The sequence below is a fragment of the Aquimarina sp. genome (genome assembly GCF_977115655.1).
Genome location: NZ_CDSBKO010000039.1, coordinates 1 through 57471 on the forward strand (window position 1 = coordinate 1; position 57471 = coordinate 57471).

General features: G+C 31.9%; 55 protein-coding genes and 1 tRNA gene. 40 read left to right on the forward strand and 16 right to left on the reverse strand.

Features of this window, described 5'->3' with window-relative positions:
* Positions 1-712 precede the first annotated feature (712 nt).
* The 4 genes from ACZIYX_RS15595 (at position 713) to ACZIYX_RS15610 (ending at position 3827) form a co-directional block, all read left to right on the forward strand.
* The gene (locus ACZIYX_RS15595) at positions 713-1864 is read left to right on the forward strand and encodes a Fic family protein (protein WP_462683178.1); all 1152 of its coding nucleotides are present in this window, start codon (positions 713-715) and stop codon (positions 1862-1864) included.
* Positions 1865-2298: 434 nt separating this feature from the next.
* A complete protein-coding gene (locus tag ACZIYX_RS15600) occupies positions 2299-3081 on the forward strand; it encodes a circularly permuted type 2 ATP-grasp protein (protein WP_462683179.1) in 783 nt (260 codons plus the stop codon).
* Between the two features lie 10 nt (positions 3082-3091).
* Positions 3092-3736, forward strand: coding sequence for a circularly permuted type 2 ATP-grasp protein (locus tag ACZIYX_RS15605; protein WP_462683180.1), 645 nt, complete (start codon positions 3092-3094; stop codon positions 3734-3736).
* A gap of 10 nt (positions 3737-3746) precedes the next feature.
* Positions 3747-3827, forward strand: a complete 81-nt coding sequence (locus ACZIYX_RS15610; protein WP_462683231.1) for an alpha-E domain-containing protein — start codon at positions 3747-3749, stop codon at positions 3825-3827.
* Positions 3828-3927: 100 nt separating this feature from the next.
* On the opposite strand, the gene ACZIYX_RS15615 is transcribed toward ACZIYX_RS15610, so the two are convergent.
* A tRNA-Leu gene (locus ACZIYX_RS15615) sits at positions 3928-4009 on the reverse strand.
* 150 nt (positions 4010-4159) lie between these two features.
* Between ACZIYX_RS15615 and ACZIYX_RS15620 the strand changes: the two genes are divergently transcribed.
* The 6 genes from ACZIYX_RS15620 to ACZIYX_RS15645 all read left to right on the forward strand — a co-directional run bounded on the left by ACZIYX_RS15620 (position 4160) and on the right by ACZIYX_RS15645 (position 11060).
* The gene (locus tag ACZIYX_RS15620) at positions 4160-5101 is read left to right on the forward strand and encodes a ribose-phosphate pyrophosphokinase (RefSeq protein WP_462683181.1); all 942 of its coding nucleotides are present in this window, start codon (positions 4160-4162) and stop codon (positions 5099-5101) included.
* Between the two features lie 23 nt (positions 5102-5124).
* The gene (locus ACZIYX_RS15625; protein ID WP_462683182.1) at positions 5125-5742 is read left to right on the forward strand and encodes a 50S ribosomal protein L25/general stress protein Ctc; all 618 of its coding nucleotides are present in this window, start codon (positions 5125-5127) and stop codon (positions 5740-5742) included.
* A 206-nt stretch (positions 5743-5948) separates the two neighbouring features.
* Positions 5949-6578, forward strand: coding sequence for an aminoacyl-tRNA hydrolase (pth, locus tag ACZIYX_RS15630; RefSeq protein ID WP_462683183.1), 630 nt, complete (start codon positions 5949-5951; stop codon positions 6576-6578).
* Positions 6579-6794: 216 nt separating this feature from the next.
* On the forward strand, positions 6795-7727 hold the full coding sequence (locus tag ACZIYX_RS15635) for a bifunctional riboflavin kinase/FAD synthetase (protein WP_462683184.1): 933 nt from the start codon (positions 6795-6797) through the stop codon (positions 7725-7727).
* A complete protein-coding gene (locus tag ACZIYX_RS15640; RefSeq protein WP_462683185.1) occupies positions 7724-9040 on the forward strand; it encodes an HTTM domain-containing protein in 1317 nt (438 codons plus the stop codon). The genes ACZIYX_RS15635 and ACZIYX_RS15640 overlap by 4 nt, the downstream gene beginning before the upstream one ends.
* A gap of 109 nt (positions 9041-9149) precedes the next feature.
* Positions 9150-11060 (forward strand): tetratricopeptide repeat-containing sensor histidine kinase, encoded by a 1911-nt coding sequence (locus tag ACZIYX_RS15645; protein ID WP_462683186.1) that lies wholly within the window; start codon positions 9150-9152, stop codon positions 11058-11060.
* An 11-nt stretch (positions 11061-11071) separates the two neighbouring features.
* Here the strand turns inward: ACZIYX_RS15645 and ACZIYX_RS15650 are convergent, their stop codons facing one another.
* A complete protein-coding gene (locus tag ACZIYX_RS15650; RefSeq protein WP_462683187.1) occupies positions 11072-11242 on the reverse strand; it encodes a hypothetical protein in 171 nt (56 codons plus the stop codon).
* A gap of 8 nt (positions 11243-11250) precedes the next feature.
* Positions 11251-11931, reverse strand: a complete 681-nt coding sequence (locus tag ACZIYX_RS15655) for a DUF2293 domain-containing protein (RefSeq protein WP_462683188.1) — start codon at positions 11929-11931, stop codon at positions 11251-11253.
* A 284-nt stretch (positions 11932-12215) separates the two neighbouring features.
* Here ACZIYX_RS15655 and serS point away from each other — a divergent pair, with 284 nt between their 5' ends.
* The 6 genes from serS to ACZIYX_RS15685 all read left to right on the forward strand — a co-directional run bounded on the left by serS (position 12216) and on the right by ACZIYX_RS15685 (position 19160).
* The gene (gene serS, locus ACZIYX_RS15660; RefSeq protein ID WP_462683189.1) at positions 12216-13487 is read left to right on the forward strand and encodes a serine--tRNA ligase; all 1272 of its coding nucleotides are present in this window, start codon (positions 12216-12218) and stop codon (positions 13485-13487) included.
* 498 nt (positions 13488-13985) lie between these two features.
* Positions 13986-15773, forward strand: a complete 1788-nt coding sequence (locus ACZIYX_RS15665; RefSeq protein ID WP_462683190.1) for a tetratricopeptide repeat protein — start codon at positions 13986-13988, stop codon at positions 15771-15773.
* A gap of 103 nt (positions 15774-15876) precedes the next feature.
* On the forward strand, positions 15877-16191 hold the full coding sequence (locus ACZIYX_RS15670; RefSeq protein WP_462683191.1) for a DUF4286 family protein: 315 nt from the start codon (positions 15877-15879) through the stop codon (positions 16189-16191).
* Positions 16184-17044 (forward strand): 16S rRNA (adenine(1518)-N(6)/adenine(1519)-N(6))-dimethyltransferase RsmA, encoded by an 861-nt coding sequence (rsmA, locus tag ACZIYX_RS15675; RefSeq protein ID WP_462683192.1) that lies wholly within the window; start codon positions 16184-16186, stop codon positions 17042-17044. Before ACZIYX_RS15670 ends, rsmA begins: the two co-directional genes overlap by 8 nt.
* A 352-nt stretch (positions 17045-17396) precedes the next feature.
* Positions 17397-18752 (forward strand): magnesium transporter, encoded by a 1356-nt coding sequence (gene mgtE, locus ACZIYX_RS15680; protein WP_462683193.1) that lies wholly within the window; start codon positions 17397-17399, stop codon positions 18750-18752.
* A 12-nt stretch (positions 18753-18764) separates the two neighbouring features.
* Positions 18765-19160, forward strand: a complete 396-nt coding sequence (locus tag ACZIYX_RS15685) for an acyl-CoA thioesterase (RefSeq protein ID WP_462683194.1) — start codon at positions 18765-18767, stop codon at positions 19158-19160.
* Between the two features lie 55 nt (positions 19161-19215).
* Here the strand turns inward: ACZIYX_RS15685 and ACZIYX_RS15690 are convergent, their stop codons facing one another.
* Positions 19216-19722, reverse strand: a complete 507-nt coding sequence (locus ACZIYX_RS15690; RefSeq protein WP_462683195.1) for a hypothetical protein — start codon at positions 19720-19722, stop codon at positions 19216-19218.
* Between the two features lie 559 nt (positions 19723-20281).
* The gene (locus ACZIYX_RS15695) at positions 20282-22687 is read right to left on the reverse strand and encodes a beta strand repeat-containing protein (RefSeq protein WP_462683196.1); all 2406 of its coding nucleotides are present in this window, start codon (positions 22685-22687) and stop codon (positions 20282-20284) included.
* Between the two features lie 257 nt (positions 22688-22944).
* Between ACZIYX_RS15695 and ACZIYX_RS15700 the strand changes: the two genes are divergently transcribed.
* The 7 genes from ACZIYX_RS15700 to ACZIYX_RS15730 all read left to right on the forward strand — a co-directional run bounded on the left by ACZIYX_RS15700 (position 22945) and on the right by ACZIYX_RS15730 (position 30709).
* Entirely contained in the window at positions 22945-26010 is a 3066-nt protein-coding gene (locus ACZIYX_RS15700) for a protein O-mannosyl-transferase family (RefSeq protein ID WP_462683197.1), read from the forward strand.
* A 17-nt stretch (positions 26011-26027) separates the two neighbouring features.
* Complete coding sequence (locus ACZIYX_RS15705) at positions 26028-26807, forward strand: class I SAM-dependent methyltransferase (RefSeq protein WP_462683198.1); 780 nt, start codon at positions 26028-26030, stop codon at positions 26805-26807.
* Between the two features lie 124 nt (positions 26808-26931).
* The gene (locus tag ACZIYX_RS15710) at positions 26932-27297 is read left to right on the forward strand and encodes a cupin domain-containing protein (RefSeq protein WP_462683199.1); all 366 of its coding nucleotides are present in this window, start codon (positions 26932-26934) and stop codon (positions 27295-27297) included.
* A 97-nt stretch (positions 27298-27394) separates the two neighbouring features.
* Positions 27395-28336: a 2-hydroxyacid dehydrogenase gene (locus ACZIYX_RS15715; RefSeq protein WP_462683200.1), complete on the forward strand. Its 942-nt coding sequence runs from the start codon at positions 27395-27397 to the stop codon at positions 28334-28336.
* The gene (locus ACZIYX_RS15720) at positions 28330-28950 is read left to right on the forward strand and encodes an HD domain-containing protein (RefSeq protein ID WP_462683201.1); all 621 of its coding nucleotides are present in this window, start codon (positions 28330-28332) and stop codon (positions 28948-28950) included. The genes ACZIYX_RS15715 and ACZIYX_RS15720 overlap by 7 nt, the downstream gene beginning before the upstream one ends.
* Positions 28951-29100: 150 nt before the next feature.
* Positions 29101-29682 carry a Crp/Fnr family transcriptional regulator gene (locus ACZIYX_RS15725; protein ID WP_462683202.1) on the forward strand — a complete coding sequence of 194 codons (582 nt, stop codon included), beginning with the start codon at positions 29101-29103 and terminating at the stop codon, positions 29680-29682.
* A 73-nt stretch (positions 29683-29755) separates the two neighbouring features.
* On the forward strand, positions 29756-30709 hold the full coding sequence (locus ACZIYX_RS15730) for a hypothetical protein (RefSeq protein WP_462683203.1): 954 nt from the start codon (positions 29756-29758) through the stop codon (positions 30707-30709).
* Positions 30710-30803: 94 nt separating this feature from the next.
* On the opposite strand, the gene ACZIYX_RS15735 is transcribed toward ACZIYX_RS15730, so the two are convergent.
* Together ACZIYX_RS15735 and ACZIYX_RS15740 are read right to left on the reverse strand one after the other, a co-directional pair.
* On the reverse strand, positions 30804-31436 hold the full coding sequence (locus ACZIYX_RS15735; RefSeq protein WP_462683204.1) for a response regulator: 633 nt from the start codon (positions 31434-31436) through the stop codon (positions 30804-30806).
* Positions 31437-31444: 8 nt separating this feature from the next.
* Entirely contained in the window at positions 31445-33445 is a 2001-nt protein-coding gene (locus ACZIYX_RS15740; RefSeq protein WP_462683205.1) for a tetratricopeptide repeat-containing sensor histidine kinase, read from the reverse strand.
* 589 nt (positions 33446-34034) lie between these two features.
* Between ACZIYX_RS15740 and ACZIYX_RS15745 the strand changes: the two genes are divergently transcribed.
* From ACZIYX_RS15745 to ACZIYX_RS15775, 7 genes are all read left to right on the forward strand, one after another.
* On the forward strand, positions 34035-34457 hold the full coding sequence (locus ACZIYX_RS15745) for an MmpS family transport accessory protein (protein WP_462683206.1): 423 nt from the start codon (positions 34035-34037) through the stop codon (positions 34455-34457).
* A 345-nt stretch (positions 34458-34802) separates the two neighbouring features.
* Complete coding sequence (locus ACZIYX_RS15750; RefSeq protein ID WP_462683207.1) at positions 34803-36104, forward strand: DUF3108 domain-containing protein; 1302 nt, start codon at positions 34803-34805, stop codon at positions 36102-36104.
* A 343-nt stretch (positions 36105-36447) separates the two neighbouring features.
* A complete protein-coding gene (locus tag ACZIYX_RS15755) occupies positions 36448-37320 on the forward strand; it encodes an alpha/beta fold hydrolase (protein ID WP_462683208.1) in 873 nt (290 codons plus the stop codon).
* 11 nt (positions 37321-37331) lie between these two features.
* Positions 37332-37721 carry a DoxX family protein gene (locus ACZIYX_RS15760; RefSeq protein ID WP_462683209.1) on the forward strand — a complete coding sequence of 130 codons (390 nt, stop codon included), beginning with the start codon at positions 37332-37334 and terminating at the stop codon, positions 37719-37721.
* Positions 37722-38030: 309 nt separating this feature from the next.
* The gene (locus ACZIYX_RS15765; RefSeq protein ID WP_462683210.1) at positions 38031-38447 is read left to right on the forward strand and encodes a response regulator transcription factor; all 417 of its coding nucleotides are present in this window, start codon (positions 38031-38033) and stop codon (positions 38445-38447) included.
* A 195-nt stretch (positions 38448-38642) separates the two neighbouring features.
* On the forward strand, positions 38643-39152 hold the full coding sequence (locus ACZIYX_RS15770; RefSeq protein ID WP_462683211.1) for a DUF4199 domain-containing protein: 510 nt from the start codon (positions 38643-38645) through the stop codon (positions 39150-39152).
* Positions 39153-39420: 268 nt separating this feature from the next.
* Positions 39421-39798: a VOC family protein gene (locus ACZIYX_RS15775; RefSeq protein WP_462683232.1), complete on the forward strand. Its 378-nt coding sequence runs from the start codon at positions 39421-39423 to the stop codon at positions 39796-39798.
* A gap of 70 nt (positions 39799-39868) precedes the next feature.
* Here the strand turns inward: ACZIYX_RS15775 and ACZIYX_RS15780 are convergent, their stop codons facing one another.
* The gene (locus ACZIYX_RS15780; protein ID WP_462683212.1) at positions 39869-40204 is read right to left on the reverse strand and encodes a DUF805 domain-containing protein; all 336 of its coding nucleotides are present in this window, start codon (positions 40202-40204) and stop codon (positions 39869-39871) included.
* Positions 40205-40384: 180 nt separating this feature from the next.
* On the opposite strand from ACZIYX_RS15780, the gene ACZIYX_RS15785 reads away from it, so the two are divergent.
* The 5 genes from ACZIYX_RS15785 to ACZIYX_RS15805 all read left to right on the forward strand — a co-directional run bounded on the left by ACZIYX_RS15785 (position 40385) and on the right by ACZIYX_RS15805 (position 42609).
* Positions 40385-40720, forward strand: coding sequence for a TM2 domain-containing protein (locus tag ACZIYX_RS15785; RefSeq protein ID WP_462683213.1), 336 nt, complete (start codon positions 40385-40387; stop codon positions 40718-40720).
* Positions 40721-40806: 86 nt separating this feature from the next.
* Positions 40807-41130, forward strand: a complete 324-nt coding sequence (locus tag ACZIYX_RS15790; RefSeq protein WP_462683214.1) for an ArsR/SmtB family transcription factor — start codon at positions 40807-40809, stop codon at positions 41128-41130.
* 21 nt (positions 41131-41151) lie between these two features.
* On the forward strand, positions 41152-41637 hold the full coding sequence (locus ACZIYX_RS15795; RefSeq protein WP_462683215.1) for a DUF6428 family protein: 486 nt from the start codon (positions 41152-41154) through the stop codon (positions 41635-41637).
* A 16-nt stretch (positions 41638-41653) separates the two neighbouring features.
* Entirely contained in the window at positions 41654-42163 is a 510-nt protein-coding gene (locus ACZIYX_RS15800; protein ID WP_462683216.1) for an N-acetyltransferase family protein, read from the forward strand.
* A 20-nt stretch (positions 42164-42183) separates the two neighbouring features.
* Entirely contained in the window at positions 42184-42609 is a 426-nt protein-coding gene (locus tag ACZIYX_RS15805) for an arsenate reductase ArsC (RefSeq protein ID WP_462683217.1), read from the forward strand.
* A gap of 171 nt (positions 42610-42780) precedes the next feature.
* On the opposite strand, the gene ACZIYX_RS15810 is transcribed toward ACZIYX_RS15805, so the two are convergent.
* From ACZIYX_RS15810 to ACZIYX_RS15820, 3 genes are read right to left on the reverse strand one after another with little or no spacing between them, the layout of a single operon-like run.
* Complete coding sequence (locus tag ACZIYX_RS15810) at positions 42781-44595, reverse strand: GNAT family N-acyltransferase (protein ID WP_462683218.1); 1815 nt, start codon at positions 44593-44595, stop codon at positions 42781-42783.
* Positions 44596-44652: 57 nt separating this feature from the next.
* Positions 44653-45903 carry an aspartate kinase gene (locus ACZIYX_RS15815; protein ID WP_462683219.1) on the reverse strand — a complete coding sequence of 417 codons (1251 nt, stop codon included), beginning with the start codon at positions 45901-45903 and terminating at the stop codon, positions 44653-44655.
* 33 nt (positions 45904-45936) lie between these two features.
* Positions 45937-46416, reverse strand: a complete 480-nt coding sequence (locus tag ACZIYX_RS15820) for an N-acetyltransferase family protein (RefSeq protein WP_462683220.1) — start codon at positions 46414-46416, stop codon at positions 45937-45939.
* Positions 46417-46588: 172 nt separating this feature from the next.
* On the opposite strand from ACZIYX_RS15820, the gene fbp reads away from it, so the two are divergent.
* The 5 genes from fbp to ACZIYX_RS15845 all read left to right on the forward strand — a co-directional run bounded on the left by fbp (position 46589) and on the right by ACZIYX_RS15845 (position 51046).
* Positions 46589-47587, forward strand: a complete 999-nt coding sequence (fbp, locus tag ACZIYX_RS15825; protein ID WP_462683221.1) for a class 1 fructose-bisphosphatase — start codon at positions 46589-46591, stop codon at positions 47585-47587.
* 237 nt (positions 47588-47824) lie between these two features.
* On the forward strand, positions 47825-48178 hold the full coding sequence (locus ACZIYX_RS15830; protein WP_462683222.1) for a fructose 1,6-bisphosphatase: 354 nt from the start codon (positions 47825-47827) through the stop codon (positions 48176-48178).
* Positions 48179-48196: 18 nt separating this feature from the next.
* Positions 48197-49021 carry a cell envelope biogenesis protein OmpA gene (locus ACZIYX_RS15835; protein ID WP_462683223.1) on the forward strand — a complete coding sequence of 275 codons (825 nt, stop codon included), beginning with the start codon at positions 48197-48199 and terminating at the stop codon, positions 49019-49021.
* A complete protein-coding gene (locus ACZIYX_RS15840) occupies positions 49008-49502 on the forward strand; it encodes a Rab family GTPase (RefSeq protein ID WP_462683224.1) in 495 nt (164 codons plus the stop codon). Before ACZIYX_RS15835 ends, ACZIYX_RS15840 begins: the two co-directional genes overlap by 14 nt.
* Positions 49503-49504: 2 nt before the next feature.
* The gene (locus tag ACZIYX_RS15845) at positions 49505-51046 is read left to right on the forward strand and encodes an ATP-binding response regulator (RefSeq protein ID WP_462683225.1); all 1542 of its coding nucleotides are present in this window, start codon (positions 49505-49507) and stop codon (positions 51044-51046) included.
* Between the two features lie 112 nt (positions 51047-51158).
* Here the strand turns inward: ACZIYX_RS15845 and ACZIYX_RS15850 are convergent, their stop codons facing one another.
* The 5 genes from ACZIYX_RS15850 to ACZIYX_RS15870 form a co-directional block, all read right to left on the reverse strand.
* Positions 51159-51590, reverse strand: coding sequence for a TerB family tellurite resistance protein (locus tag ACZIYX_RS15850; RefSeq protein WP_462683226.1), 432 nt, complete (start codon positions 51588-51590; stop codon positions 51159-51161).
* A gap of 1105 nt (positions 51591-52695) precedes the next feature.
* On the reverse strand, positions 52696-52869 hold the full coding sequence (locus ACZIYX_RS15855) for a hypothetical protein (protein WP_462683227.1): 174 nt from the start codon (positions 52867-52869) through the stop codon (positions 52696-52698).
* A 271-nt stretch (positions 52870-53140) separates the two neighbouring features.
* A complete protein-coding gene (locus tag ACZIYX_RS15860; RefSeq protein ID WP_462683228.1) occupies positions 53141-55801 on the reverse strand; it encodes a TonB-dependent receptor in 2661 nt (886 codons plus the stop codon).
* Entirely contained in the window at positions 55798-56640 is an 843-nt protein-coding gene (locus ACZIYX_RS15865) for a GLPGLI family protein (RefSeq protein WP_462683229.1), read from the reverse strand. The genes ACZIYX_RS15860 and ACZIYX_RS15865 overlap by 4 nt, the downstream gene beginning before the upstream one ends.
* 134 nt (positions 56641-56774) lie before the next feature.
* A complete protein-coding gene (locus ACZIYX_RS15870; protein ID WP_462683230.1) occupies positions 56775-57011 on the reverse strand; it encodes a hypothetical protein in 237 nt (78 codons plus the stop codon).
* Positions 57012-57471: the final 460 nt, after the last annotated feature.

Consider the following 57471-nt stretch of genomic DNA (forward strand, 5'->3'; position numbering starts at 1 on the left):
TTAAAAGTTTCATTTTCGGACACCGAGGTGTTTTTTATAAAAAACATAAGCAGGGGTACTTGTATAAGTGGGTCTGGCTTATATAAAAAACAAAAGTTACAAAGGCTATCCAAAGAATTTATAAATAAACCGCTCCTTTTTGTAAAGCGTATAAGCCAGAAGTAAGTTTTTTGTTTCAGAATCCCATAATTATAGATTTTGGATCAAATCCGGAATAATAAAACAGGTGTGTTTACCTCAAAAGACCTTCTGTTTGGTCAAAAAGACGAAAATTTTGACCTCAAAAACAGAAAATTCAACACAGCAGGTCGAAATTTTAACCCCGAGGGTTCAAATTTTAAGGTCTTGGGTTAAAAATTCAACTCCCCTGATTGCATTTTTGATTCTCGTTGTTAAACGCTTCGTCAAAAAGACGCGTCACTTGGTCTATTGGGTTAAACGGTCTGCCTTGCGGGTTAAACGTTTAACTCTGTAAGTCAAATTTTTAACCTTCAGGGTTAAAAATTTAACCAATGATTTAAAACACAAGAGTATTTGCCATAGAACTATATATCGGTTTTGCTTTGCATAAAATATCCTCTCTTGCAAACGTATAAAAACAAAAAACCCTCTTAATCAAAGATTAAGAGGGTTAAGTACTCAATCAATACGGCAATTAAACGTTCTTTTTGACGTAAATATTACGGCGTATATTTTGTGACGCGGCAAATACATGTTATATTCGCAGTATATAATACGTCATTTAAAAACAATAGCAATGTATTTACACCATAGTAAAGACTGGCCAAACTTTAAATGGGATAATGATATACTACTCCCATACGTGAGCAAGGTGCGTGATCTACAAGGTAGGTTAATAGGTAGAATGGAAGGCATGGGGTTTGCGTTAAGGGAAGAAGCGGTGCTTGAGACATTAACCGAAGATATTGTTAAGTCAAGTGAAATTGAAGGAGAGTTATTGAATCCGAAAGAAGTAAGATCCTCAGTGGCTCGAAGGTTAGGGATGGAAATATCAGGATTACCTAATGCAAGTCGCGAAGTAGAGGGGGTTGTAGAAATGATGTTGGATGCCACTCAGAAATATAAAGACCCTGTGACTAAAGATCGAATGTGTGGATGGCATGCTGCTCTATTTCCAACAGGAAGAAGTGGGATGTATAAGATCACAGTAGGTGAATGGCGGGGGGATGAACATGATCCCATGCAAATAGTATCAGGTCCAATGGGGAGAGAAAAAGTACATTACACCGCTCCTGAAGCTTCTCGGTTAGATGAGGAAATGAATCGGTTTATAAAGTGGTTCAATACAGACAAAAGCATGGAGCCTGTTGTTAAATCAGCTATAGCCCATTTATGGTTTGTAAGTATTCACCCGTTCGATGATGGGAATGGAAGAATTGCCAGAGCTATTGCAGATACTCAATTAGCCAGAGCAGATAGAACCAACCAAAGATTTTATAGTATGTCTGCTCAAATAATGAAATCCAAAAAGGGGTACTATGATGTGTTGGAGTCTACGCAAAAGGGAAGTATGGATGTAAGCCAATGGCTTGTATGGTTCTTTGAACGCTTAACGGAAGCTCTTGAAGCGACCGATGAAACATTATCGAAAATATTGATAAAGGCAAAATTCTGGGAATTGCATAAAACTACCCAATTCAATGAAAGACAAGTCGAAATGATCAATAAACTTCAAGGTGACTTCGTTGGTAAGTTGCATTCGTCGAAATGGGCAAAGATGACAAAAGTACACAGAGATACCGCCCGTAGAGATATTCAAGATTTAATCGAAAAAGGAGTCTTATTAGATTCAGGTGAAGGTGGAAGAAGTACAAATTACATATTAAACCTTCCAATTCTTTAGCTATAATCCTAAAGACTTTAGAAAATATTGAGATAGTAAAGAGATTAATACTAATGTATGTTATAATTTGTACTATAATGTTCTGCGTTATGTAACTTGAGCTTTGGTTAAAAGCGAAAGTTGTTACTACAGTTTCTTGAAAAAATTTATTCTCAAAAGTTTCTTTTACGATGTTAATGGAACACTTTTTATGCGACGACCTAGGAGGGAAGCGTAATGTGTGTGGAATGGAATTATATAACATAGTGCTTTATTTTAAATAATGATGATAGTTTTGTGATTGGTCTTTATTTTTTGTAACTTAAAAAAATAAATAAACAACCAGTTACTTTTCCAAAATTTTAATAAATAGCTATATTCTATTAATTACAGACTATAACTTTTTTGCAAAAGTTATAGAAACCTATATAACTGACTAAAATCACCATTATTTCATGCCAAAATTAGATTTCTCAGCATACGATACAAAAGGCTTTTATGACGAAATGTTTGATAACAACAACAACGTTAGAACGAACTATAAATTGTTTTTGGAGCGACTTGAAAAAGTCGGTCATAAAAAGCTAAAAAACCTTCAGTATGCAACAGATAGAGCACAACTCTCTTTAGGTATGACGTTTAATGTTTATGACGATAATCAAGGTGTAGAGCGAATTCTTCATTTAGATATCATCCCTAGAATTATTGCAAATAAAGAATGGAACCATTTAGAAAAAGGCTTGCAGCAACGTATCAAAGCACTGAACTTGTTTATTCAAGATATTTATAACGACCAAAAAGTATTAAAAGATAAAATTATTCCGAAGGAAATGATTTTTTCAAGTGTATCCTATTTAAAAGAATTAGAAGGCTTTAAACCACCAAAAGACATATGGTGCCATATTACAGGTTCAGATTTAATTAAAGGAGGTGATGGACAATATTATGTGCTCGAAGATAATTTAAGATGTCCTTCCTGTGTGTCATACATGCTCGAAAACAGAGAAATTCTAAAGCGTACATTCCCTGAGTTATTTGAAACCCTTGGAGTAAAGCCTGTGTATAATTATACACATATTTTAAGAGATACCCTGGAATATCTAACTGATGTTGAAAAACCGACACTTGTAGTATTAACGCCTGGTATTTATAATTCAGCCTATTTTGAACACTCCTATTTAGCCCAACAGATGGGAGCAGAATTGGTAGAAGGACGTGATTTAATAGTAAAAAAATGATATTGTTTATATGATTACTACGAATGGCTTGCAAAAGGTGGATGTGATTTACCGTAGGGTGGATGATGAGTTTATAGACCCTGAGGTATTTAATAAGAACTCATTATTGGGAACTTCAGGTTTATTTAAAGCCTATTTAAAAGGAAATATAACTTTGGTAAATGCTCCTGGTACTGGTGTGGTAGATGATAAAGCAGTTTATGCTTATATACCAAGAATTATAAAATACTATTTGGGTGAAGATATGATTTTGCCAAATGTAAAAACGTATATCTGTGATGAAGAAAGTGACCGTAAATATGTGATTGAAAACATCCATAATTTAGTAGTAAAGCAAACCGATGCTTCAGGTGGTTATGGTATGTTAATTGGTCCGAAATCAACTAAAGCAGAGCAACAAGAATTCATTACTAAGATTAAACACAATCCTAGAAATTATATCGCACAACCAATGATTAACCTATCACGCGTACCAACCATAACCGATGATACTATTGAAGGCCGTCATGTAGATTTAAGACCATATGCCTTGTATGGTGAAGATATAAAAATTATTCCAGGCGCGTTAACACGTGTCGCATTAAAGAAAGGTTCCATCGTAGTAAATTCTTCTCAAGGTGGTGGAAGTAAAGATACTTGGGTATTAAACAGTTAAAAATAAAATTATGTTAGGTAGAGTTGCAAATACCATATATTGGATGAATAGATATCTAGAGCGTGCCGAATTTCAAATTTTAAAACCTTAAAGACATACAAAACAATGTCTTAACAGGCATCTATCTTATTTAAAAGTTGCCCTAATAAACAACAAAACCCTGATAAACAATTATTTATCAGGGTTTCTTGTACTCAAGGTGGGAATCGAACCCACACACCCGAAAGTACTGGATTTTGAATCCAGCGCGTCTACCAATTCCGCCACTTGAGCATATATTCGGATGGCAAAATTAATAAAATATTCATTACCTCCTATTAAAATAACTAATAAAATAAGTGACAGAGTTGAAATAAATTTTTAAATTTGCACCTCGTTTAAAAAAAATAATTTTTAACTGGTTACAAAACAACATTTTACCCTATGCAAACCGGAGTTACAGAAGCAAAATTTTTTACCTGCAGTCAAAGTACTGAACTTTCCGAAAAGATAGTAGCAGCCTATGGGGCTAAATTGGGTAAAATTATTACTTCTACTTATAGTGATGGTGAGTTTCAACCATCTTTTGAAGAATCTGTTAGAGGCTCCAGAGTTTTTATTATAGGATCCACGCATCCGGGTTCAGACCATTTAATGGAAATGTTATTAATGCTGGATGCTGCAAAAAGAGCATCTGCAAGACATATTACTGCTGTATTGCCTTATTACGGATGGGCCCGACAAGACAGAAAAGATAAACCAAGAGTTCCTATTGCCGCCAAACTAATTGCTAAAATGCTGGAAACCGCAGGGGCAACAAGGATTATAACAATGGATTTACACGCAGATCAAATTCAAGGTTTTTTTGAAAAACCAGTAGATCATTTGTTCGCTTCGACCATATTTTTACCTTATGTACAGTCCCTAAACCTAAGTGATCTTACCATTGCTTCTCCAGATATGGGAGGTTCTAAGAGAGCTTATGCATATTCTAAAGCCTTAATGAGTGATGTTGTAATATGCTATAAGCAAAGGGCAAAAGCAAACGTAATTTCTCACATGGAACTAATTGGCGATGTTACCGGAAAAAATGTTGTACTGGTTGATGACATGGTAGACACCGCAGGTACACTAACCAAGGCAGCAGATCTAATGATGGAAAGAGGAGCAAAAAGTGTTAGAGCAATATGTACCCACCCAATCCTTTCTGGTAATGCATACGAGAAACTTGAAAATTCGAAATTAGAAGAATTAATCGTTACCGATTCTATTCCTCTAAAACAAAAAAGCAATAAGATAAGAGTGGTAAGCTGTGCAAATTTATTTGCAGATGTTATGAACCGTGTTCATAACAATCAGTCTATTAGCTCTAACTTTATAATGTAAATAGTAATTAATAAATTTAAAAAATGAAATCATTAACAATCAACGCATCTCAAAGAGAAAGCGTAGGCAAAAAAGCAACAAAAGCCTTACGTAATGCTGGACAGGTACCTTGTGTTATTTACGGTGGAGACACTATTGTACACTTTGCAGCTCCAGAAATTGCTTTCAAAAATTTAGTGTACACTCCAGACGTTCATACCGTGGTAATAGCGTTGGATAATGGTACAAAAATAAGTGCTATTTTACAGGACATTCAATTTCATCCTGTAACCGACAAAATTTTACATATCGATTTTGTTGAAATTTTTGACGACAAACCAATTACTATGAATATCCCTTTTAAAACAGTAGGAAACTCTCGTGGTGTTCGTGCCGGGGGTGTACTACGTTTTAACTTAAGACGTATTAAAGTAAAAGGATTAGCTTCTAAACTTCCGGATGTAATAGAAGGAGATATCTCTAACTTAAAAATCGGAAACAAATTATATGTTACCGATGTAGCTAGTGAAGATTATACTATCCTTCACCCGGACAATACAGTAATCTGTCAAGTAAAAACTTCTCGTAATGCTGTGGCTGGTGCCGATGAAGATGAAGATGAAGAAACTACAACAGCTGAAGCTCCTGCAGCTGAAGCTTAATTTTGCAGATTTAATATAACATAAAAGCATTCTGATTTACATTCAGGATGCTTTTTTTTATTTTTATAAAAAATTTAAGCGCGTATCCCCGATGTAATAATCGAGATCAGGCTATTTGCTATATCTTTTTTGATGGTGTACTTCGATAAGCTTAGTATACCATTAAAAAAGGATGCCGCTTCTATCCTTTACGCAAAAAAGAAAAAATGCTTTCAGTAATCAAAAAATTATTCTCAGAACAAAAAGTAAAAGAAACCCAAGAAGATCTTATGAAAAAATTTCTTGTTGCCGGTCTTGGCAATATCGGTCCCAAATACCATAATACACGCCATAATATAGGTTTTAAGATTTTGGATTACTTAGCCAAACAAGAAGAATTATCCTTTGAAACCAAAAAACTTGGAGACACAACAACATACAAATACAAAGGAAAAACTATTATATTACTAAAACCCAATACCTACATGAATCTTAGCGGAAAAGCGGTACGGTATTGGCTGGAAAAAGAGAAAATTTCTTTAGAAAACCTTTTGGTAATAACAGATGATATAAATCTTCCTTTTGGCGCAATTCGCCTTAAGTCCAAAGGAAGCTCTGGAGGACATAACGGCCTTAAAGATATAGAAGCACAACTACAAACCTCGCAATATTGCAGGTTTAGATTTGGAGTTGGAGATGAATTTGGAAAAGGCAGACAAGTTGATTATGTACTGGGAGAATGGAACGATGAAGAAGAAAAAGCGATCCCAGAAAGATTACAAAAGGGTGTTTCCTTGATTCAATCTTTTGTTACAGCAGGAATAGCAAACACTATGAATACCTTTAACGGAAAATAAAGAATCGTATCAGAACTATTTTTTATTTTTACCACTGCTTTAATTTTTTTCTTTAAGAAAAACCATAATAAAAAATTGATGTTAAACTTATTATTTATTAGCGAATTAAATCTGACATACCAACAGACCCAAAGCAAAATCATAAAACAGGCTTGCAAAAAATATATTTAGTTATCAAAGCAAGCTTAGAGATTATAACACCTCAAAACAGAACAGATGAAACGCTATACAGATGCCAAAACATACGATAATCAAATACCTTCTGTAGTTACAGTGGGTACTTTTGACGGGGTGCATATTGGTCATAAAAAAATAATCGACCGTCTTACAGAAAGTGCAGAAAGAAATGGGTTAGAATCTGTTATCCTAACATTTTTTCCACACCCCAGAATGGTACTGCAACAAGATTCTGACATAAAACTTATTAATACTATTGAGGAGCGTATCCAGATTTTGGAAAACACTAAGCTCTCAAGTGTTGTTATACATCCTTTTACCAGAGAATTTTCTCGCCTTACCGCAGGAGAATATGTGCAACAAATTTTAGTAAACCTGCTTAATACAAAACATATTATTATAGGATACGATCATCGTTTTGGGCGCAATCGTAATTCTAATATAATCGATCTTGCCTCTTATGGCATGAAAAACAATTTTACTGTCGAAGAAATCTCTAAACAAGATATAGACGATGTAGCAGTAAGTTCTACCAAAATACGAGAAGCATTATCTGAAGGTGATATTACCAAAGCCAACAGTTATTTGGGGTATGAATTTATGCTAACGGGCATAGTAGAAAAAGGAAAAAAACTTGGTCGTAAACTCAATTATCCTACCGCCAATTTACATATTGAAGAGCCATATAAACTTATTCCAAAAAACGGGGTATATATAGTAAAGTCCACTATCGATAACAAAACCTATTACGGAATGATGAACATCGGGACTAACCCTACTGTTTATGGTACACACCAAACCATAGAAACTCATTTTTTTGATGCCTCTTTTAATTTGTACAATAAAAAGATCCAAATTCGAATGTTAAAACGAATTAGAGATGAAAAAAAATTTAATTCTGTAGAAGAATTACAAGAAGCTATGCAAAAAGACGAAGATTTTTCTCGTGATTATATAAACACATTGGTATGATTAATCGTTGGTTATTCTCACATACAGACAACAGTCCTCTAATAGTATTCCGAATTATTTTTGGTTTTTTGATTGCTGCAGAAGCAATAGGGGCTATTTTTACCGGTTGGGTTACTCACACTCTGGTAGAACCAAAATTTACTTTTAGTTTTATCGGTTTCGAATTTTTACAACCCTTGCCCGGCAATGGCATGTATTATTACTTTGCCGTGATGGGTATTTTCGGGCTTTTAGTTATGATCGGTTTTAAATACCGATGGAGCATGATTGGATATACGTTACTATGGGCAGGAGTATATTTTATGCAAAAATCATCCTACAACAATCACTATTACCTTCTTTTGCTACTATGTATATTAATGACGGTTCTACCGGCAGGGGATTATTTTTCTATAGACACAAAGCAAAATCCATTGCTTCAAAAAATATCTATGCCCAGATGGTGCATAGTAATCATCATTGCCCAGCTTTGGATTGTTTATACCTATGCCTCTGTAGCTAAACTATACCCGGATTGGCTTGATTATACAGTAGCAAAAAACCTGATGGCCGGCAGGGCACATTACCCAATCATAGGTAATATTCTTCAAGAGCACTGGACCCATATATCTATTAGCTATTTTGGGATTTTATTTGATCTCTTGATTATCCCTCTTTTATTATGGAAAAGAACCAGATTTTTTGCTTTTTGTATTAGTATCTTTTTTCACTTATTTAACTCTGTCATTTTTCAAATAGGAATATTTCCTTATTTATCACTTGCTTTTAGCGTGTTTTTCTTTTCTAAAGAAAAGATACATCGCATTTTTATGAAAAAAAAGGAATTTTATACTGCCAATGAAATAATTATCCCTTCTTATCGCAATATTTTAATCCCTGTGCTTGCTTTATGGCTTATCCTACAGGTTTCGCTCCCCGTTCGCCATTGGTTTATACCAGGAGATGTGCTCTGGACCGAAGAAGGCCATCGGTTAAGCTGGCGCATGATGCTAAGGGGAAGGTATGGTAATACTAGTTTTTTTATAGTAGATAAAAATGATCCTGAAAAAAAACGACAAGCAATCGATAAAAGTGAATACCTTACTAAAAAACAATTGCGCCTGGTATCTTCAAGACCAGATGGAATATGGCAATTTGCACAAAGACTTAAAAAAGACTATGCTGTAAAAGGCAAAGATATATCTGTTTACGTGGATAGTAAAGTATCCATAAACGGTAAAGAATACAAAACATTGATTGATCCGGAAGTAGATATTGCTAATACCAAATGGAATTATTTTACTACCAATCCATGGGTTATAAAATATGACTAAGACCAATCATCCTGTTTTTGCACAACACTATAAACCATAGAAGTAGAATTTTAATTACATATTTTTGGAATATCTATTTATTTTTAAACACCATTTCCATTTAATCAAAATGATTAATCTGTACCGATACTTAATTAAAATAATATGCGGTATTAGTATAGTATTATCTTTTTCTGCTTACAGTCAAAATAAAAACGAAAAAATAATTTTTTCATCTTTTGGTACAATTCCAAACACCGTAAATTCAAAATTGTATCTGGAGCTTAAAAAAAGCACTAATATCCTTACCAGGTTAAATCTCATCGAAAAAATTGGAAAAATACACCTGTTGGCGGGCAATACAGATTCTATAATTTATTATGGAAACCTTTTAAAAGCTACTACTCTAAAAGAAAAAATATCTGATAAGCAAACATATATTTCTAAAGCGAACTACATTATAGGGTCTGGAAAACTTAAAAACGGACTTTATGATGAAGCTATGAAGTATTTTATCGAAGGTATTTCTAATTCTCCTATTTCAGAAATGCGAACAATGCATTACAAACACCAGCTGGGACTAGGGATTGTATATTTAAAACAAAAACAATATGATTTGGTTTTTCCTATTTTGAAATCTTGCGTAAAAGAATCCAAGGACGAAGAAACTATAATACTTGCTAAAAAAACCTTAGGGGATACCTGCTTTGAACAAAAAAATGATAGTGAAGCTAAGTTTTATTACCTGGATGCCCTAAAAAGTATTCCTGGCAATGCTTTTAATAAAACACGAATAGAAATACAACTAAACCTGGGAAGAATAGAGGCTTTTAATAACCGAAATATTGAGGCTATAGAATATTTGGCTCCAATTCTGGAAGAAGCCAAAGACAATCAATTTTATGATTTATATATAGAAATAGTTTACCACATAGGAATGGCTTATCATGTGTTAGGACGGTACGAATCGGCAGAAATGATATTAAACACTGCCTATATTAATGCCGTGCAATGGAACAGGCTAGAATTACAACAAAGAGCAATACACATACTTAAAGACCTTTATATTGATCGCAAAAATTATAAAAATGCATATAATTTAATGACACAATATATAAACATTTCTAATCAAATCATTACAAAACAAAATCAAAAAACCGCAAAAGAACTAGAAGTAAAATATCAAACTCTTCAAAAAGAAAAACAAATATTATCTCTTAAAGAAGAACAATTATTAAAAGAAAGTGAAATTAAAAAAGAGCAAACTATTAAGAAAGCTTTTTTGATTGGTTTCCTTATTATATTAATCCCTGTAATCGGATTATTGTTTGTCTATTTTCAAAAACTAAAAACCCAAATAGCACTTAACAAGTCTCAAGAAGAAGTAAATACTCAAAAAGTATATGGATTAATGAAAGATCAGGAGTTAAACCTTATTAAAGCTACTATGGAAGGGCAGGATAATGAACGACAACGCCTGGCACAAGAATTACATGATAGTGTTGGCGGCAACCTGGCTAGTATAAAACTACAATTATCCAATACCGAAAAGATTAGTGAACAGCAAATTAACATTATCAAACAGATAGACGAAACTTATAATCAGGTAAGAGATTTTTCGCATAACCTTATCCCGAAAAAATTCCAAAAAAATTCTATTTCTACATTAGTAAAAGAATATGTTCACAATGTAAAAAACGGAAGTGATCAAAACATATCATTTCACCCATATCCTGAAGATCTAATAGATCAAATTAGCCCTACGCTCACCGAAGAATTATTTAAAATCATACAAGAGTTATTGACTAATTGTCTAAAACATGCAAAAGCCAAAAACATAGATATTTATCTCAATCACCATAAAGATTCTATCCAATTACTTTTTGAAGATGATGGTGTGGGTTTTGAAATTCATAAAACAGTTGAAGGTATTGGTTTTAAAAACATAAAAAATCGCTTAAACCAATTATCTGGTGATATACATATAGATTCTGCTATTGGCAGAGGCACTGTTATTAGTATAGAAATTCCTTTGGAGTAAAATTTAAAAAATTAATCTGTACTATTTTCATTATTTGCAGCATCAGAAGCTTTTTTTATAATCGCTTTTAATCGTTCTGCCCGCAATTCTTTTTCTTTTCGTAGCTTATTTTTCTTTCGATTCATAAGCTTTGCGTGCTTAGCTTTGTTTTGCGTATTTTTTTCTTTTCCTTTTTTTGCCATACACAAAATTAGGTAATTTCCCCTTTCCATTGCCGCAATACATGATTTATATCGTATCGTACTTCGGATCGTATTTCTTTTTTGCCTTTTCCTTGCCCAAATCGATCATCATAGTCTGTTTCTGCATGTCGTATATGTGCCTCTACGGCAAGATCAATCATTTTGGCATCAAATTGTTTGGCATCAGCCGTTCGCCCTACTCTACCACTGTATTTCTCACAAGCGTGCCTTGCTATCTCCTGCTCTCTTTTGGCAGGGCAATTGGGGTATCGTTGCCTGATAGCTTTGGCAAACGCAACTTTATATTCCTGGTCTTTTATTGCTCGTATTACCGCTGCTTTTTTATTTTTTTCATCTCGTATTGCCTGATCTTTTTCACATTCTAATCGTGCTTTTTCTATTGCATTTTCTTCTACCAATTGCCCTTGGCGTTCATAGCGTTTTCTACGCTGGTTCCATGCCAATACTACCCCGCAAAGAGCAGAGTGTTTTTTGGAACGTCTGGTCATAGCAGCATTTCCCGGCGGCAACATCACATATCCTATAAATGGAGAGCAGCTAAAACAGGTTCCTTTATGATTTTCACTTTCTGCCACAAAAGATTTTCCTTTTTGAATACTTTTGCCGCAATTCATACATCGAAGTTTTTCTTTTTTGGTAAGAAAAATGTTTTGTACTGTCGTTGCCAATTTTGCTGTTTTTTTTGAAAAAACAAAAATACGAGATACAGAGTTAATCAACAACCCGGAGACGGGTTAACAAGGTATACTTGCAAAAATATATATGTTTTTGGGTGTTTTTCTTAAAATTCGTTATCTAACTATACCATAGATACCCTCAAATTTATTTAATTTTACTTTTTCATTGCGATAGGGATAGAAGCGACATCCTTTTTTATGGTATGCTGAGCTTGTCGAAGTACACCATAAAAAAGATATAGCGGATAGCCCGGCAATCGCCCAAAAAAGATATCATGTTAGTAGTACAAAACATCATAGCAAACAAAGAGGCTTATATTATGGCTTTGGCTAAACGAAATTTTGATGCCGCTCCGGTTTTAGAAGAGGTTATTACCCTAGATGAAAACCGTCGTGCCACTCAAGCCAAGCTAGATAATATTCTGGCAGATTCTAATAAATTTTCTAAAGAAATAGGGATTTTATTTAAAAATGGAGAGCAACAAAAAGCAAATCTTTTAAAAGAAAAAACGGCTCAGCTTAAAGAGAGCTCCAAGCAATTATCTACAGAGCTAAATGATATACAAGAAAAATTAGTTCAGATATTATATACTATACCTAATATCCCAAATGACTCTGTGCCTAATGGGCAAAGTGATGAAGATAATGAAGAGATCTATAAAGAAGGGGAAATCCCAACACTGCAAGAAGGGGCTTTGCCACATTGGGAGCTTGCTAAAAAATATGATATTATAGATTTTGAACTGGGTGTAAAAATAACTGGTGCTGGTTTTCCTGTATACAAAGGTAAAGGGGCACGATTACAACGCGCACTAATTAATTATTTTTTAGACAAAAATACTGCTGCGGGATATAAAGAGTACCAGGTGCCACACTTAGTAAATGAAATTTCTGGTTATGGTACCGGGCAGTTACCTGATAAAGAAGGACAAATGTACCATGTTACCGGGGATGATTTGTATCTAATACCAACCGCAGAGGTTCCTGTAACCAATATGTTTAGGGATGAATTGCTTACCGAAAGCGAATTACCTATTTGCTGCACAGGGTACACTCCTTGTTTTAGACGCGAAGCGGGTTCTTATGGTGCTCATGTACGAGGATTAAATCGCTTGCACCAATTTGATAAAGTAGAGATTGTACGTATTGAAAAACCAGAAAACTCGTACAAGGCATTAGATGGCATGGTAGAGCATGTAAAAGATATTCTTAGGGAGCTACAATTACCATATCGTATTTTGCGCCTTTGTGGTGGTGATATAGGATTTACTTCGGCATTAACATTTGATTTTGAAGTTTTTTCTACTGCGCAAGACCGTTGGTTAGAAATTAGTTCTGTTTCTAATTTTGAATCGTACCAGGCAAATCGTTTAAAATTGCGTTTTAAGGATGATAATGGTAAAAATCAATTAGCGCACACTTTAAATGGTAGCTCATTAGCATTACCAAGGGTTCTTGCTGGTATTTTAGAAAATTATCAAACGCCAAAAGGTATTAAAATCCCGGATGTATTAGTACCTTATTGTGGTTTTGAATATATAGATTAAAAAATAAGACCAAAAAAATACTAAGCCCTGCTTACATCATATTGTATAGCAGGGCTTTTTTATTGGGTAACGAAACCTTCCTGCATGCTGCAGGGCGCTTTCATCAGGCAACGAAACCTTCCTGCATGCTGCAGGGCGTTTTCATCGGGCAACGAAACCTTCCTGCATACTGCAGGGCGCTTTCATCGGGCAACGAAACCTTCCTGCATACTGCAGGGCGCTTTCATCGGGCAACGAAACCTTCCTGCATGCTGCAGGGCGCTTTCATCGGGTAACGAAACCTTCCTGCATACTGCAGGGCGCTTTCATCGGGTAACGAAACCTTCCTGCATGCTGCAGGGCGCTTTCCTCTTACTAACTCCAGTTCGATTCATCTGAAATGCGTTAGTTTGGTAGTGAAATTCTTATTAGAATTTTGTATCGAAAACTAGCATTTCAGATGAATCGAACTGGGGTTTCTAAAAAGCATTTTGCTATATTTACAAAAAAACTCGTAAAATGCGCCTTATTTTTGTATACATCACTCTATTCTTTACTTTATCGGCAGTTGCGCAGTCGGAGCAATTGGCAAAAAACTATATAGAGCAAGGGCAATATGAAAAAGCTCTTACGATATATCAAAAATTATATTCCAAAAACCCTAATCGCATTAATTATTTACTAGGATTGGTAGAGTCTTATCAGCAACTGGAACAATTTAATGAAGCAGAAAGTGTTTTAAAAAAAACAATAGAAAAAAATCCCGATAATGCACAAATCTTAGTAGAATTAGGACATCACTATGACCTTCAGGGGGAAAAAGAGCAAGCACGATCTTATTACAACAAAGCAATAGAAGCATACGATAACAGCAATGCCAACCATGCGTACTCACTTGCTCAAAATTTTGAAAAGTACAGCCTTTTGGATGATGCTGCTTTGATTTATGAAAAAGGGATGAAAGATAATCCCGGAGCTAACTTTAATGTACAGCTTGCCAAAATTTATGGAGAACAGGGCAAACTCGAAAAAATGTTTGAAAGCTATCTTGCTTTACTAAAAATACAGCCTAATTATATAAACATCGTACAACGAAATTTTGGAGATTATATAACAGAAGATCCTGCTAATGAAGCTAACGTTATTTTTAAAAAATTACTTATAAAAAAGCTTCAGCAAAACCCGGATATCTTGTACAATGAAATGCTAAGTTGGCTTTTTGTACAACAAAAGGAATTTAAGAAGGCATTTGTACAAGAAAAAGCAATCTATAAACGTAAAAATGAAGGTCCGGAAGGTATTATAGACCTTGCCAGAATTGCCATTGCTGAAAAGGATATCAAATCTGCTACAGAAATCCTGGATTATATTCTGGAAACTCCTGCCTCTAAAGACATGAAACTTACTGCTCATAAAATTATCCTGAAAGCAAGAGTTGACAATGCCACTAAAAAAGAATATAAAACTATTGCCGAACAATATGATACCGTATTTAATGAATATGGTAAATCCAAAGAAACAATAGGTTTACAAATAGATTATTCGCATTTTATGGCATTTAATCAAGATAAAAAACAAGAAGCTATTGATTTTTTAAAAGATATTATAGAACGGGAAGAGCTTTCGAGATTTCAATCTTCCAGAATAAAAATGGAAATAGCCGATATCCTTATATTGGATCAAAAATTTAATCAGGCACTTATTTATTATACACAAGTACAAAATGCTTTAAAAAATAATTTTCTGGCGCAGGATGCCAGATTTAAAGTTGCAAAAACAAGTTATTATAAAGGTGATTTTGCATGGGCACAAACCCAACTGGATGTCTTAAAATCCTCTACTTCGCAATTAATAGCCAATGATGCTATGGAGTTAAGCCTTATTATTAGCGATAATTCTCTTGAAGACTCTACCCAAACCGCTTTAAAGATTTTTGCTAAAGCAGATTTATTAGCTTTTCAAAACAAAAACCAGGAAGCTATTGCTATGTATGAAACCATTTTGACGCAACACAGAGGCGAAAAAATCGAAGATGAAGCTTTTTTATGTCAGGCAAAGCTATATGAAAAAGAAAAACTATTTGAAAAAGCTAAAGTTAATTATCTAAAAATCATAGAGTTTTATAACGATGATATTCTTGCTGATGATGCATATTATTGGCTGGCAGAACTATATGTAAATGAACTTGGAGAACCCGAAAAAGCTAAAGAGCTGTATGAAAAAATAATTTTTAACCATGCAGATAGTATTTACTTTGTAGAAGCAAGAAAAAAATACAGGACTCTGCGGGGAGATGCTATAAACTAAAACATAGCTTGTGATAATTTATAAGACCGAGTTCACTACATTTGCCTGTTAGTAATTATTAAGTTGAAAATTCTTCTTATTACCGTCAAAAAATACAAATTGCATGTATATCTATAACGTTACTATAAATATTGAAGAAACTATTCATAACGAATGGTTAAACTGGATGAAGGACGAACATATTCCTGATATGCTTTCTACAGGAAAATTCAGCAAAGCTTTGATGACAAAAGTACTAGTCGAAGAAGAAATGGGTGGTATTACCTACTCTGTTCAATACACTACCAATAACAAAGAGACCCTACAAAAATACTATGATGAAGATGCAGATATTCTTAGAGCAAAATCGAATCGTTTTGCCGGTAAGTTTGTAGCTTTTAGAACAGAATTAGAAATTGTAAGTGAACAGAATGGCTAAATCAAAAAAAAAATACACTCCCAATCACACACGTTATTCTGAAAAAACTGAAGTAAAAGCAAAAAAACACCTTGGCCAACATTTTTTGAAGGATGAAAATATAGCCAAAAAAATTGGGGACACCCTTACTTTAGACCGTTATCTAAATGTTATTGAGATTGGACCAGGAATGGGAGTGCTTACAAAATATATCCTTCAAAAAGATCTTGATGTAATTGCCATGGATCTGGACAGGGAGTCTATAGAATACCTCAACACCAGTTTTTGCCTTGAATATCATGAAATTATAAAAGGAAATACTAAGTTTAAAGTAATAGAAGCAGATTTTTTGAAGTTTGATTTATCTACGCTTTTTCCTGAAGAACAATTTGCCATCACAGGAAATTTTCCTTACAATATCTCGACACAAATTGTTTTTAAAACTTTGGAAAACAAAGATCGTATTCCAGAATTTACGGGTATGTTCCAAAAAGAAGTTGCACAACGCATCTGCGAAAAAGCCGGTAGCAAAACCTACGGAATCCTTTCTGTTCTTACACAAGCATTTTATGATGCTGAATATTTATTTACTGTCCCCCCAGATGTTTTTAACCCTCCACCAAAAGTAGAAAGTGGAGTTCTACGATTAATTAGAAAAAAAGAATACGGACTTCCTTGTGACGAAAAATTACTTTATAAAGTAGTAAAAACTGCTTTTGGGCAACGCCGCAAAACCTTAAGAAACAGCCTTAAAACTTTTCAATTAACAGAAGAAACTAAAGCTTTGGATTACTTATCCAAACGTCCTGAACAATTATCTGTAGAGGAGTTTATAGAACTCACCCTAATTATTCAAAAATCCACAAACGAGTAATCCAACTTTATGTTAATACCAATTACACTTTGAAATAGCACTAATATATTATTTCTTTTTCTTCTGTTCTTCGTTAAAAAACATAATCGCAACTATATTTTGACCTAGCTATGCATAAGTGCTACTTGATGGCGGATCAAGTCTGACACAAAATTTTTGTCCCGGGTATTTAAAAAATAAATGCAATTTCTATACACACGATTTCAAAGTTAAAATGTATAAATCCATTTATTATTCTACCATAACACAATCGATTGCACAAAAACTTAAAATAACATAACCATAAAGTGCAATCAAATTCTTTAGTTATCTTTGTCTCGCTTCGGCAAGGGATATTTTAATAAATAAACGTATGCAATTTCAAATTTCTGATGAACTTATTCAACAGGTAAAAGACCTCATTATAACAAAAGAGGATGCACATCTGCGGGATATACTCAATGAAATCCATTTTGCAGATGTTGCAGAGGTTTTAAGTGAGCTTAACCTGGCAGAAGCAACTTATCTTATCAAATTACTGGACAGCGAAAAAACTTCTGAAGCACTAATGGAGTTGGAAGATGATTTTCGGGAACGCATTCTTGAAAATCTTTCGGCAAAAGAAATTGCAGGAGAGCTTGAGGAAATGGACACCGATGATGCTGCCGATATTATTGCAGAATTACCAGATTATCTTGCAGAACAAGTTATTGCAGAGATCGAAGATGAACAACATGCCGAGGATATTAAAGAACTGCTTTTATATGATGAGGATACTGCCGGGGGTTTAATGGCCAAAGAATTGGTAAAAGTAAAAGAAACCTGGACCGTTGCCGGTTGCGTGCGTGAGATGAGAAGACAAGCAGAAAACGTTACACGGGTACACTCTATATACGTTGTAGATCAAGAAGAAAAACTAAAAGGAAGATTATCTTTAAAAGATCTATTAACCGCCTCTGCAAAAACTCATATAAGCGAGATATACATCCAAAAAGTAGATTATGTAAATGTAAATACCGATGGGGAGGAAGTAGCCCGCATTATGCAAAAATACGATCTCGAAGCTATTCCTGTGGTAGATCAAAAAGGGATTTTGGTAGGTCGTGTAACTATTGATGATATTGTGGATTTTATAAAGGATGAAGCTGAAAAAGATTATCAATTAGCTGCTGGTATATCACAAGACGTTGAGGCCGACGATAATATTTTGGAGCTTACCAAAGCTCGTCTGCCCTGGTTAATATTAGGTCTTTTTGGAGGACTGGGGAGTGTGTTTATTATGGAAGGTTTTGAAGATGTTATGGCTAACCCCAGAATTAGAGATTTATTTTTTTATACACCATTAATTGCTGCAATGGCAGGTAATGTAGGGGTTCAATCTTCTGCGATTATTGTACAAGGATTAGCAAACAATATAGTAAAAGGTAGTTTATTAAAACGACTGCTAAAAGAAGTTAGTCTTAGTTTGATTAATGGTGCAGCATTGGCTTTGCTTATCATTATTTTTGGTTTTATAATGAATTATGAAATTGCTTTTAGCTTAACCATTGCAATTGCGTTAATGAGTGTTATTATTGTAGCTGCTTTAATAGGTACTTTTGTACCTATAATCTTAGATAAAAAAGGTATTGATCCCGCAATAGCAACTGGCCCCTTTATAACTACCAGCAACGATATTTTCGGAATTTTCCTCTTCTTTTATATTGCAAAGCTTATCTTAGGGTTTTAATTCTTCTTGAAAATGAAATCCGAGGTTTTTGAACATCACTTTACAGTGCCCAGATCTGCTATTGATGATATGGAACATGTAAATAACGTAGTATACCTGCAATGGGTGCAGGATATCGCAAAAAAGCATTGGGAATCCAAAACCAACAAAACTATACAAAACACCTATGTTTGGGTTGTTCTTAATCACTTTATAGAATACCATCGCCCCGCCTTTGAAAATGAAAAGATCACTATACAAACATGGATAGATAACTATCGGGGAGTTAAAAGTGAACGCCACACCAAAATTATAAATACTACTAGCCAAAAAGTGCTAGTTTCTGCAAAAACCAGTTGGTGCCTTTTATATAAAGAAACGTTAAGACCTGCCAGAATCACAGATGAAATAAGTACTTTGTTTTTATAATGCTATATTTTTTCTCAAAAGAAATAAGCACATTTTAATAACATAACTTAATTGGTTATAATCTAAAAAATGTTCTTCCTATTTGCTTCATAGAAATAACATTTAAAGGAAGCTCCATAAATACATGAATCAAACTATAAAACAAAAGCAATGCAATAGCTGTTTTATAATCATAAAAATACAGCCCAACTGATGTTATCCATAGAAAAAAAATAACAATAGATCTTTTTTGAGTTAACTTTTTATGCCAACCAATAATCGTTGTTTTAGAAAACCAATTGAGATAATGATATGTATAAGCAAAAGCTATAAATATTTGTATTTTTAAATCTGCTACTTCATAAAAAAAGAACTTTGTCCCGTCTGAAATACCTAATATTTTAGAAATACTAACATTTAGTACATGAAAACTATTTCCAAGATATGTTGATTTTATAGCATCTGAAAAATTATATAAACTTTGATCTATATTTAAAAAATATATGCCTATTGGAATCATAACAATAAGCAAAATATTAAAATACCCTATTCTACCTTTTGATTTAAGATTACCATATATCATAAATAATAGTGTAAATACATAAACATGTATTATTGTTGGTAGAAAAATCCCAAAAATCAAATGATACAAAGAAAACTTATGCATCAAAAAAGCTATGACTATACCTATGCCAACAGAAACAAGTTGGTGTTTTTTATTTTTAAAAACAACTAAAGAAAATGCTATCACAACACTTATAAAAAACAAAGAATTTAGGTGTTTTGATAATACGAATCGCAGTTTATATAGCAACTGGTTTTTTTCAAAGATATTAAAAAAAGGAAGCCTTGCTACAACTGGCATAGTAATCACTAAGGCAAAAATTACTATTATAAAAACCCAAATCTTACTTTTGACAAAATAGTTATTATGTTGTATCCAATTTATTTCAGTAAAATAATGTAATGGTCCCAAAATTGCATATGCAAAAAGAAAGAGTTGAAAAGGCAATAAATAAGCAAGTATAAAAGATATTAGAATCAAAATTGTATTTAAAAAATCTATAGTATCCGTTTTCATAAGGATTAAAAGTAAAAAGCTCCACAATAATAGTGAAGCTTTTTTAATAGTATATACAATCTTAATTTTTAATTACCATCTTCTTAGTATCTATTTTTTTACTACCAACATACATTGTATAAAAATAAGTTCCTGATGCTAATCCATCACTATTAATATTCACTTCTTTGGTACCTGTTTCATTTAATGCTATTTTAGATATTATTTGACCTATTGAGTTACTAAAAACAATTGAGGCATTAGTAATTCCTGTAGGAAGATAATATTTAATTGAAGATGTGCCATTAAACGGATTTGGTATGTTTTGATATAGTATGGGGCCACTATTTTTAGTCTCTTCATTATCGCAAGCACAGCTTTCTACTGCATCCAATCTTGATAGTATATCTGTTATTTGCGTTTGCAATGCAACAACTTCATTTTGAGTATCATTTAAGTTTGATTGTAATGAAGAAACAATTGGAGAAAGATCAACAGAAACGGCAGTACCTCCTTCTATTGCAATAGTAAGATTTGCTCCACTTAAAGTAGCAGATGTAAGATTTTGGTTATCAGAACTTATAAATGTTGATAAATCAATTGTATTTGACCCTCCAGAAATACTTAACATACTACCTGCCAATGATAACTCTTGATTATCTGTATTATCCAAATATGTAGAAAGATCAACTGTTGCTGTACCTCCAGATATTCCTAAAGTATTGGTTGTAAGAGACAGTTCTTGAGCATCTGTATTATCCAAATATGTAGAAAGATCAATCGTTGCTGTACCTCCAGATATTCCTAAAATATTGGTTGTAAGAGACAGCTCTTGAGCATCTGTATTATCCAAATATGTAGAAAGATCAATCGTTGCTGTACCACCAGAGATACCTAGAGTATTGGTTGCAAGAGATAGTTCTTGAGCATCTGTATTTAAAGAAGATGTATTAAGCCATTGTGTACCATCCCAAGTATATACTGTCTTATCTTCTGTATCATATATCAATAACCCTTCATCTGTAGCAGTTAATCCACCTTCTAGAGCAGCTTTCTGGGCATTAGTTAACCGATTCATTTGCAAACCTTTATTAGATCCTGATAACTCTAATGAAGCATTAGCATTAGGCGTATCTGTTCCTATTCCCACGCTAAGTGAATTCGTTGCTCCTCCTAATACCATCGTATTATCATTTATTGCTGTAGCTGCATTTCCTATCGCTATCGCATTTGTTCCACTTACATTCGCATTATATCCTATTGCAATATTATTAATAGGATTTGTTGCTCCTGGATCTGTAGAAGTTGCTCCAGTACCTATAACTATAGCTCCATCATTTTGTGCTACAGAACTAGCTCCAATTGCAATCGCCTCAGTATTATCAACATCTGTAAGATAACCAATACCTATTGCCCTGCTTTGATCTATAGATCCTTGTCTACCTATCAGTATAGAGTTGGCTGAGGTAGTATTATTCATATCTGCCAAATAGCCTACTGCAATAGCTCCTGTACTTCGTATATCCACATCATTTCCTATACCAATAGAATATTGACCATCATTAAAGATACTATATCCTAGCATTATGACATCATTATTACTTGGTGTATTATCCGCACCAATAAAAGTACATCGTGATCTTGTTGTATTATCAAAATCAGAATATGCTCCCATACCTACATTGTCTTCTCCTTCACGATTAGAAAATCCAGTTTCAAAACCAACATAGGTATTCCTATTGGCATTAGAAGTAGAATTAGTTCTGTTATTGTCCCAACCTGATCGTGCACCTACAAAAGTATTGTAATCTGCGTGTTCTGTCGCTACACCAGACGCTGCTCCTATAAAAGTATTATAAATACCTCTATTTACATCTCTCCCTGCAGAATCTCCAAATGCTGAATTGTGATGTCCTTCATTAACATCAGATAATGCCTCATCTCCAACACCTGTGTTACGATATCCTGTTCCTGAGGATATTCCCGCTTCATTACCGACAAATGTATTTCTATACCCAGTAGTATTACTAAAACCAGCATCCTCACCTATGAAAACATTTTCATATCCTGTAGTATTATTTGTTCCAGACTCCTCACCCACAAAAGTATTATCATATCCTGTAGTATTAAACTCTCCAGATTCGGTTCCTATAAAAGTATTATCTCCTGCAGTTAAATTAAGTCTACCAGCTTCATGTCCTATAAATGTATTGTCAGATCCAGTAGTATTTTTGTGACCAGCATAATAGCCAACAAATGTACTCTCTGATGTTGTATTATCTCTACCTGCTCCAAAACCTACAAATGTGGTTCTTAATCCACTACTAAGATTTGATCCTGTACTATCTCCATACATGGTGTTATAATCACCAGTAGTAATATTTACTCCAGATCCTGTTCCTGAGGTTTCATTTAGAGTTTGCGAATGTAAAGAAGCGTAGGTAGTTGAAAACAAAATACATATTAAAAAAAGTAAAAATTTTCTCATAGGTTTTGGGGATTAAATATTTGATGGACAAAGATATTATTAAATATAGCAAAACATTAACAATAATAAAAATTTCTCAATCTCCAAATCCAAAGCTCTTTCGATTAATTTCGTCTTAAACAAAAAGATTACCTGATTTACATATTATTAATTTATTAGGTTTACAACTGAATTTTAAAATCCAGATGTGATCATTTTATGTATTCGTTTATTAGAAATAATTCTTCTATCTTGCATTAGATCTCATCTATTATTCAATGAAAAAAACAGAGAAAAGCATTGGTTGGTTGCTCTTCCTTTTCGTATTTATTATATATGCTTTTTGTTCCCCTAAAACTATTACTTTTTGGGATAGTGCTGAATTCGTAGCATCCAACTATAAATTACAGGTCACCCACCCTCCTGGCGCACCATTTTACATGCTACTTTGTAAATTTATTTTGTCTTTTTTTCCAGTATCTATGTCGGCATATGTAACCAATTTAATCTCCTCTTTATTTGGAGCATTAACGGTTTTACTATTGTATTTTATAACAATACATATCGCTAATAAAATTATAAACAAAACATATACAAAGAATACACAAGGTTGGTTATCCATTACATGTGGTGTTATTGCAGCACTTACCTTAGGTTTTATTCATAGTTTTTGGGTTGCATCTACAGAAAGTGAAGTATATACCCTTTCTTTTTTTCTTCTTTCGATGGTGCTATACAGTATGATACTATGGGAAAAAACCAATGATCCTAAAAAAGAGATCCGTTTACTTTTGTTTATTGCTTTGTTTATTGGTATTTCAGTAGGAGTTCATTTAATTAATATTTCAATCGTTATCCCGCTTTCTGTTTTATACACCTACAAAAAATTTGGATTTACCTTCAAAAATATATGTATTTCAATAGCTATGGGATGCTTACTTTTTTTCACTCTTTATGGGGTTTTAATTCAAGGGTTTTTGAGCATTGCTAATAAAATGGATATATACATGGTAAATGATTTTGATTTTCCTGTAAATTCCGGACTTATACTACTTATTTGCATTGTTGCTATTTGTTTTGGAATTGCTCTTTGGTATAGCCATAAACAAAAAAAAGTTGTTCTGCATCGTTTGTTATTAATGATTGTGTTTTTTGGTATTGGAATGAGTTCATATACCGCTTCTGTTATTAGAGCCAACACCTATACTCCAACCTCTAATGGTTCTTCTACCAGCAATCAATTATTACAATACATTAGAGCAGAACAATTCGGACTAGGTGAAGTCCCCTTAGTTAGAGGACATCTATACAATGCTCCTTTAGATAAGACTACTCCTTTTACAGATGGATCCTCAATTATTAAATACAACATAGAAAAGAAAAAATATACTACAATAGACAACGGGAATTTTAGCAAACCTAATTATGCAAGAGAATTTAGCACATTTTTCCCCAGAATGTATCATAAAGGCGCTTCAAACATTAATGGATATAATAGTTGGATCCCTATTAAAGGCAAAACTATTTCTTATCCTGTTCAAGGTGAAATTCAACATATTAAAACTCCTACTTTTTTAGAAAATTTTAATTTTTTTATAACCTATCAAATATCATGGCTTAATCTAAGGTATTTGTTTTGGAATTTTATCGGAAGACAAAATGATATCAAAGGCACAGGAAATATTTTAAATGGAAATTGGAGTAGTGGGATAGATTTTTTTGATTCTTCCAGAATTGGCAGCCAAAAGAATATTCCCAATAGATATCGCAATGATTTAAGTAATGATAATTATTATTTCCTACCCTTTCTTTTTGGAATTATTGGATTATTTACTTTACGCAAAAGCTATCCTTACTTACTAACTACATTATTATTATTTTTAACCTTTGGTATCGGAATTACGATATATATAAATCCGACTCCTTCTAGTATTCTAATACGAGAACGTGACTACATTTTTATGGGCTCATTTATTATTTTTGCATTATGGGTAGGATTATCTGTACTTACTGTATTTAATCTCTTTCGATTTATTGTTTCAGAAAAAAAACGATTGCTTTTCGTTGGTATATGTATTGGTTTACTTGTACCAATTCATCTTTTTGCAAAAGGCTGGGATGATCACAATCGATCTAAGGATAATTTTGCTTATGATTTTGCAAAATCATATCTAGATTCCTGCCCAACTAATGCTATCCTAATAACTAATGGGGATAATATGACATTTCCATTATGGTATCTGCAAGAGGTAGAAGAATACAGAACAGATATTCGAGTAATTAACTTTGATCAATTAACATTAGATTGGTATATCGAAAAATTAAAACGAAAAGTAAATTCCTCAAATCCAATATTGATAAGCTTACCTCAAAACCTCTACAACAATAGTCAACAACTTCTTCCTTTAAAAAAAGAGGTAGATCAACCTGTTGAGTTGAAGCTATTATTTGATTTTCTAAAGGATGACAAAACTAGTATATTATGGAACGGGAAGAAAGTTCATTATATCCCCTCTGATGTATTTTCAGTTTCTATCGATACCTCTAAAATTATTAAAAACTTATATAACCCAAAGGCATTAAAACTAAATTACACAGATCGTATTACCTGGAAGTTTTCAAAAGATTTTTATGCTATTAATGATCTTGTTTTATTAAACCTAGTGCAACAAAATATTTTAGAAAGACCAATTTGCTTTGCAATAAATGGAAACACAAATCATTATATAGGATTACAGATGTATACTATACAACGTGGTTTAGTAGACTTACTAGCTCCTGTAAAACGTTCAGATCTTTCTTTAAACCCAAAAATTGTAGATACAAAAACTATGTATCCTAGTTTTATTAAATCTAATATATTCAAAAATCTAAATAACCCTTCTGTATTTATTGATGATGAAAACAGAACATATGCTCAAGAAATTTTAAGAAGAAATTATTATTTTCTGGCTCAAGCATTATTAGAAGAAGGCAAAACAGATCAAGCAATTAAAGTATTAGATACTTGTATTTCAATTTTTCCAGACCAAACTATTCCATTTCGGCAGTATGCCTATGCCTTAGGAAAGCTATACTACAGAGCTGGTAACCCAGATAAAGGAAGCAAAATTTGCCAAATTGCTATGCAAAATATTTGGGAAGAATTACAATGGATGACCTCTTTTGATCCTCCTCATCCAATTATCAATGTAAAACATGCAATTCGGCTCAAAAATATGTACTCTCAGATGATTGAACAATTTATACCTAATCATCCTAAAGAATCTAATAAGTTATCGATTCAATTCAAAAAATTTGAAGTTAAATTTCAGGATTGGCATACTATAAACTGGCCTTATTAATTTACTAACCTAAGTATATGTATTTCTTTTCTACTGAAGTTACTTCTTCCAAAATATATTCAGATAATCCTTTATATCAAAGAACACGCAAAGCATACGAATTAGTACTGGATAAGATACAAGGAAATGTTCTTGAAATTGGTTGTGGAGAAGGATATGGAGTAACTATGTATCATAAAAAAGCAAAACAATTAACGCTTATCGACAAATCGAAATATTCAACATATCACATTAAAAAAAAGTTCCCTAACGCTACTGTCTTTCATAAAAAAACACCCCCTCTATCCTTTATTTCAGACAATAGTTTTGATATTATTCTTTTATTTCAAATCATTGAACATGTTAAAAATGACAAACTCTTTATTAAAGAAATAAAAAGAGTTTTAAAACCTGGTGGCACAGTGTTTTTAACTACCCCTAATGCCATGAAATCCATTGCCAGGAACCCTTGGCACTATAAGGAATACACCTATAATCAAATTAGTAATCTAATTAAAGATGTGTTCAATACATATACTATTATGGGTATCGAAGGGAATGAAAAAACAGATCATTATTATACAGCAAACGAAAAAACTGTAAAAAACATTTTAAAATTAGACCTCTTTAATCTTCAATATAAAATCCCATCATTTATTCTTAAAATTCCATACGAGATATTAAATCGTTACAACAGAAAAAAGCTATTTAGAAAAAATAATAAATTAGTAAAAAGTATAAATATTAAAGATTATTATTTAAGAGAATATTCTGACAAGACTCTAGATTTCTTTTGTAAAATGCAAAAAACAAATTAATCAGTAATACGTTACAATAAATTTTTAAAATCATATTAACCTAATTTTTTATATAAGGAAACGTTAAGACCTGCCAGAATCACAGATGAAATAAGTACTTTGTTTTTATAAAAAAGATATAGTTATGAAAGCAATTAACATCCATGAAAAACTCTCGAAATTTGATAAGCAATGGCATCCTCATCGTATTGCTACGGTAGATGACAACCAGATATATCTTGCCAAATTAAGTGGAGATTTTATATGGCATTCTCACGAAGATGAGGATGAACTATTTCACGTAATAAAAGGAACTTTATACATGAAATTTAGAGACAAAACTGTTACTGTTCAATCTGGCGAAATAATTGTAGTCCCCAAAGGAGTAGAACATTGTCCTTGCACCAAAGATAACGAAGAGGTTCATGTATTACTTTTTGAAAAACAAAGTACTAAACATACTGGCGACACCCAACATGAACGAACAGTTGCTAAATACATCGATCTATAAAATTACTTGAATACATGATTCCCGGATTAAAATCATAAGTTACCGTCATGCAAATACGATTTTTAATACTTAATTTTGAAAATCAATATAGTTTTTTATGAAAATACTGCACTTAGACTCTAATCATCCATTACTTATTCATCAATTACAATTAGCTGGATTCCAAAATGAGGAAGAATATATTGCTTCTAAAGAAGAAGTTGAATCTAAAATTCAAGATTATGAAGGAGTGGTTATTCGAAGTCGGTTTGCAATTGATAAAACATTTTTAGACAAAGCCAAAAACTTAAAGTTTATAGGGCGCGTAGGTGCTGGTCTGGAAAATATTGATGTTGAATATGCAAAGGAACATAAAATCCAGTTATTTAATGCTCCCGAAGGAAATCGAAATGCAGTTGGCGAGCATGCTTTGGGTATGATCCTATCGCTATTTAACAAAATGAACATTGCTGATAAAAGTGTTAGGGACGGGCAATGGTTGCGCGAGGAACATCGGGGTATAGAATTGGATGGAAAAACAGTGGGCATTATTGGTTATGGTAATATGGGCAGAGCTTTTGCAAAAAAACTTCGGGGTTTTGCAGTTGAAGTTCTCTGTTATGATATTCTTGAAGATGTAGAAAATAGTGATGCCACTCAGGTAGAATTAGAAGAGTTTTTTGAAAAAACCGATATTTTAAGCCTTCACACACCTCAAACTCCAGAAACTATAGGTATGATCAATAAAAAATTCATTAACCAGTTTAAGAAACCATTTTGGCTAATCAATACTGCTCGAGGAAAAAGTGTGATAACAGCAGATTTGGTTGAAGCGTTGAAAAATGGTAAGATCCTGGGTGCAGGTTTGGATGTTTTAGAATATGAAAAAACATCTTTTGAAAATTTATTTACCTCAAAAAAAGACATGCCAAAAGAGTTTAAAGAACTCCTTAAAATGGATAATGTAATACTAAGTCCTCATGTGGCTGGATGGACTGTGGAATCTAAAGAAAAATTAGCACAAACTATAGTAGATAAAATCAAAGAGAAATTTTGCTGAAACCTGTTTTTATAACATTACTGTCCGACTACACTCAAGATTCAGAGTATATGGAGTCCCTGTGGAGCGATATTGCAAAACAACACAGTAAAAAAAACCGGTACTATCATAATCTCTCTCACCTGGAGAACCTTTACCGTCACTTAATTGAAGTAAAAAACGAGATTAAGGATTGGGATATGGTTTTGTTTGCCCTATTTTATCACGATTATATATACAATGTGTATAAACAAGACAATGAAGAACAAAGTGCTAAAAAAGCAAAAAAAATACTAAATACCTTAAAGATTGAAAAAAAACGCATTACAACCTGTTTTGATACTATAATTGCTACCCAAGGGCATAAGATTGCTAAAAGCAAGGATATAAATTATTTTACCGATGCTGATTTATCTATATTAGGAAGTGATTGGAAAACCTATGAGAGGTATTACAAAAATGTAAGAAAGGAATATAAACACTACCCTGATTTTATGTACCATAAAGGAAGAATAAAAGTTCTGCATCATTTTAAAGACATGCCGGCTATCTTTAAAACCAATTATTTTTATAACAAGTTTGAAATACAGGCAAAAAAAAATCTACAACAAGAAATCGATTTACTTTCAATGTAACAAATTGCTTTTACAAAGCAATTTGTTACATTGAAAAAATAAAAAAACATAAATTATGTGTTAATTTGCCTACTAAATCAAAAAATAACGTCTCTATTTAATAATAGCACTTGGTATAATAGAAAGAACATAATATTAAAGTCTAAATATTTGAATATATATACTCCTTTGATTAACTATTTTTTAGAATTTGTTCAACTTGAAGATGTTGATAAGGATTTTATTTGTAAATCTTTTAAGTCTGGTTTTATAAAAAAGAATACTATTATTGAAAAAGCAGGACATGTACCAAAATTACATCATTTTATAGCTTCGGGTTTTGTGCGCAGATATTATATTGACGATTTTGGCAATGAAATAGTAACAGATATAAATAAAGGACCGGAATTTCTTACCACATATATTCATTTTTTAAACAATACAATTTCACCAAAAAATTATATTGAAACAGTAACAGATGTAAAAGTTTTACAAATAAACAGATCTAGTGTTTTAAACCTGCTCGCCCGATTTCCTGTTATGCAGGAATTTCAATCAAAAGTTTTTCTTAAAATGTCTAATGACAACAGACAACGGGCGGTTGACCTTGCTACTTTATCTGCCGAACAACTGTACCTGAAATTTATAAACGAAAATCCAGCAATAATACAAAATGTACCTCTAACCTGTATTGCATCCTACTTGGGTATTACACCCCAAAGTTTAAGTCGTCTTAGAAAAAACATAAAATAGTTGTTTTTTACCATTTGGTAAGTGTATTTGACAAGCAAGAAAGTAGTTTTGCTTATCAAATCATAGTATTATTATGTATTTAAAGAAAAAAACAACGCTCTTACTACTCATCGGTAGTTTATCTGTTTTATCTCTAGTGCAAGCACAAAAAGAGGCCTCTTTTCATTTTGGATTAGTATATCCAGTAAGTACAAATGGGTTTAATGCAGCTCAAACTTCAAATGGTGCATCTATACATCTGTTGGGAGGAGTTTCTAATGATGAAAAGTTTTTTATTGTGTCTGGGTTAACAAGTGTTATTAAAAACAATGCCCATGGTTTTCAATTAGCCGGATTATCCAACCATATTAACAACGAAGGTTCTGGGATAGCTATTGCAGGGCTTATCAACATAAATAAAAAATCATATTCTGGTTTACTATTTTCGGGCTTAATAAACATTGGTGGTAATATAAAAGGAATTCAATTTGCAAGCTTGCTAAATACGGCAAAGAGTGTTAAAGGTATACAAGTAAGCGGCTTTATCAATATTGCCGAAAATAATGATACTCCTATCGGGTTACTTAACTTTATAACCAATGGTGAAAAATCAATTTCCCTTTTTTATGATTATTTAGAGTCAACCTCAATAACTTTTAAGTCTGGGGGAAAAAACACATACGGTGTTTTTGGTTTTGGTTATAATCAAAAAGTGGAAAGGATTTTTAGCGAAGTTGGTTTTGGTGCAAATCTTTATTTAATAGAAAAATTACGATTACGAAACGAAATAACAATCCATCCATTTATAACGATCAATAAATTTAATTTAGAAAATAAAATGTTTAAAGTAAAATACTCTCTGATTCCTTCGTTTAAATTGACAGAAAACCTTGAACTATTTGCTTCTGGAATTTTAGAATACATTAGCTCTAAGGATGATCTATATGATAAATTACTTTTAGAAAATGAATTATGGAAAAAAAACAATGAAGATACTAAGCAACAAATCCAGATTGGTTTTGCAGGAGGAATTAATTTTATATTCTAACAAATGTAAAATAAAGGGTTGTTTGTTACCTTTTGCATAATGTTTTTATATTATATAGATGCTTATGAAGTTTTAAAAAGGCAATCAATAAAGTTTACAGAATACCATTTTTTTGAGCATAATTGACCAGTTCAATGGTGTTTTTAACTTGAAACTTAGCAAGCAAATTCCTTCTATGGGTTTGTACTGTTAAAAAACTTATAAATAAGGCATCTGATATTTCTTGGGTAGATTTTCCTAGCTTTAACAAAGAAAGGATTTCTTTTTCTCTTTGTGTTAATCGAGGAATCATCCTTAGATCATTAATATTTGTTTTATTTATTAATTCTTTTACTTCATTACAAAAAGCAAGTTCGCCATTAATAGCTTGCAAAAGGGCACTTTTAAATTCTTCAAATGATGCGCTTTTAAGTAAATATCCATTTGCCCCATTTTTTATCATTTGCATCACAATACTTCTTTCAGACTGACTGCTCATTCCCAAAATAATCATTTCGGGATACAATTTCTTAAGTTTTAAGCATAAATCAATTCCATTAGTATCCGGCAAAAATATATCTAAAAAAAGTATATCTACCCCTGAAATACCTGCATACCGAAATAAAGCATTTCCATTACTAAATACTTCTTCTACTTTGATATTGGTAAGGGGCGACAAAAGAACTTTTAATCCCTCTGTTACCAAAGGGTGATCATCAACGATAACCAAATTGTACAATGTTTTCATTTTTAAGATTACAATAAAAATTCAATATTATAAACGGTCCCTTGCCCTAATTGCGTTTTTACCTCTAATTTACCATTCAGTAAATCAATTCTGTTTTTCACATTTTTGAGACCCAAACCAGTAAATTTGCTCAGATCATCTCTGTTAAAACCTATTCCATTATCTTCAACAGTTATCAAAAATAAATTTTTATTTTGGTTACAATCTACAATAATATATGAACAGTCAGAATGCTTTAGTGCATTATTAATAAGTTCTTGCACAATCCTAAAAATTGTAATCTGATGTTTTTCTGAAATACTTTTAACTATCCTGTTGGATTGAAAATTTATAGAAATTTTTTCTGAACTCAATGAGTGGCATAAATCTTTTAAGGCTGCTTCTAATCCTAGTTTAAGCAGGGTTTCTGGCATCAGATTATACGAAATTTGCTTTAATTCTGCAATAGAATTTGAGAGTTGCACAGAAAAATCTCGTGTACGGGAGTCGTCGTAATTTAATCTGGGAATTTGATTTAGCTTCATTTTCATGACCGACAACCTACTGCCTATACCGTCATGTAAGTCCCGGGCAACACGTTTTCGTTCTGCTTCTGCACTATCAATCATAGCCTGCATTACTTCCATCTCTTTTTGGTCATTCAGTAGTTTTAAGTTTTGGATATAATTGATTTCTTTTTCTTGTGTTAAATGTTTTTGGGCTTTATTATTTTTCCAGAGAAGAGATATAATAAATAAGAGTAAAAGAGAAAATCCGCCAAATGATAAATAATAGAGCTGGTTGTTTTTTGCTATGAGCTCAGCTTGTTTTTTTTCTGCTTCGAGTTCATTAATCTTTTTATCATTCTCTATTTTGTTAAACTTGGTTTCTAACGCTAATATTTCATTTTTTGTTTTGGCATCAACAATACTATCGTTTAGCTCAATAAACTTTGTACTATAAAGATATGCCTTTTTATAGTCTTTTAATTTCTCATAAGCTCTTGATAATTCTATATAGTATTTTTTTTTGTCTTCAATTAATAGTTCTTTTTTTCCTTCCAGGTCAATTAATATAGTAACAGCTTCATTATATTTTTTGAGATGATATAAGGACTGGTATTTAGCATATTTTAATCGGTTACGATTAGGGATATCATTATTTAAAATGGCATTTTCAATTCCTTTTTCATAAACTTGTATTGCTTTATGATAGTTTTTTAATGTATGATGATAAAACCCTTCTGTAAAATAATAAATCCCGTTCATGTTAGATTCTGGGTGCTTTTTTAAAATCAAAAAGGTTTTATCCAACAGTTCTTTAGCATCCGGCAATTTATCCATTCTTATCAAATTCTCAGCAGCAAAAACCGTGGTCTCTATTTTTGTTTCCAACAGTATTGGGGACGGGGCTTTAACATTTTCTAGTTGGGTCATAGCCTTTTGAAAATATAAAGCTGCTTTTTCTTTATGATTGTTATTCATCATAGTAATTGCAATAAACTCATATAATCCCCCCAAAATCTCAGGGTTTTCAGATTTTAAGGCTACAGGTACTGCCTCGTCTGTCAATATTCGCATACATTCTTTTTCATTATCTTTTATTTGAGATAAAAGGGATAGATTTTGTAAAAGAATGGCTTGCCACTCATAGCTTAATTTAAAACGATGTTTTTTAATTTTTTTTAAAGTAGAAATGATTCCTTGCGCATATTTATCTGTGTCCTCATTTATATATTTTAAGACATTAAAATACTCTGACAGATCTAATAAATATGGGTATTTAAAAGCATATTTATTACCTATTGCAAGGTACTCTTCAAATTTTTTAATATCGTTATTGCGCCTGTAAAGATCTGAAATTTTAAAACTCAGGTAGCTCCTAATACTATCATCTTTTGTAGTCTTTATTATAGCAATAATACTATCTGTAAACTTGCTGTCATCACCTAATGTATTAAAGCGTTGGGACATCCCTTTTGAAGAAAGAAGAAGAAAATAAAAAATAATGAGGACTATTTTATTGTTCATAAAAGCATAATATATTCAAAAGTAGCTTTTTTATGGTTTTTATTAATAAAACAGCGGTTCATTCCTAATAATATACCTGATTTCAGGTATGTAATTATACATAATCACGGGTATATGAAATAAATAAAGATCCCTGTATTTTTGGGATTTAAAGTTTGTTCCAATTCAATTCTGAAGAAGGTTTTGCAGAGGGGGCGGTAAATGAAAAAACAATTTTACAGACTGCTTATGCAGATATTAAATTGTTTGTTTTTTTATCATTTGGTAAGTTGAGTTGAATAACCTATAGAGTAATTTTGTTTTTCAAATTTCATCTTTTTCATTTTTTAAATGATGTAAAATGTTAAAAAACAAATCAAAAAATTAACTAAATTCTGGAATATATGTCAATAAAATTAACAACCACAGAGCAAGCCAGACTATGTTTCCAAAAAAAAAATTGTTTGCTCCCGGCAATTAACCCAAAATATGGGATTAAAATGGCACAATGACACATCTGTAGCATTTTATCTCTAAGGCTGCTCCAACAAATAGTATATACTTAATAAAAATTATTAATAGTCATAATTATAAATCTAAAACAAAAACAATGAATAAAACCATTTTTAATTACGCATTTATCACTTTATGTATAGTTACAATGCTCACTTCTTGTAGTAAAGATGACGACAACAATAGTGCTTCAGCTAGTAAAACAGTTACCTATGAGATATCAGGAAATTTTTCAATGCGCTTAGATGTTTTTCTAAGTTCGGTTAGTACTACTGGTTCAGGATCTGGTGATGAAGAAATCGAGGTAACCTCACTTCCTTGGTCCAAAACTATAGAATATCCCGACAATACAATAACGGTTGCTTATGCAGTTGGGAGCACAGAACTTACAAGTATACCGGGAGAATTTATTACGATAAAAATTAAGGTAGATGGTGTCACTGTTCAAGAACGTAGTGCTACTGTAAATTCTAACGAGTTACTTCCTATTATTTCAATATCACATATTTTTAAACAATAACAAAAAAAGGTATAAAATAATAGTAGCCTTTATATTAAATCGTATTAGATTATGAACTAATAGCGACCTTATATTTTTAAGAAAAAAAACTTCTAGGCATGCTCAGGATAAATTAAACCCTCATCCAGGAATTAAATAAAAGATACTTTGTACATGACAAAAATTTATGCAATAGAAAGAGACGAGCTGATTTGTCATCCTATTGTTTGTATTTATATATAGAAATACCGGTTTTTGTATCATCTATTTAGTAAAGATCCCTAAATTATTTTTTTTATGGTAGTTTATACATTTATCAGAATTTGTTTAAATTGTTATAATCTTAACTATTTAACCCATTTATAAATGAAAAAAACATTAATTTTTGCTTTAATCCAATTACTTTATTTTACAAGTCTTGGGCAACATAAAATACTGCCCGGAGATAATACTCTAAATTCTTCTTTTTTGAAACCGGGCAACTACAGCATGGCATACTATATCAAAAAAGATGGTCAATATACAGAAGTAGGAACCTATAATATTGAAGTAAATCTTGATAATCAAAAATTAAGTGTCAACACATCTTTATCCTTTTTAAATTCAAATATGCTATGGAAAGATGGTTTTATTGCAAACACTAATTCGTTTGCACCTGTTAGTGCCTATACAGAACGTGATACACATACAGTTACCTTAAATTTTTCGAATATAATTACCGGGACGTATACCAAAAATAAAAATGGTAAAAAAAAGCCTGTTAACGAATCTGTTACTGGTCATTATTTTAATATATCCCTTTATCCATATATCCTAAGGATGCTTCCCTTAGCAACAGGTTACAAAGCAACAATCCCGGTATATGATTATGAGGCTGAAGATAAAAGCCGCTTATACGATGTAGTGATTAAAGAAGTAAAAAGTGATGTTTTTACTTCTTCACTTACAGGGGAACATAAAGTATGGAAAGTAAGTGTATACGAAGAAAGTACCGGACATAGTTTTGATTATTTCTTTGACAAAGAAACTCATAGGCTTTGGGAAATTCAAATACAATCTAAAAAGGGGGATATACTGGCTTTATTTGATAAGGAAATTGATTTTAACCCTTTCAAAAATAAATTTAATAAAGAAGAAACCTATGCTCTTGTAAATAGAGGAAATTCTGTGATAAAAGGAGTAACATTTGTGAGGGACAATAAAAATGAAAGCTCATTAAATATAACTGTGCTTAACATAAACAAAAAGCAGTTTGCGCAAAAAGGCACTAAAATAGCCCTTATACCATATACCAATTATTTTAAAGAATGGGAGGAGTTGAACAAGAAACAGTCCAAAATCAAAAACGCAAAGTCCATTCCATTAAACAAAGAAGCTTTAGAATGCATTAAATATACTACTGTATATGATGATGATGGTCATTTTGAATTTACTAACTTAAAGCCCGGAGAGTATAAATTGTTGACTACGTTTGAATATGAGCATACCAAAAAAGAAAAGGAAGTGGTAGGAACATCTGATATGTTTTATAAAGGCTATTATTTGGGAACCAATGTACTTACCGAAAATGTTTATTATAACGTAAATAACACTACCAAAATCCAAAAAGTAGTAACGATAAAAACAGATGGTGAAATTGTGGAAGTTAAACTAAAGAAAACCAGATAAAGATTCCTGTTCATCCATTAATTATTTAACGTTCTAGGGCTGATAAATAATGTGAGTGGCTAATTTAATGAATTTTGAACAGCAAACCCATTTTTGTCGGTTTTGAAGCTATTTGTTTTGCAAAAAACTGTCCTGCTTTTTAATTTTTTAACAAAAGTAACAACCCGGGAGCAAGCTCACGAGCTACCTTTTCAAAAATATATTTTGTTTTTGAGGCAATCCTAGGATAATGAAACCCTCAATAAGGGATTCAAAATTAATGTTTTTAGTATCATTTTAACGCCATAAAATTATGCCAGGTGGAGTGCACCACATTTAATTAAAACCTATAAAAAAACCACAAATGAGAAGCGAAATAGAAAAATGGAAAGCCTCTGGAAATTATTTCTTATATGAAGAAAAGAATATTTTCTATTTGCAAGAAGGAAACGGAGATAATTTACTCATTATTCATGGCTATCCTTATAATAGTTTTGAATGGAAAGATACTATAGCTGAATTATCAAAACAATATAAAATCACCATTTTTGATTTATTAGGGATGGGGTTTTCTGATAAGCCAAAAAAGCATGAATACAGCTTCGAAGAATATTGTAATATCATAAATGCGCTCCTTAAAAAACTCAATATTACAAAAACACACATCTTATCACACGACCTGGGAGTAAGTGTTGCTCAAGAACTTATCGCCAGAAATAGCAAAAGTAAAAACAATTTCAAAATTTTGTCATCTGCTTTTGTAAATGGCAGCCTGTTTATAGATGTGTACAAACCAAGGCTTATACAGGTATTACTATCAAAATCCCCAACAATTATCGGCAAATTACTAAGTAAAGCCTTAACAAAAAAAATGGTTAATAAATCTGTAAAGTCTGTTTTTGGACCAAATACACAACCAACCGATGATTTTTTGGATTTGCAATGGGAGATTTTAAACTATAACAAAGGTAAATCCATAACCTATTTAATAGGAAGACTGGTTTTTGAAAAGTACAAGTATTTAGACAGATGGGTAGATGCAATGCAAAACACAAGTATCCCTATGTGTTATATCTGCGGACCTTATGACCCTAATTCAGGACTTCACATGGCAAAAAGATATAAAGAACTTATTCCCAATCCAAAAGTTTATCTTTTAGATAAAAATACAGGTCATTGGCCTCAATTAGAAGATCCGAAAGGTTTTATAACATCCTTCCAAAAATTTATCTATTAAACCAAATAAGCATGAAAAAAATTCAATTTAATTCATTTTTAATATTAAAGATAGCCATCGCTATTATTTTTTTATCACATGCCATTATTAGAATTACCGGAGGAACTATAGAACGATTTGCAGGATTTTTAGATTCAAAAGGGTTTCCTGTGTCATTACAGCTTGTATGGGGAATAACTATATATGAAATCATAGGAAGTATTCTATTAGTTTTTGGCTATTATACCAAATGGATTTCTAGTATATTTATATTAATCCTGCTTGTTGGTATAGTTATAATTCATTTTGCTAATGGATGGTTTGTTGGCGAACATGGCACAGGAGGAATGGAGTACAGTTTTTTATTGATTACAACATTAGCAGTTATTGCTGCAAATACAAATAAAAATAATACCAAATAAATCAAAAACCTCAAAACAAGTTTGCAAAGTATACCTCAAAAAAATATATTTTATCTTCAAGGCAAACTTCCTTTAAAATTAGACCCTCAATGAGGGATTAAAATTTTAATAAAAGATCAAAGCTTTCGGAACATACGCAGGCAACCTAGTTTTAACCCATACTACTCAAATTTAAAACCCTGAATAACTAATCCATGTTTTGTATAGCATATAGTAATTTATACGATAATGGTAATTATACTTTTAACAATAAAAATATTCTGATCGTATTTTCTTCAGGTAAGTTTCAGTTTTTATTACATTTATAGAGTGAAAAAAACAATTTTTATTTTTTCGGCTCTGGTTGTAGCAATACTTATTCTTTTTCAATTAAGTAAATACCGTATTATTGCAGGAGATTCTTCAACAGAAACCATAATTGCTATAATAGCTGTTATTTTTTTTATTATTGGAGTAATTATAAACAAAAGAGTTTTATATAACAAGATCTCCCCCACCCAAAAAATAAATCATAAAAAAATAAAAGCGCTTGGGTTAAGTAACCGAGAATATGAAGTTTTATGTCAAATCGCTATGGGTCTATCCAATAAAGAAATAGCTGAAAAACTTTTTGTTTCAGAAAGCACTATAAAAACCCATGTATCTAATGTATTTGCAAAATTAAATGCCAAACGTCGTACACAGGCAATACAAATTGCAAAAGAACTGGAAATTATAACGATTTAGAGCATCTTATACCTATAATAATATAATTTTCATACTTTAGTATGAGTGCCTTTTAAGCACATCTGTCTAATTTTGTGTCATACAAAACAACAACCTCAGAGTAAGCTTACGAGGTATGCTTCCGAAAATATATCTAGTTTTCGAGGCAAGCCTCGGGAAATAAAAGCTCAATGAGGGATTAAATAACAGACCCTTATGAAAAATACAATTTTACGTTATGGAATTTATAGTGCTGTAACAATATGCCTCTTAGCTCTGGCTGGATGGTTTTTAGGAAAAAATCTGGATTACTCACTACAAGAAGTAATTGGATACGCTGGGATGGTCATAGCTCTTCTTTTTGTTTTTTTTGGAATAAAACATTACCGGGATAAGGAAAACAATGGTGTTGTGTCTTTTGGAAAAGCCCTACAGACAGGTATATTAATTACTTTATTTGCGGCACTCTCTTTTGGAATATTAGATGTGATTTATATTAAATACATAAATCCGGATTTTATGACCGAATACTACACCAATTATGCAGAACAAATGAAAAATTCTCTTTCTGAATCCGAATTTCAAATAAAACTCAAAGAATTAGAAACTCAAAAGGAGATGTTTTCAAATACATTCGTAAGTTTTCTTCTAATGTCTGCTACCGTATTCATCATTGGGTTTATAATTTCATTACTCTCTGCATTAATACTACAACGTAAACCCTAAAAGTTTGGTCATAAAATAAAAATATAATCATGCAATACGATGTCAAAACACCCAATGAGTATATTATAGTGGTATGTGTACCAACCCTGTATTGCTCAATTGGTTTGTTAAAGAATATAACCGGTATACAAAAACCAAACCAGATATGGGAAAAAGTTGTGTTCGTTTTAAAAAAACAAATCAAATCCCATTAAAACTTATTGGAGAATTGGCATCCAAAATAACTCCTCAAGAGTGGATTACTATTTATGAATCTAAAATAAAATACATGAAAAAAAGAGTTACAGGAATTGGCGGTATGTTCTTTAAAACCGCAGACCCTAAAAAAACAAGAGATTGGTACAAGGATCATTTAGGATTTAATACCGATGAATATGGATGCACTTTTTGGTGGAAAGATAATGAAGGGAAAGACTGCACTACCCAATGGAGCCCTTTTAAAGAGGATACAGATTATTTTGCGCCCAGCAAAAAAGATTTTATGATGAATTTTAGAGTCGAAAACCTAGCAGAACTCATGGAAATCCTTAAAAAAGAAGGAGTAACTGTTATAGATAAAATAGAAGAATATGAATATGGTAAGTTTGGATGGATTATAGATCCTAATGGCATCAAAATTGAGCTTTGGGAGCCCGCAGATCAATGATTTTATAAATAAAAAAGGTTGGTTAAAACCAGCCTTTTTTTATTACAGAAATCTAATTGAAATTTAGTTTTTAAGCATCAGCTTTAGGATCACTACCATATTGATTATCTCCCTTTGTGCCTTCTGTAAGTGCAAGGATAATATTATAAATAGGGATTAGCATATACCACCAATCCTTATCCACATCATGCATTCTGCGTACTGCAACTGCTATACTTGGTATCAATATTACAAGAGAATATAACCCTCCAAGTGTTGCCAATAATCCAACATCTAGGATGCCTCCCAAGATAATCAATCCATAAACAATGATCATATTGAACAAAAAAAACATCCAATACTCTTTACGTCTGGCCCTGCCAGAAAACCCTGCGTAATTCTTTAAAGTTTTTAAATACCAATCCATATAAATTATTTAATTAGTTAGTATTACCAAATATAATAATAAATATGATTTATCAAAACATAAGGTGTTATAGTTATACTGTATAATAAAATTAAAACCTGCAAATATTCTTACATGTCTTATGCATTTAAGTCAATATTTTTTGTAATTTTCTCCAAACTAATAAACCATTTCAATATTATGAGTGAAGAAAATAATAATTTGGGAGACGATATAAAAAAAGGAATAGACCATATAGCAGAAACTGCCAATGATTTTGCCGACGGAGCAAAAGAGGTTCTTAAAGAAGAAAATAAAAAAGTAGTTGCCGGGATATTAGGAATTTTAATTGGCTCTTTAGGAATCCATAAATTTTATCTTGGGTATACGAAAGAAGGTATAATACAACTCATCGTCACTTTTGTTACTTGTGGAGTTGGCTCTATAATAGGCTTGATAGAAGGAATAATTTATTTAACAAAAACTGACGAAGAATTTTATCAAACCTATCAAGTTGGTAAAAAACCTTGGTTCTAATATATTCAAAAAAGTCAAAATTATAGGTTTTGGCTTTTTTATTTCATTTTATTATCGTAATATTGCGATATTATAATATATAGATTATGGGTATAACTAAAACGCAAATATTTAATCAACAGCAAAACGAACTGGCGCAGTTTTTTAAAATACTCGGACATCCTGCCCGCATAGCCATTCTTCAATACATAAGCAAACAAAACGCCTGTATTTGTAATGATCTGGTAGAAGAAACAGGCTTAGCGCAAGCAACAATATCCCAACATCTTAAAGAACTAAAAAGCATTGGATTACTTAAAGGAGAAATCGAAGGCAAGAGTATGTGCTATTGTATTGATGTGGATAGATGGAATGCGTTACAAAAAAATTTAAACTCATTTTTTAATACCACCAAAATGAATTGTTGTTAAACAAATTTAAACACCAAAATTATGAAAACATCCAATTTTATATCCTTACTAGAAGAACATCAGGACAAATCTTTATTATTTGAGTATGCTCCCGCAATGTTGGTTGGCACTAATTATCATATAACCGAAGTAAAACACATAACTGTAGATTCTGTAGATTGCGGCGCACAGACTGATTCCTGGAAAGAAACAGTTATTCAACTTTGGGAAAGCCCTGCCGAATTAGGTAAAGAAAACTATATGACTTCATACAAAGCTCTGGGGATACTAAAAAAAGTTGGGCAAATGAAATCCTATAATATGGATGCTGTTGTTAAAATAGAATATGGAAACGCTATGTTTCACACCTCTCAATTGCATGTAATAGATTTTGAAATCAAAGAAAATAAATTAGTAATAAAACTTACTGTAAATCCTACCGATTGCAAAGCAAAAGAAATATGTGGTGTTTCTGAAACCAATACAGTCGAAACTAATTCTTGTGCTCCAGGAAGCGGCTGTTGTTAAATAAACCTCACAATACATGGCAACAACACCAGGTTTTACAATCAAAACAGCTCCTTTCACAGAAAAAGACTGGATTACAATTTCTCAAATTTATAAAGAAGGTATTACTACAGGAATGGCTACTTTTGAAACGCAAATACCCACCTGGAATGATTGGAACGCATTACATATAAAAACATGCCGGATTAAAGCTATTAGCAACAATATCTTAATAGGATGGGCTGCATTATCTCCTGTCTCTAAAAGAGAGGTTTATAAAGGGGTAGCAGAAATAAGTATATACATTTCTACAAATTACAGAAAATTAGGAGTAGGAAAAATACTCTTAACCCAATTAATTAATGAAAGTGAAAAAGCTGGATTCTGGACTTTACAAGCTGGTATTTTTAGCCATAACAAAGCTAGCATTGCTTTACATAAATCTTTAGGTTTTAGAGAAATAGGGTATCGTGAAAAAATAGCAAAACTAAACAATATCTGGTATGACAATACCATTTTAGAACGAAGAAGTAAAATAATAGTATAACCACAAAAAAATACCATATTATGAACATTTTAGTATTATGCACAGGTAATTCGTGTAGGAGTCAAATGGCAGAAGGGTACCTAAAACATTTTGCCAAAAACAATGCAACTATTTACAGTGCAGGAGTCGAAACTCATGGAGTAAATCCAAGAGCAATTGCTATTATGAAAGAAGATAGTATTGACATTTCTAATCATACTTCTAATAATTTAGAAGAATATCTGGACATACCTTTTGACTATATTATTACTGTTTGTGATAATGCAAAAGAAAGATGTCCTTTTTTTCCTGGCAAAACAGAACGTTTACACTATAATTTTTTTGATCCATCAAAAGTAGAAGGCACAGAAGAAGAAATTCATGCAGCATTTGTAAAAACCAGAAATCAGATTAGAGAATATTGTACAGATTTTGTAGAGAAAAATATATTAAAAACTGTTTTATAATGATTATACATACAGAAAAACCTTATAGATTTAAAAATCTATAAGGTTTTTCTGTAATCAATAGCCCAAGAGCAAGCTTATAAGGTATACCCCCCAACACATATTGCTTTTGAGGCAAGCCTCGGTAAATTAAGTCCCTCAATAGGAGGATCAAAAACTTTTAATATCCTTTTATATTTTAATATCTCCGTTTTTAAAATACTTTTGTTCCAATTCTTCCTGAAATTCTTCCATTACAGGTTTTACTGTACTTTCCGGAAGATCTGCAATACGAATATACATTAAACCATCTACAGCATTATTAAACAATGGATCTACATTAAATGCCACTACTTTTGCATTTTGTTTAATATATTTTTTGATTAAAACCGGAATACGTAAACTACCTGGTTCTACCTCATCTATAATCTTATCAAATTTATTCAAATCACTCTTGCTTTCGTCAAAAACAAAATCTTTATCCGCGTCTTTCAATTTTACCTTAAACTCTTTTTTGGGTCTCACATATTGCGCAACATAAGGATCGTAATAATGTGATTTCATAAACTCTATCATCAAAGACTTAGAAAAATTACTAAACTTATTACTAATGCTTACTCCTCCTATCAGGTACTTATGCTCTGGAAAACGCAAAGTACAATGAACAATCCCTTTCCAAAGCAAAAATAGCGGCATCGGTCTTTGTTGGTACTCTTTAATAATAAAAGCCCTCCCCATTTCTATAGATTCGCTCATCATTTTATACAACTCAGGCTCAAATCTAAACAGATCTTGCAGATAAAATCCATTAATCCCACGGCTACTGTATATTTCTGACCCCATACCCATACGATAGGCTCCTGCAAGTTTATTGGCCTCATTATCCCATAAAAACATGTGGTGGTAGTAATCATCAAAAGGGTCTAAATCAATAGAGTTATTGGTGCCTTCTCCTATCTCTCTAAAAGTGATCTCACGCAATCTGCCTATTTCATGTACTACATTTGGCACATCTGTTCTTTTGGCAAGAAAAACTTCATAGTTCTTACTAATCAACAATCTCCTGTCATTATCTCTGCAAAACTCCAGTTCTGATTCGATCAAATTGATACTGCCTTTTACTGCTATTTCTTTAGGTGATTTTGGTATTTTTAAATTTTGTGGAATAGATTCCCGTAATGTTTTCTTTTCAAAAGGATTGGCCAGCATATATGTTTTCATACGCAAAAAATTCGTAAAATCCTCAAGATTAGAATATTCCCCCTGGTCTTTTACCGAAACCGGATTTCCTATCCGAACTTTGATTGTTCTTTTTTCTTGAGAAAAAAGCTCGCTCGGCAACTTTGCAGTACGTAATAGTCCACTTATAGAAGCCATTTTATAAAAAAGCCTGCTATTACGTGCATGAAAATATATTGGTATAACAGGAACTTTTGCTTTTTGTACCAATCTCATGGCGCCAGGCTCCCATGCTCTATCTACATAATTTTTTCCTTCTTTGAATGTAGAAACTTCTCCTGCAGGAAAAATCCCCAGGGGTTTTCCTTCTCTTAAATGCAAAATAGCTGCTTTGATACCATTGTGGCTTGATTTTGCTTCCTTTCTGTCTTCAAAAGGATTAACCGGCATAATATAAGGACGCAGAGGTTTAAAGTTTTGTAGTAAAAAATTAGCAATGACTTTATAATCTGATCTATACTCAAGCATCAATTTTAGCAATAATCCTCCATCAAGACCCCCTAATGGATGGTTTGAGATGGTAATAAACGCTCCTTCTTTTGGCAGTCTTTTAAAATCTTCTTCAGGGATTTCAAAAGTAACCCCATAGGAATCCAGAGCTTTATTAATATATTCTAATCCTTCAAGATGGCTTAACTTATCGTATTCTCGATTAACTTTGGATATCCTTGTTATTTTCATGATAATCCAACCAATAAAGGTTCCGATAAATCCAAGTTTATCTAATTTTAGCCCTTTGGCTACTTCTTTTGCTGTGATTATGGGCATTAATTATTATTTGTACTGGCTTACAAATATAGCAAAATCATTGAATAGGTTTTCGTATTATCTTGAAACCATTTGATAAGTCTCTCTGGTAATCTGTTTCAACAAAATATCTTTGTCTTTTTCTAAAGACATAATCGCTTCATTTGTAAAATGTCTAATGGTAAATAAAGATACATTTGTATTATAAGTAACTCTAAATTTTGCTTTAAGTTTAACCAAAAGTTCGTTAAAATGAGCAAATTTATCCTCCAAACATACCGAAAAACTAATAGCAGAATTTTGGATAAGCCCTACTTTTATTTGATATTGATGAAAAAGGCTAAAAATTTGACTAATATTATCTTCTACAATAAACGAAAAATCTAAAGAAGAAAGTGATAATAAAATTTGATTTTTTTTAACAATATAGCATGGTAAGTGCGGCTCTAATGGTTGCCCTTTTTTTACAGATGTGCCAAAACCGTCTGGATTAAGAAATGATTTAACATACAGCGGTATTTCTTTACGTTGCAATGGTTGAATTGTTTTGGGATGAATCACCGAGGCTCCATAAAAAGCAAGCTCTATTGCTTCTTCATAAGAAATATGAGATAGCAATTGCGTAGTATCAAAAACCCTTGGATCGGCATTAAGTACTCCCGGGACATCTTTCCATATACTCACACTATCCGCATTTAAACAATAGGCAAAAATCCCTGCGCTATAATCACTTCCCTCTCTGCCTAACGTGGTGGTAAAATTATTACTATCTGATCCTATAAAACCTTGAGTTATACTAAGTCTGTTTTTATTAACCTTTTTGAGTATATTGTTTTGGGTAATATTCCAATTTACTTCTGCATCTCTGTATATGCTGTCTGTTTTTATAAAATCTCTGGCATCTAACCAATCGTTTGTATATCCTTTATAATCAAAATACTCGCTTATAATAATTGTAGAAATTAACTCGCCATAGCACACTATCTGGTCATAAACAAAATCGTATTGAGTAGATTTATTTCTTTTTAATGTGGTTTGCATATCCAAAAACAACCCTTTTATTTTTTCAAAAACCGGATGTTGCTTATAGTCAAAAAGGGATTCTACAATCTCGTTATGATATTCTTCAAGATTTTGGATTTCTTTTTTAAGCTCATTAGCATTGTTTAGATATGTTTTTACTACATTTTCTAATGCATTGGTGGTTTTTCCCATTGCAGACACTACAATAAGCAGATCAGAAAATCCGGTTTTTTCAAGAACCTTAATAACATTTTTTACTCCATCTGCATCTTTTACAGATGCACCTCCAAATTTAAAAACTCTCATTGATTCAATTACAATTAATTAGTTTAAAACACATTATAACCCAGACACAAATTTATCAATTCCTTCTTCGTCCATTTGCACCAGATACCAATCTTTTAAAAGTTTTGCGCCGCTTTTTTCGTAAAACTTTATAGCAGGAGTATTCCAGTCCAAAACTACCCATTCTACTCTTTTCACCCCTTTACTTTTTGCATACTTTAACACCTCTGCATACAAAGCGTTCCCAACACCTGTTCCTCTCACAGACTCTTTAACGATAAGATCTTCAAGATGAACTGAACGTCCTTTCCATGTAGAAAACCGATAGTACACTAATGCCATTCCCACAATTTCATTTTGTACCTCTGCCACAAAACAATGAAAAAGTGGTTGTTCTCCAAATCCCTCATTAACAAGGTCTTTTACTTCAATCTCAACGGCATCTGGTTCTTTTTCAAAAATTGCCAATTCTTTGATTAAACCTAAAACCTGAGCCATATCTTGTTTCTTGGCACCTCTAATTATATAGTTCATAAAATAAAATTTATCAAAACTATAAAATTGTATTAAAAACAAGATCGTTTTGCTCCTCTATATTTATGCTGTTTTTGTGTTTGTTTTCTTAAAAAAAATAATAATTGATCTTACGAAAACCTTATAGTCTATTAAAAAATAATACTTTTGCATCAAGTAAAATTCACTACAAATGACAAGACAAAATCAGACCTTAGGAGAATTCATTATTGAAAATCAAAATGATTTTCCGTATGCAAGCGGAGAACTTTCTCGTTTGATCAACTCTATTCGATTAGCTGCAAAAATGGTAAACCACCAGGTAAACAAAGCAGGATTGGTGGATATTACCGGTGCTATAGGAGAGACAAATATACAAGGCGAAGATCAGCAAAAACTAGATGTTTTGGCAAATGAAACCTTTATCAACACACTTACAAACAGAGAAATTGTATGTGGTATAGCTTCAGAAGAGAATGATGACTTTATAACTATAAAGGGTCAAAAAAACGACCATCGTAATAATTATGTGGTTTTAATGGATCCTTTGGATGGTAGTTCTAATATAGATGTTAATGTATCTGTAGGAACCATTTTTTCAATATACCGTAGGGTTACCCCTACAGGAACTCCTGTAACCTTAGAAGATTTTCTGCAACCAGGAAATTTACAGGTAGCAGCTGGTTATATCATTTATGGAACATCTACTATGCTTGTTTACACAACTGGGCATGGGGTTAATGGATTTACGCTAAATCCAGCTCTGGGAACATATTATTTATCCCATCCAAATATGAGGTTTCCTGAAAAAGGCTCTATATATTCTGTGAATGAAGGAAATTATATTCATTTTCCTCAAGGAATAAAAGATTACATCAAATATTGTCAGGAAGAAAAAGAGGATCGTCCTTATACATCCAGATATATTGGCTCTTTGGTAAGTGACATACATCGTAACATGATTAAAGGAGGGGTATATATGTACCCCAGCACGTCTAAATCTCCTAACGGAAAACTTCGTTTGTTATACGAGTGCAATCCAATGGCATTTATTACAGAGCAGGCAGGCGGAAAAGCCAGTGATGGTTACCGTAGAATTATGGATATAAAACCTACAGAACTGCATGAACGCACTCCATTTATTTGTGGAAGCAAAAGTATGGTCGAAAAAGTAGAATCTTTTATGAAATAAGATAATTACAACTACGTGTCTCTTTTTTCTTATAATTCTAAATAAAATAATTATTTTTATAAAACCCCTTTTAATATATTCTACCCAAAGATTTTAAAAGTAAAACATTAATCGTCAAAAAAACAAGGTTTTAACAAACCTGAAGTAACATTATTGGTAATAATCATAACGTTTTTAACGTTTTTATGTTAATTTTACGATAAGTTAGAAATTAAGAATCTAAATAAACCATCCATAATGGCTAAAGAAAATAAAGCTATTGAAGAAAAAGTTTCTGATGATCCTTCTTCAAAAATAGAAGCAATAAAGAATTTAATTTTTGGAGAGAATATTGCTGCCTATAATTCAGAGTTTGAAAAAGTAAAAAAAGATATCTCTTCAAAAAAGAAAGAGCTTGAAGATTTTATCGAGGACACCCGTAAAGAATTAAATCAAGCCATTGATAATTTAAGTACAGATATAAATATTAGGATTACCGAATTAGAAGATAATTTGGCAGATAAAGTGGATATGTTGGATACTAAAAAAGTAGATAAAAAAACGTTAGGTGACCTTCTTATCAACTTGGGCGAAAAAATCAATCAAAAATAATCCAATCTGTCCAAAATTATGGAAGAGCAGGATAAACTTAAAATTCTTAAAGAACTTCTTTTTACAGAAGAACATGAATTTGCTGATTCTATTGCTCAAAAAATTGACGATTTAACAAAAATTGTACATCAAAAAAAAGAGCTCTCACATAAAGTTGATCCTATTATTGATGATAAATTACAAGAATTTGTTTTAGAAATCCCCAAAACTTTAGGACCTACTATTACTGAGACTTTACGAGAAGAAATCAAAAATTCTCAAGACGCTGTAGTAGAAGCTTTATTTCCTATCATTGGTAAGATGATTAAGAAATATATAGCTCACGAAATGAAATTACTAAGTGAAAATATTAGTAGAAAAACTAAAAAAGCATTTTCATTTAAAAGTTGGTTTCAACGAACCAAAGCTAAAGCTCAGGGAGTTAGCGATGGCGATTTGGCAATAAATGAATATGCAAAACCCCGGTTGATCCAAATGTTTGTGATCGAAAAAAACTCTGGTATATTACTGGCTGATTATAGTCCGCTATCAAAAGATACTATAGATAAAGAAATGATTGCAGGCATGCTTACAGCAATAAAAAGTTTTGTCGAAGATGCTTTTCATGGCGGGGATCAAAACCTGGAGCTTATAGAGTATGAGCTATATACCATACATATTCAAAATTTTTATTCTTACTATGTTGCCGCAGTAATATCCGGAGCGTATAATATGATGTTCAAAGAGGTTTTGGAAGACCAAATTATAGATTTTGCCAAAAACAATATATCGAGTAAAGATTTAGAGAACAGTATCCTTTTTACTAAAAAATTAAAAAAATATTTTGCAGATGAAATTGTCTAAAAAAGTAGTGCTTTTAGGACACTTTGGTGTTGGGAAAACATCGTTATTCAGACGTTTTATTGACAACGAATTTTCTGAAGAATACAAAGTAACTCTTGGAGTACAGATCAAAAAGAAAATAGTACTATTGCCGGATGGCAGAGAATTATCTATGATAATTTGGGATACAGAGGGGCATTCTAACGGTATTGAAGACACCAGAAAATCATATCTCCTTGGTTCTCATGCTTTTATTTATGTTTTTGATGTAACCAGACCAGAAACTTATGCAACACTTAATCAAGATCTGGAATATCTTAAAGAAAATTACATCAAAATACCCGCCAAAATATTGGGCAACAAACTGGATCTGGTAAATGAAAAAGAAATTATCAATCACCTTACCACACAAAATATTCATTTTGATTGTCTGGCTAGCGCAAAAACCAATAAAAATGTTCAGGATTTCTTTACTGATCTGGCAAAAGAAATAACTAAGTAAGTATGGCAATACACCCAAACGACCATCTACAATTTAATCCACAAACACAAGTCATCAATCTTGATAATGATGGTTTTATCAAAAAAACGGATAAACATATTTTTAATTGGCCAAAAGGCACATCTATTTTTGATGCCCATCCCTTTTTTGAAATCTTAAGGGATTTTGAACAGAACAATTTTTTTGAAGAAAAAACAGTAAATTTTCCTTGTATTCATATAGAAGATAGTAAAGTCGAAAAGATTTGTGACATTACTTTTACTCTAGAAAAACAAGAAGTTGTTATTATTCTTTTTAATTATACTACAAAATATAAAGACTTAAATCAAATTGCACAACAAAAAAACGAGTCTATTTTGCTTGCTCGCGAATTAGAACTAAAAAATAAATACCTATTAGAAAAAGAAGAGTTTAAAAATAGTTTTATAGCAAACATAAATCATGAAATACGAACTCCTTTAACAAGTATCCTGGGGTTTGTAGAAGTACTTGAAAGAACAAAATTAACGTTTGAACAAGAAGAACTTGCAAGAATTATTAAACGAGAAAGTCTGCATCTTAATGCACTTATAGATGATATGATTGATCTTTCTAAGATTGAATCCGGAAAGTTAAAGGTTGTAGAAGAACGTTTCTCTTTTCCTAATTTAATAAATGGTTTTAAAGAATCTTATTCTAAAATAGCAGAAGAAAAACAAATTAACTTTGAAACCAATATTGACCCTAACATACAAGAATACCTTATAGGGGATAGCACCAGAATATTTCAAATCTTAAATAATATTCTCACAAACGCCTTTAAGTTTACTGAAGAAGGTAAAATTGTTTTTTCTGTTATCAAAAATTATCAGCGAACCAACAAGCTAAGTCTTAACTTTAAAATTGAAGATACCGGAATTGGGATTCTGGAAGAAAATCTACCATATCTTTTTGAACGATTTACTCGTTTTAATACCGATAAACGGATCTCTGGAACCGGGCTTGGACTTGCAATTGTAAAAAATCTAGTCGACCTATTAAACGGCGAAATTAAGGTAACCAGCACTTTAGAAAAAGGAACCTCTGTTAACATAAAACTTCCTTTTAAATTTGAAGTCACAAAAGCAACTCCCGAACGTAAAAAGAAAAAATATACCCTTCCAAAGAGCACCACAAAATTCAGGATCCTGGTAGTCGAAGACGAAGAGATAACCCAGTATTTGATCATGAAAGTTTTGATCTCTCAAGGCACTTTTTTTGTTGATATAGCTATTAATGGAGAAGAGGCTATAAAATATATAGAACGCCGAAAATATGACCTGATCTTAATGGATCTTAATATTTCCAAGATAGATGGCTATCAGGTTACGCATATAATTAGAAACAATTACGGTGACAAATTTATTTCTGAAATACCAATTATAGGTTTTTCTGGAAAATCTAATGATATTGCCAGGGACAAATGTATACGATCAGGAATGGACGATTTTATATCCAAACCTTTTGAACAAGAAGAACTGATTTATAAAATAACAAAACAAATAGCAAAAAAGGCTGCCGATTAGGAGCCTTTTTGTTATTATATAAAATAATCAAAGAAATTAATTATACCATTTAACTTTGAAATCATGCATATAAAAATAATTTATCAGGCTATTTCAAAGCTAAAACAGTGTTTTATCTATTCATGTTTTTGATTTCATCTGCAAAAGTGTCTGCATCTACTCCTTGGTCTACCAAACTTAATGCTTTATCTACAACAAATTTTGCGTTTTCAGATTTAAACCCTAAACCTATACTCAATTTTACTAATAAGGCCACCTGATCCTCTCCTTTGATATGATCTGCATAAACCATTCTGGACAAATCATACAATCTCTCTAATCTACTATCATAGCTTACAGGCGGATTTATAGGATGGGTCTTGTAGTCTTTTAAAATTTCTTTATAATGATTTTCAGAAATTTCCAGTTTTCTGGCCAATCTATCCAAAAAAGCTTTCTCTTCATCAGTAATCACTCCATCGCTCATTGCTACTCTTACAATTGCTGCAAAATGGTCTTGGTTTCTTTTCTGAAATCCACTATCAAATAAATCAGATATTGACATTGTATACTTTGTTTAATTTGGCTGCAAATATAACTAAACTATATGCCTTTTAAAATTTAAAACAGCGCTTTTTTAGTGAAAACGATTCTTAGTGTCTCTTTAGATCAAAAAATCGGAAATTCTACTCACCTGAATATACTATTCCTAATCAATAACCTCGAAGCAAGCCTAAGAGAATTAAATTCCACAATGTGGATTAAAAAAACAACTATCTATAACCTGTATCTTCCAAAATGCATTTACTAAATAGATAGTATCACATACAAAAAGATACTTTTTTGGTTAGTACTTGATTTTAGTTTGATTTTACATTTCGAAAAACCCTTTGTTTAAAAGGAATACAAGCTATTTTTATTTTTTGGCATGGCAATTGTTTATTTGAATCAAAACAAAGATTATTATTAATTTAAAAATACGAGATATGAAAACTACATACATCTTTACATTACAACTAAACATTAAACCTTTTATTAATTTTTTGAAAGAGCTGCCTGCTTCTTCCAGCTATGCTATACACAGGTAAATAATGAGTTGGCAAAAAATGCTCTATTTAGATAAAAGGGCACAAAAACAATAAAAAGCGAGATCAAAAATAGACTCGCTTTTTTATGGGTATCGTTTCCAAAATATTTGTCGATTATTTACCGCCAGATATCTTAAAAACAAAACAGCCACATCTTATAAACGTGACTGTCTTTACTATATTTCTTACTCTTACCGCTTACTCAATACGGCACGGAAAACATTTCCGCGATATCATATCCGAGCGATCTGGGTTAAACTTAAAACTTTATAAAAAAACAAAACCACAACCTATGACAAAAATAGATCGTGGCTATTTACTATATTTTAACTTCTCAGCTTTAAACATTGCTCGAAGTCAGGAGAAATTCGCGCAGCATCCTAACTTTTATTTTTAACCACTCTTTGCAGAGCGGGGCAAAAATTATTGATGCTTTTATACGCGATACCAAAACAAAAAAAGCATACTCTGCATAAAAAAACAGCCACAACCTATTTTACAAGATCGTGACTGTTTTGTTATTTCCTTACTCCTGTCTTGCCAATCTTTGACGGCACGAGCCTAGAGCCATCGCGCTAGCCGTTACTTATTTTCGCTCGCGCCAACCGGGGATGACAATCGCAAGGATATTGCCAAAACCGATACCATACCATTTCTAATGGTAATTTGTTTTATTTCAGAATTTTCGCTTTGTTGACTAAAACATTCCATACAATATTGGGACATTAGAATTATGGTCAGTTTTATTTTGTTCATTGTATACTCTTTTATGATATTTATTCTAATCTTCTTGAGCCCATTATAAGTTAGACAACATTTCTTCTTTTAGTTTATCAAGAGTGGTGGCTATCTCTTTGCAGGAAACTGTAATAGTTCTTGATGTTGTTGTGGCTGTATCTTGGTTTTTTTATTTTTTTTGTACGGTTTGTACAATTATTGGAGGCTTGTCTAGAAATGTTAAAGCTTTTTTTCAGCTAGGCACCCTCGTTAGCTTGCTTTAAGGTAGTGGGTTAAAAGTAATACCGTTTTAGAAATTTATATCCAAAGAAAACATAAAATAACGAGGGATCAAATTGCTTTGAAAAACCGTGGTAAAATAGTCAGAATTTTCTACCTGTTGGAAGACACGATTATCCAGCAGGTTTTTGCCTAGTAAACGGCCTGATATCCATTTGATTTTTTTTGGTCGATATTGTATGCTGAAATCTAAAAAAGAAAAATCTTGATTATTTTTTAGATTAGGTCTAAAATAGTAGTAAAATAATGTAAACATCCAGTTTTTATTTGGCTTGATAATGGTTTTAAATGTATTTGTAATTGAAGAATTTGTGTTTTTTAACTGTTCTGTTGTAATAAAATAAGAAGACACATTATATGTAATGTTATTTTCAAAATTTACAGGAATCCTAAACGCAGTTTTAGCAAATAAACCACCACTATAATTTCTAGATTGAGCATCTCTTAATTCTGATTGATTAACGATATTCTTAAAATTAGAAATGCTATATTGAGAAGTATGCTTTACTGTGGTTTTTAAAAAGCGTATATATCTTGCAATAGAAGCCGTCATATGCCAATCAATCACCGTAACTGGAGATTGAAAATACGTAATACTTGTATAATTGGGATTAACCTCTATGTTTGATAAGTATATATTTTTTCTGTTCGTATGATTTATGGCTAGATTGGTTTCTATATTTTTTTGTAAATCGTTTATACGGTAGCTTATCGTATACTTTTGTAACTTCTCTACATTTAAAGAAGTTACATTTTTACGTAAAGACCTATTATTGGTAACAATACTATTTGTGAAAAGAAAATTTTCTTTAGGTGTATTTTGTTTATATTCTCCAAAGAATCTTAATTTAGAAATGGTGTTAATATGATACACGGTATTCAATGATGGTTCTATATTATAAATATGCTTATCTGTATTTTGTATAGTATTTAAATGATCTTCTATATGTTGATATATATAATTTAAAGTTAATGAAGGTTCTAGTTCCCATACTTTATTCTTATATGCTAATGAATATAGGGTATAGTAATTAGTCTTTTTGTATGTAAAGTCATTTTGAAATTCGGGAAGATTGATTTCATTTTCTAGCAAAGATGATTGAAAAGGGGTATCATTATGCTCCATTCCTAAGGTTAAAGCATACTTGATTTTGTTTTTTTTGCCTAATAGGATCAAATGGTTTTGTAAAGATTCTTTTCTATTTTCGCTAAATTGGGAATATAAATTAGTGCTACCCTCTTCTGATAGAAAATTACCGAATGTATTAAACTTTTGAGGAACGTTGTTTCTAGCATATACAGATTTGAACTGTAACGCCTGCGAAGTTCCCAATTTGTTGGTAACCTGTAATATGTTTTTCCAGAAAAAATCGTTAGTTTTTAATTGTGTTGTAGCGGTTGTCTCCAGATTTTTGGTTAAATGATTTTGAGATGTAATAACCTCTTCACCAACTGAAGTGTCAAACTCAACCAATGATTTTTCAGAAACATTGTAAGTCAATTTTAAATCTAATCGCTTATTTTGAGGTGTTTTAATAATACTTGTACGATCAGAATATCTAATCAATTCTTCTCCTGTATTGTATTGATTTTGATATAATTCTTGTCTCAAAAATTCGTCCTTTATATAATATATATTCGATTTCATTTTTAGTCTGGGTGACAATCGATAGATAACATTATAATTACCAGACCACTCTTTATTAATACGGATTCTGGCACTTCCCAAAATACTGTTGATAGGGCTTGGGTTTATGATCTTAGTGCTATAAAGATTACTATTTGCAATATCTTCGACGCTTAGCGCACCAGAAAAATAATCAAAAGGGGTTTTATTAAGTCCAATCGTATTAAAAGAAAATACCCCAAAAGATTTTATTTTTTTTGCAACTCCCAAAATTGTGGATGACATATCATAATAAGGTTTATTGCCATAACCATATCCAGCGTCGGCAGTACCAGAATAATCTACTTTTCCTTTTTTGAGTTTAAGGTTAAGTGCCACGTTATCAGAATTTTCTATTCCTTTAAGCAATGGATTTTTAGAGTAATGCTCTATCGCTTCAATTTGTTCTACTATGTCAACGGTAATGTTTTTGGTTCCCATAGTATAATTAGCACCAAACAAGTCATCTCCATCCAGTTGTACTGCTTCGACATCTTTACCACGATACTTAATTCTACCATCTCCTGTTACTTCTACCCCGGGAAGTTTCTTAAGTAAATCTTCTACTTTTCGCTCTGTACCATCTTTATACGCTTCTGGGTTAAAAACAACTGTATCTTTTTTGATTTCGAATTTTTTGCGCTCGGCTATAATAACTTCATCTAGTTCAGTAACTTTTGGAGTAAGCATGAAATTAAAAAGAAATTTTTTGTCTGCTATTGGGGTAACAATACTATCTACAGTTTTTTTATAATTAAGTGCATTTGCTTCTATATATATGATGTTTTTATATTCTTTTTTTAAAATACATGTAAATGCTCCTTCTTCATTCGTTAAAAAAAATTCTGAAATAGCATAAGTACCTTTTGTTTTTTTAATAAGAATAGTAGCTTTTGGGATTGCCTTGCCAAAATTATCTAATACAACTCCACTAATTTGTTGTGAATAAGAGGATATAAAACTTATTTTTATAAAAACAAAAAGAAACCATTTTTTTATACTCATTGATTAATTTTTTCTAATTCTTCCCAGGCGCCTTCTGGAACATCAATAAAATAATCAAAGAAATAATTTGGCTCATATTTCACACTGTAGTCACTTTCATACCCATCTTCTTTTGCCCATCGGGCAGCAATTTCTGCAGTTTTTGCCAATTGATAGATTTTTTTATCTATCATACTTTGTATAGCCTCCTTTTCATACTCTTGGTATGTCATTACCTTTTTGGTGGTAAAAAAATCTTTATGAAAGTCAAAAACTTTTTTGTTTTCTGATTTACTAATGTTTAATAATTTTAAATTTATCCTTATTTCATTTACTAAATGAGTATCATACACATAAGCTTCTATCACCATTCCCGGTAATCCGTTTAAACGCATAGGACCAAAACTGATAGGTACTTCTGTCGTAAACCATATTACATTTTTTCTACCATGAAGATCGAGTGTAGCTTTTTGACAATTGTATTCGCCAATTTTTTTTGTTTCATCGCTAAATTTCCAATCTAGCACCTCGGCGTCAAACTTATATACAAATTCTCGCTCCGCTATACCAAGAGATCTTATATATACTTCTTTGGTAGTAGAATAGGTAAAAGTAGATAATTCATCATTATTGATAATCGATGCGCTTATCGTATTAGGATCATCGTTTTCTAATATCTTTACTTCGGATTCTCGCTCATCTTTAACCTTAAAAACTGCTTCGGCGCCATTTACCAAAAGATCGACGGTAGATGTATTCCCAAATAAATCCTCATATTCATATTCTAATACATACGATTGTTGGGCTAGCGTCAATCCATAGCTAAATAGTGTAACGAGTATAATGCTTATTTTTTTCATTTTATTCTCTTTGGTATTATGTAAAAATTGTCAAAAGTTATTTTGGTCTATATCATTATTCATTTCAAAACCTTAACTATAAGTAGGGCATAAACATAATGAAAAGTTTATGCCCAATAGTTATGGACTAACTCTTATTGCAATTGATTCATTGCAATTTCTCTAGCTCTGGCACAAGTTGCTGCAGTTCCTGTCGCTACAATTAAGCCATCTCTCCTAAAATGAACCGTACATTGATATACATCCAATTCAATAATTTCTATAGTATACGTATCACTAGCATCTGTTTGTACATCCAAATCATTATTGGTAGCATTGGCAAAGCTTATCATTGTTGTGGCTAAGAATAGCCCTAAAATTACTTTTTTCATTTTTAAAAAATTAAAGATTAATAAATAATTTGTACCTACTCTATTATCAAAGGCTTTTCGGTTGCCGCCAGATCGCTGCGCAACGATTTTTATTCTCTTCCTTTAGAACAATTTTACAACATCATAGATCTTATCTATTTCTTCAGCAGAAAAGGTATTAGGATCATAGTGCTATGTATTCAAGTTTATTTTATACAGTGTTTTTGTTGATGAACTCATAGTAGTATGATTTATATACTTTGTTTTAGTGAATGTTATAACTCGATGAAATGTTACCTCCTTTTTTTGAAAAAAATGAAAAAAAATATTAACACAATGATTTACAGTTGCATACATAAAATATTTTTTTCCTTTGACAAGATTACTACATCATAATATCATTTTTTGATGCTCTAAATATTTTTTTTATACCATTTCTTAATTAAAAATACTGTTATATGCGGTTATTAAGTATTGGTGA

What these genes read in the sequence shown, in the direction of transcription:
- ACZIYX_RS15595 (WP_462683178.1), top strand. Translation starts at nt 713, where the DNA reads ATGTTATATTCGCAGTATATAATACGTCATTTAAAAACAATAGCAATG.
- ACZIYX_RS15600 (WP_462683179.1), top strand. Translation starts at nt 2,299, where the DNA reads ATGCCAAAATTAGATTTCTCAGCATACGATACAAAAGGCTTTTATGAC.
- ACZIYX_RS15605 (WP_462683180.1), top strand. Translation starts at nt 3,092, where the DNA reads ATGATTACTACGAATGGCTTGCAAAAGGTGGATGTGATTTACCGTAGG.
- ACZIYX_RS15610 (WP_462683231.1), top strand. Translation starts at nt 3,747, where the DNA reads ATGTTAGGTAGAGTTGCAAATACCATATATTGGATGAATAGATATCTA.
- ACZIYX_RS15620 (WP_462683181.1), top strand. Translation starts at nt 4,160, where the DNA reads ATGCAAACCGGAGTTACAGAAGCAAAATTTTTTACCTGCAGTCAAAGT.
- ACZIYX_RS15625 (WP_462683182.1), top strand. Translation starts at nt 5,125, where the DNA reads ATGAAATCATTAACAATCAACGCATCTCAAAGAGAAAGCGTAGGCAAA.
- pth (WP_462683183.1), top strand. Translation starts at nt 5,949, where the DNA reads ATGCTTTCAGTAATCAAAAAATTATTCTCAGAACAAAAAGTAAAAGAA.
- ACZIYX_RS15635 (WP_462683184.1), top strand. Translation starts at nt 6,795, where the DNA reads ATGAAACGCTATACAGATGCCAAAACATACGATAATCAAATACCTTCT.
- ACZIYX_RS15640 (WP_462683185.1), top strand. Translation starts at nt 7,724, where the DNA reads ATGATTAATCGTTGGTTATTCTCACATACAGACAACAGTCCTCTAATA.
- ACZIYX_RS15645 (WP_462683186.1), top strand. Translation starts at nt 9,150, where the DNA reads ATGATTAATCTGTACCGATACTTAATTAAAATAATATGCGGTATTAGT.
- ACZIYX_RS15650 (WP_462683187.1), bottom strand. Translation starts at nt 11,242, where the DNA reads ATGGCAAAAAAAGGAAAAGAAAAAAATACGCAAAACAAAGCTAAGCAC.
- serS (WP_462683189.1), top strand. Translation starts at nt 12,216, where the DNA reads ATGTTAGTAGTACAAAACATCATAGCAAACAAAGAGGCTTATATTATG.
- ACZIYX_RS15665 (WP_462683190.1), top strand. Translation starts at nt 13,986, where the DNA reads ATGCGCCTTATTTTTGTATACATCACTCTATTCTTTACTTTATCGGCA.
- ACZIYX_RS15670 (WP_462683191.1), top strand. Translation starts at nt 15,877, where the DNA reads ATGTATATCTATAACGTTACTATAAATATTGAAGAAACTATTCATAAC.
- rsmA (WP_462683192.1), top strand. Translation starts at nt 16,184, where the DNA reads ATGGCTAAATCAAAAAAAAAATACACTCCCAATCACACACGTTATTCT.
- mgtE (WP_462683193.1), top strand. Translation starts at nt 17,397, where the DNA reads ATGCAATTTCAAATTTCTGATGAACTTATTCAACAGGTAAAAGACCTC.
- ACZIYX_RS15685 (WP_462683194.1), top strand. Translation starts at nt 18,765, where the DNA reads ATGAAATCCGAGGTTTTTGAACATCACTTTACAGTGCCCAGATCTGCT.
- ACZIYX_RS15690 (WP_462683195.1), bottom strand. Translation starts at nt 19,722, where the DNA reads ATGATATATGGTAATCTTAAATCAAAAGGTAGAATAGGGTATTTTAAT.
- ACZIYX_RS15695 (WP_462683196.1), bottom strand. Translation starts at nt 22,687, where the DNA reads ATGAGAAAATTTTTACTTTTTTTAATATGTATTTTGTTTTCAACTACC.
- ACZIYX_RS15700 (WP_462683197.1), top strand. Translation starts at nt 22,945, where the DNA reads ATGAAAAAAACAGAGAAAAGCATTGGTTGGTTGCTCTTCCTTTTCGTA.
- ACZIYX_RS15705 (WP_462683198.1), top strand. Translation starts at nt 26,028, where the DNA reads ATGTATTTCTTTTCTACTGAAGTTACTTCTTCCAAAATATATTCAGAT.
- ACZIYX_RS15710 (WP_462683199.1), top strand. Translation starts at nt 26,932, where the DNA reads ATGAAAGCAATTAACATCCATGAAAAACTCTCGAAATTTGATAAGCAA.
- ACZIYX_RS15715 (WP_462683200.1), top strand. Translation starts at nt 27,395, where the DNA reads ATGAAAATACTGCACTTAGACTCTAATCATCCATTACTTATTCATCAA.
- ACZIYX_RS15730 (WP_462683203.1), top strand. Translation starts at nt 29,756, where the DNA reads ATGTATTTAAAGAAAAAAACAACGCTCTTACTACTCATCGGTAGTTTA.
- ACZIYX_RS15735 (WP_462683204.1), bottom strand. Translation starts at nt 31,436, where the DNA reads ATGAAAACATTGTACAATTTGGTTATCGTTGATGATCACCCTTTGGTA.
- ACZIYX_RS15740 (WP_462683205.1), bottom strand. Translation starts at nt 33,445, where the DNA reads ATGAACAATAAAATAGTCCTCATTATTTTTTATTTTCTTCTTCTTTCT.
- ACZIYX_RS15745 (WP_462683206.1), top strand. Translation starts at nt 34,035, where the DNA reads ATGAATAAAACCATTTTTAATTACGCATTTATCACTTTATGTATAGTT.
- ACZIYX_RS15750 (WP_462683207.1), top strand. Translation starts at nt 34,803, where the DNA reads ATGAAAAAAACATTAATTTTTGCTTTAATCCAATTACTTTATTTTACA.
- ACZIYX_RS15755 (WP_462683208.1), top strand. Translation starts at nt 36,448, where the DNA reads ATGAGAAGCGAAATAGAAAAATGGAAAGCCTCTGGAAATTATTTCTTA.
- ACZIYX_RS15760 (WP_462683209.1), top strand. Translation starts at nt 37,332, where the DNA reads ATGAAAAAAATTCAATTTAATTCATTTTTAATATTAAAGATAGCCATC.
- ACZIYX_RS15770 (WP_462683211.1), top strand. Translation starts at nt 38,643, where the DNA reads ATGAAAAATACAATTTTACGTTATGGAATTTATAGTGCTGTAACAATA.
- ACZIYX_RS15775 (WP_462683232.1), top strand. Translation starts at nt 39,421, where the DNA reads ATGAAAAAAAGAGTTACAGGAATTGGCGGTATGTTCTTTAAAACCGCA.
- ACZIYX_RS15780 (WP_462683212.1), bottom strand. Translation starts at nt 40,204, where the DNA reads ATGGATTGGTATTTAAAAACTTTAAAGAATTACGCAGGGTTTTCTGGC.
- ACZIYX_RS15785 (WP_462683213.1), top strand. Translation starts at nt 40,385, where the DNA reads ATGAGTGAAGAAAATAATAATTTGGGAGACGATATAAAAAAAGGAATA.
- ACZIYX_RS15790 (WP_462683214.1), top strand. Translation starts at nt 40,807, where the DNA reads ATGGGTATAACTAAAACGCAAATATTTAATCAACAGCAAAACGAACTG.
- ACZIYX_RS15795 (WP_462683215.1), top strand. Translation starts at nt 41,152, where the DNA reads ATGAAAACATCCAATTTTATATCCTTACTAGAAGAACATCAGGACAAA.
- ACZIYX_RS15800 (WP_462683216.1), top strand. Translation starts at nt 41,654, where the DNA reads ATGGCAACAACACCAGGTTTTACAATCAAAACAGCTCCTTTCACAGAA.
- ACZIYX_RS15805 (WP_462683217.1), top strand. Translation starts at nt 42,184, where the DNA reads ATGAACATTTTAGTATTATGCACAGGTAATTCGTGTAGGAGTCAAATG.
- ACZIYX_RS15810 (WP_462683218.1), bottom strand. Translation starts at nt 44,595, where the DNA reads ATGCCCATAATCACAGCAAAAGAAGTAGCCAAAGGGCTAAAATTAGAT.
- ACZIYX_RS15815 (WP_462683219.1), bottom strand. Translation starts at nt 45,903, where the DNA reads ATGAGAGTTTTTAAATTTGGAGGTGCATCTGTAAAAGATGCAGATGGA.
- ACZIYX_RS15820 (WP_462683220.1), bottom strand. Translation starts at nt 46,416, where the DNA reads ATGAACTATATAATTAGAGGTGCCAAGAAACAAGATATGGCTCAGGTT.
- fbp (WP_462683221.1), top strand. Translation starts at nt 46,589, where the DNA reads ATGACAAGACAAAATCAGACCTTAGGAGAATTCATTATTGAAAATCAA.
- ACZIYX_RS15830 (WP_462683222.1), top strand. Translation starts at nt 47,825, where the DNA reads ATGGCTAAAGAAAATAAAGCTATTGAAGAAAAAGTTTCTGATGATCCT.
- ACZIYX_RS15835 (WP_462683223.1), top strand. Translation starts at nt 48,197, where the DNA reads ATGGAAGAGCAGGATAAACTTAAAATTCTTAAAGAACTTCTTTTTACA.
- ACZIYX_RS15840 (WP_462683224.1), top strand. Translation starts at nt 49,008, where the DNA reads ATGAAATTGTCTAAAAAAGTAGTGCTTTTAGGACACTTTGGTGTTGGG.
- ACZIYX_RS15845 (WP_462683225.1), top strand. Translation starts at nt 49,505, where the DNA reads ATGGCAATACACCCAAACGACCATCTACAATTTAATCCACAAACACAA.
- ACZIYX_RS15850 (WP_462683226.1), bottom strand. Translation starts at nt 51,590, where the DNA reads ATGTCAATATCTGATTTATTTGATAGTGGATTTCAGAAAAGAAACCAA.
- ACZIYX_RS15855 (WP_462683227.1), bottom strand. Translation starts at nt 52,869, where the DNA reads ATGAACAAAATAAAACTGACCATAATTCTAATGTCCCAATATTGTATG.
- ACZIYX_RS15860 (WP_462683228.1), bottom strand. Translation starts at nt 55,801, where the DNA reads ATGAGTATAAAAAAATGGTTTCTTTTTGTTTTTATAAAAATAAGTTTT.
- ACZIYX_RS15865 (WP_462683229.1), bottom strand. Translation starts at nt 56,640, where the DNA reads ATGAAAAAAATAAGCATTATACTCGTTACACTATTTAGCTATGGATTG.
- ACZIYX_RS15870 (WP_462683230.1), bottom strand. Translation starts at nt 57,011, where the DNA reads ATGAAAAAAGTAATTTTAGGGCTATTCTTAGCCACAACAATGATAAGC.